This window comes from Psychrobacter cryohalolentis K5 (assembly GCF_000013905.1).
GTDB lineage: Bacteria > Pseudomonadota > Gammaproteobacteria > Pseudomonadales > Moraxellaceae > Psychrobacter > Psychrobacter cryohalolentis.
The window spans coordinates 2,191,512-2,249,182 of sequence record NC_007969.1 but is presented as its reverse complement, the minus strand read 5'-3'; the positions used below and the strand labels follow the sequence as shown (position 1 = coordinate 2,249,182).

The window sequence follows — 57,671 nt, the reverse complement described above, 5'->3', positions numbered from 1 at the left end:
ATCTTTTTTAGCCTCAGTATCACTCCCTTTGCTTTGGATTAAAAGATTGGTGGCTTTGACTTTATTCAGGATTAAGGAGAGGAATCTGCGATAAGGTTCATTGCCGTAATCATCAAGATTGTAATCAAAGACTCGTCTGTCGAGCTCACTATAACTTTCAATCTTGGCATACACATCAGGTTCGATAGTAACAATCGTATCACTATGAATAAGCTGACGACGTAGTTTCTTAAGCAACACTTGATAGTGACGCAATACAGTATCTGCATGCATCAATACGGCCATTTCTGTAGTGTCATGAGTGACAAAGGGATTGCCATCTCTATCGCCACCGATCCAAGAGCCAAAGCTTATGATAGCAGGTAGAGGGTAGTCTGTTAGCTCAGGATAGATATCAATAATAGCGTTTTTAATATTACGATAAACCTTGGGAATGGCGTTGAATAAACTGGCATTGAAATAATGCAGACCATTATTTATTTCGTCATAGACCAAAGGCTTACGCGTCCGCACTTCATCAGACGACCATAGCAGATCAATCGTTTGCGCCGTTTTTTCTCTGGCTTGCTCGTAGGCAAAACTGTTTTGTGCAACGTTATTTAAGGCATCGCTATGCGTAAATAAACCTTGTAATAAGTTCATCGTTGTACGTCGACGCGCTTCAGTAGGATGGGCGGTAAATACAGGGATGAATTTTAGTTGCTCAATGAGCTCTTGCATCTGTGCTGGCTCAATATTGCGCTCACGACACTCTAGTAAAGTACGGCGAAACGATCCTTCCCAGCTCTGCTCTGATTGCATACGTAATGCATGGCGCTCTTCACGTAGATAATTCTCTTCACTTAGATTGGCTAAGAAAAAGTAGATAGAAAAGCTGCGGATGACATTTTTTAAGGATTGATTGTCCAAAGAGGCAATAAAATCGATGAGCTTCTGCTTATGAGCTTCATTAGGCTCACGGCGCTGTTGAATAAAACCTTTGCGCAGCGTTTCAATAGTATGCAGCGTTTGTTCACCAGTCTGGCGAGAAATCGCATCCCCTAGGAAGGAACCTAATAAACTAATGCGTTCACGTAATATGTCATTATCTATTATCATCCTTGACCTTCTCCTTAAATTAATTAAAAAATAGTGAAGCAGCAAATCTGTAATGTTGTATAAAGAAAAATACTGCTTAATATAATGTTTAGTAATGAGCAGTGAATAGGACTAATATTAAATTTTATCAAAGACTTAGTATCTTTGATAAAAGCGAATCAGCACAATAATGAGACGATAAAGGCTGGTAAGCTATCTTCTAAAGTGTAGCATGGGTGACTTCGCATATTAAAGAAGTTAGCGGATATAAGTTAACGGCAATACCGAGGCGGTTAAAAGCGCGTGAGATTGAAAGTTATATGATAGGCAAGAAATATGGGCAAAATTATTGGAATACCTTTTATACGTGAATTGGTAGCGTTTGCTAAAAAAGATATATAATTATGATATCTAAAATATAGGCACTGAAAACATGAATATCGAAAGCGACACCGCCAATCAAATCGCTAATCAAATAGAAATCATCTATGAAGATGAATTTCTGGTGGCGATTAATAAAGAGGCTGGGCTGTTGGTGCATCGCAGTTGGCTGGATAAAGGCGAGACACGCTTTGCCATGCAGCTCACCCGTGATGCGGTAGGTTGCCATGTATTTCCGGTGCATAGGTTAGACAAGCCTACGTCAGGCGTGTTGTTGTTTGCCAAGAGCTCAGCCGTGGCGCGCAGCCTTACGGAGGCTTTTACTGAACACAAAGTGACCAAGCAATATTTAGCTGTGGTGCGCGGCTATATGTCAGAACAAGGCACCGTTGATTATGCGTTGAGCTTTCAGCCCGATGCTATTGCCGATAAGTTCGCTAATTTGGATAAACCGGCTCAAGAGGCGGTAACCCATTGGCAAAGTTTGGCACAAATTGAGTTGCCATTTGCGGTGTCAAAAAAGCATGACACGAGCCGCTATAGTCTAATGCGCTTAACCCCCGAGACCGGACGTAAGCATCAACTGCGTCGGCATATGAGACATTTATTCCATCATATCGTGGGTGATACCAGCCACGGCGATGGAAGGCACAATCGATTTTTTCGTACTCAATATGGTTGCGCGCGCATGCTACTGCATGCTCAGACTTTAGCGCTCAGCCATCCGGTCACTGGTGAGCCATTGTTACTAAAAGCGGGATTAGACGATCAATGGCTGCGAATTATGGAAGAGTTTGCTTGGGTAGAGAGCGCTAAAGTTTAAGCAGCGTAAAGTTTAGGGTTTATCTTCAAAAGTCATATCAAAACAGTCGACATACAGGTCTTAGTGTAGTTAGCGGGTTTTAAAATAATAAAGACCAAAAACACTATAGTTGATCCATTGTTAAAGGAGTACAGCACTACTGGGGTTAATTATTCGCAGCCTCTGTCTGTATAGGCACAGCAAGCAAGAAAAATTAACCCCAGTAGTGATTGATAATATTTGTATTTCTTTTTCTTTTATTTAGGACTGACTATAGCGTTATAGCAGAAGTTTCAAGTTCATAGTGAGGACTTGAACTGACATTTGCTGTCAAATTCGTAGACATTAACTTGGAAGACATCAACCTGGAAGATTACCATTTCAAAAAATACTCATTTGCAGTAATAACTTCACCAGTTTTTTCAACCCCTTAACTCAAATCGCTATTTGGACTGTTTCCAAATAATCGTTTATATTCTCGGCTAAATTGGCTGGGGCTTTCGTAGCCTACTTGCATGGCAATCTGTGATATTTGAGAGTCATTGGTTATGATCAGACGCCTCGCTTCCATTAATCGTAATTTTTTTTGATACTGTAGCGGACTCAACTGTGTAATCTCTTTAAAGTGTTGGTGAAAACCTGAGATACTCATACCACATCGGCTCGCCAAGTCTCCAATCACCACAGGTTCGTCTAAATGCGCTTTTAGCCAATCGGTTGCTTGTGCAATACGGTGAGTATGACTGCCATTGATGACCAGTTGTCGCAACTTATTCCCTTGTTGTGCCGAGAGCAGGCGATAATAAATTTCTTGCTGTATTAAAGAAGATAAAAAACCAGTATCATTTGGACAATCAAGTAAGTTTACCAATCGCTCAAACGCTTGCATTATAGCGTCATCTAATTGCCATTTTATTCCCAAATAACCTTCTTTTACTTGTTGTTGAGGCGGTATTCTAGCGAGTACTTCTTGAATCATCACAAGATTTAATTTCATTGATAAAACGATGACAGGATGGTCTGACGAAGCATGCTTAATATGCATACTTAAAGGAATATCGACAGGGCAAAACATCAGGCTGCTATTGTCAAATTTTTGGCAATCTTTTCCTAAGTAAATCTCGCGCTCGCCTTGTAGGACGATACATATGCTAGGCTCTTGAATATAGCTGACGGTTTTACTTGGTCTGTCAGCGCAATAGAAAAATAAGTTTGGAATAGTAGATTCGATCGTTTTATTTTTGAGTAATATTTTAAGTAACTGCTCAATGGTCTTTAACTGCATAATTTTTCGCTTACTTTTAGGTTTGCTTGATAATATAAATTTTTGGATAATTAGGCAAGAGTTTTGTAGGACTGTTCTAACGAATTGTTGGTTGCGTATCTATAATAATCCTATCACGACGTATCAAGTCTGATTTTAATCATATTCAATAAGTCTACATAAGGAACGCATAATGAAAATATTTTATAAAACTCGTGCTACAGCAACTGGTGGTCGTTCTGGACATACAGGTCTTGACGATGGTTCGCTCGGTTTTGATTTGGTATCCTTTCAAGAAAAAGATAAAGAGGGGGTGAATCCAGAGCAGCTGTTTGCGATGGGTTACGCTGCGTGTTTTGATAGTGCGCTAAATATGACTGCACAACAAATGAAACTACCCGTAACCGCTTCGAAAACATCTGCCCAAGTTGGTATTGGTATGAAAGCTGATAATAGCTATAACTTAGATATAGAGCTGGCTGTCGAAGTATCTGGTATTGATGAATCGCAAGCACAAACTCTAATCGAGACGGCTCATCAAGTTTGCCCATACTCTAATGCCACTCGTGGCAATGTTGATGTGCGCTTGCATGTTACGATTGTTTAAATAGCGTTTGTCATTAAAAGCCAATAACTATAAAAAATAATACAACAATAATAAAATTTAAAATTGCTTGGCTACCTAGAGTAGCCAAGCAATTTTTTATGGTACTAAGCAATATAAATACTGCAATATAAATACTGCAATATAAATACTAAAATTCTTACACAAGCTCCACTTTATTGTCTTCCGCTGACTAAGTTACAATGGCTAGCAGCGATTAATAAATCGACTTTATAAGCACTGGGTACATAAGCTGCCAATTACTTTTAGCTCAGATTAAACTGTTTATGGGTGTCTGTTAGATGCATTGTACTGACACTTAAAAGACAGATAATGACTTTTGATGAAGTAGCGAAGACCAGTAAAGTTAGCAACCAAGGTAAGTAATGATATAATGCCCCGACAATCGATATTTTATAAAGGGTTTACCTTATGGCTCGTACAGCTAGCGCATTACACATTTTAGTAAAAGACAAAGAACAAGCTGAAGATATCCTTGCCAAGCTTAAAAAAGGCAACATGTTTGATGTGTTGGCTAAGAAATACTCAACCTGCCCATCAGCTAAAAAAGGCGGCAGCTTAGGTGAATTTAAGCAAGGCGATATGGTACCGCCGTTTGATAAAATCTGCTTCAGCGGCGAACTCCTCACTCCACACTTAGTGAAAACCAAATTTGGCTGGCATGTGGTTAAAGTGCTTTACAGAACGTAAGGGTTAGATTCTGAGCTTTGATTGATATCAATCTAGGATTTTCCGGTCCATTCCATATTGCCCTAATAAAAAAAGCCTCAGTCGTTAGACTGGGGCTTTCTAAATATTTGGTAGGCATAAGCAGACTTAAATTGCTGATAACACCCTATATCGTTCAAAGTAGGTCGACCAAATATCATAATACGACAATATCTTATATGTATTGATTTTATTAGCCTACACAATCGATTCTATAGGCTGTTTTTTATGTGTCATCGATATTGTACATGGATATGCATTATAAGATTTAAAAGTGCTGACGCTATTTACTTTTTACCACACTCACAGCATTTCTAACACCTATCACATTTATCACAAGTTGACACTGCGCTGCAGCCACACTTCGGGCTAGTTACAACTAGCGCTATCACGTATCGCTGGTATCAGTGAGTTTACTCTATCTTTAGAAGTCACTTTCATGATAAGTCTTCGTCTTTGATAACTCATTCAGTCTGTCACTACTCACTAATTAAGACAACAATACCGCAATCAGTGGCTTTATTATTGGATGCATCATAATAGATAGTGCTCTTGCACATAGGTCACACAGAGCTCATAAAAAGCTTGAGCGGGCGGGGAAATGGATTTGTCAGCCAGTTTAAAGATACCGATTTGTCTGTTTAAAGAAGGGTCAAGTAAGTTTATCCAAACCAACTCGGGCTCATTAGAAGGAAAGGCAAGTTTCGGTAGAGTGGTGATACCAAGATCGTTTCTTAACAATGAGAACAGTGAGGTGATATTTTCTACTGTGTAGCGAGCTTTGCGATTGAGCACTTCTGCGGGTGTGTTCTCGAGTAATCGACAGGTGCCATTATAAATAAAAGGCTCTGCCATGAGTTGTTGCCATTTTAGCCCTTGAGAGTGACGCGATTCATGATTCAGCGCATTACTTTTAAGACAAACCACACCGATAGGATCTGATATAAGTGGGGTAAAATCAATATCTGTTTGATTGATACTCGTACAATTACCTAATGCCAAATCTACTTCGCCCGTGAGCAGCCGGTTTGCAACGCCAACCGCGTTATCATCTATCAAAACAATTTCAATATCAGGGTATTTCTTTGAATAGGCGACCAATACGCTAGGCAGTAACTTAGTCACCAGTGATGGTACGCTAGCAATTCTTATCTTCCCTTTATCGCCTGCTGCGGTCGCTCTTAAGTCCTCCTCAAATGCTTGATAAACACTGATGAACTGCTGAATCTTTGGCAAGCAACTTTCTCCAAACGGTGTCAGTGTTGCTTTATTGCCACTTTCGAATAAACGCTGATCCAGTGTTTTTTCCAGCTCTTTTATAGAGGCGGATAATGCGGCCTGTGTTCTATTGGCGCGGTTGGCTGCCACACGAAAACCCCCTTCTTCTACCACAAACAAAAAATGTCGTAACTGTTGTAGTTTCATAATCGTTAGTGCCTTTGTGCTTGCTGCCGTTGATCAGATACTATTTATTATAGCGATAGATTAAATCTATCATATTTAATATTTAATTAGTTAGATTTGTCACTATTTATTGCGTAGGATAATCAATAACACAGAAATTGCCAAACCATTCATTCAAAGGATATGACGATATGACGACTCCCTCAACCAAACAAGCGGTTCAGACTTCACTTTATGCCTCAAAAGCACCTCTTGAATGGGCAGTCACGAGTAATGGCACGTTATACACCGCGCAGATTCCTATTGATGAAAACGGTGATGTGGTCGCAGGTGGTATCGAAGCCCAAACCCGGCAAACCCTTGATAATTTAAAGCATACTTTAGAATGTGCCAATGTAGGCATGGACTCAGTCTTACAGGTACTCATTTATGTTACTGATCGTGAATATCTAAAAACGGTCAATCAAGTCTATGCGGAATATTTTACAGCACCTTATCCAAATCGCGCGGCTTTAGTGATAGCAGGACTTGCTCGTGAAGAGATGTTGGTTGAGCTAGTCGTTTATGCGAACGTACCATAATTTTTCCACTATATTTATACAGCTCTTTAAATCATTTTATCATTTGAATTTTAATAAACTGAGGACGCCACTATGTCAGCTCAAAACACACAAAAAGTATTACAGCAAGACCCGCAGCAATCCCTTTATATCAATGGTGAGTGGCAAGCGGGTAACGATACTATTGCTAATATTAACCCATCTGATATCAGCGAAACTATCGGCGAGTTCGCCCAAGCCAGTAGCGATCAAGTCAAAGACGCTATTGCTGCTGCCCGCCAAGCGCAGCCAAAGTGGGAGGCAACGCCGTTAGAGAAGAAGCAATCTATTCTGCAGGCAATTGGCGATGAGATGATTGCCCGTTGCGATGAATTAGGTACTTTATTGTCACGTGAAGAAGGCAAGCCATTTGCGGAAGGTCGCGGCGAGATTTATCGTGCCGGTCAGTTCTTCCATTATTATGCCGCTGAGGTGTTGCGTCAAATGGGCGATACTGCGGATTCAGTACGTCCAGGGGTTAAAGTAGAAGTCACTCGTGAAGCAGTCGGTGTCGTCGCTATTATCTCTCCTTGGAACTTCCCAACCGCAACTGCTGTGTGGAAAATAGCCCCAGCTTTAGCATTTGGCAATAGTGTCATTTGGAAGCCTGCCAATTTAACACCAGCCAGTGCGGTCGCCTTAGCTGAAATCATTCATCGTCAAGGGTTGCCTGAAGGCACATTCAACTTGGTATTGGGTGGCGGCTCATCAGTTGGCGATGCACTCATTAATTCAAAAGATATTGATGCAGTTAGCTTCACAGGTTCTGTGCCAACCGGTCGTAAAGTTGCTGCGGCAACCGCGCCAAACTTTGTCCGTTGCCAGCTTGAGATGGGTAGTAAGAATGCCTTGGTTATCGCTGATGATGCCGATTTACAAGTCGCGATTGATGCGGCGGTTGCTGGTGCGTTTGGGGGTTCAGGACAAAAATGTACGGCATCTTCACGCTTGATCGTCATGGATGGCATTCATGATGCTTTCGTCGATGGTGTCATTGCAAAAATGAAAACCCTAAAAGTTGGTCATGCGCTTGATGACGGTATCTTTATGGGTCCTGTGGTTGATGATAAGCAACTTGCATCCAACCTAGACTGGATTGAAAAGGCCAAGCAAGCCGGTGCCAATTTAGCCTTTGGTGGCGAGCGTTTAGATATGCCGCATGATGGCTATTATATGTCGCCTACCTTGTTTACTGAGACTGATAACAGCTGGGATATCAATCAAGAAGAGGTGTTTGCGCCCCTAGCTTGTGTCATGCGCGTCAAAAATTTGGAAGAAGCGATTGCGATGACTAATGATACTCGCTTTGGTCTAACCGGCGGTATCATTACCCAAAGCTTGCGTAATAGTGCGATGTTCAAAGAGCAAGTACAAGCAGGTTGCGTCATGGTCAATCTAGCCACTGCTGGTACGGACTATCATGTACCGTTTGGTGGTCGTAAAGAGTCTAGCTTTGGCCCGCGTGAACAAGGTCAGTACGCTAAAGAGTTTTATACTATTGTTAAAACGGCTTATCAAAAGGCTTATTAAGAGTCAGTTAATGACAGGTGCTAATAGTGATGTGTGGCTGGTAAAGATTCTCCTGCCACAATGCATTCGTAAAAGTATAAAAGGAATTAACCATGTATCAAGACCATATCGTCATTGACGGCTTACAGTATAGCCATTGGGATCGTGACTATTTCAAAATGCTGCAAGCCAGCGGTATCAATGCGGTACATGCCACCTTGGTTTATCACGAGGATTCGCGGCAGACAATGACACGCTTTGCAGAATGGCATGCACGCTTTGAGCAAAACTCAGATCTTATCTTACCAGTGTATTCAGTTACTGATATTGAGATGGCAAAGCAGCAAGGTAAAGTCGGTATCCTTTTTGGCGCGCAAAATTGTTCACCGATTGATGATGAAATTGGGCTTATCAGCGTGATGCGCCGCTTAGGACTACTGATCATGCAGCTGACGTATAACAACCAAAGCCTACTAGCAACCGGTTGTTATGAGAAGAATGATAGTGGCATTACGCGCTTTGGTCAGCAGGCGATAGCAGAGATGAATCGAGTTGGGATGATTATCGATATGTCGCATAGCGCAGAGCGTTCAACGCTTGAAGCGATCGAGTATTCTACGCGCCCGATATGTATCAGTCATGCCAATCCAACGGCTGCACACGATGCGCTGCGTAATAAATCTGATGCCGTTATTAGTGCCTTAACCAAAGCGGGCGGGCTGTTAGGTTTTAGCCTATATCCGTTTCATTTGCCGAATGGTAGTGATTGTACGCTCAATGATTTTTGCAGCATGGTTGCTGATTGTGCCGATAAATATGGCGTTGAGCATTTAGCCATTGGTAGTGACTTGTGCCTGAACCAACCGCAAGCGGTACTTGAATGGATGCGCAATGGACGCTGGTCAAAGGCAATGGATTATGGCGAAGGTAATGCCAACAATTCAGGTTGGCCAGATACTTTGCCATGGTTTGCAGGCAAGGACGGGATGGAGAATATTTATAACGGTCTGCTCAAACATGGTTTTAATGATGCTGATGCTGGAAAAATCATTGGACAAAACTGGTTTAATTTTCTTGAGAGTGGCATTAAGCCTTTAGTATAAATGCTAGGCACAGATGTAGCTTTCTAAAATGCTGGCTAAAACTCAAAGTAATAAGCATTAAAGTAACAAGCATTAAAATATAGATGGGTAAGACGGTTTAGATAAAACGCCAATTTAAATGACGCAACATTATCATATGGAATTACATCATGGCTGATTTAAAAGGATTTAACAGTAAGCAACATGAGCAAGGACGCTCTCATAAAACCGATAAGATAGCGGATAATTTAATGCATGTAGAGACTCCATCAGATACTTTAGGGCTAAAAAACCCAGCATTTTGGTACAGTGGCGGCTTTATCATTGCCTTTGTTCTTATGGCCATCTTTGCCGAAGAGCGTTTGGGAAAGCTCATCAATACCGGATTTTCTTGGTCGGCAACGGTCTTTGGTCCTTTTTGGCAAATTTTATTGTTAGCGACCTTTGTGATTGCACTAGCAGTCGGCGCAGGTCGTACAGGACGCGTCATTTTAGGTAATCTAGCGAAGCCTGAGATGGACGGTTTTAAATGGATGGCGATTTTATTCTGTACGCTGCTCGCTGGCGGCGGCGTCTTTTGGGCAGCCGCTGAACCTATCGCTCATTTCGTTAGCGCACCGCCACTGTATGGCGAATCTGCTGATATCCAACAACGCGCTTTCAATGCGCTATCTCAGTCCTTTATGCATTGGGGATTTCTAGCTTGGTCAATTGTCGGTAGCTTGACGGCTATTGTGGTGATGCATCTACATTATGATAAAGGCTTGCCGCTGAAACCGCGTACGCTTTTATACCCTATGTTTGGTGAGCGCGTGCTTACAGGTCATACGGGTGCAATTATCGACGCTTGCTGTATTGTCGCGGTTGCTGCCGGTACGATCGGTCCTATTGGATTTTTGGGATTACAAACCAGCTATGCGTTGAATACGCTGTTTGGTATTCCTGATACCTTTACTACCCAACTTATCATTATCATCTTTGCTATTGCACTTTATACGCTCTCAGCCATTAGTGGTCTTGCTCGAGGTATGCAGCTGCTCAGTCGCTTTAATGTCATATTGGCCTTTGGTCTGATGGTCTTTATTTTGATGTTTGGTCCTACCAAATTTATTGTTAATGGGTATATTCAAGGTGTTGGCACCATGGTGCAAAACTTTATCCCGATGGCAACCTATCGCGGTGATGAAGCTTGGCTTGGTGGTTGGACGGTTTTCTTTTGGGGCTGGTTTTTGGGTTATGGCCCGATGATGGCAATATTTATCGCTCGTATCTCACGCGGTCGCACGATTCGTGAATTGATTACGACCGTGTGCATTTTGGCGCCATTGGTTACCTGCTTTTGGTTCACGGTCATCGGCGGTTCGGGTCTTGCGTTTGAGATTGCCAATCCTGGTAGTGTGAGTACAGCATTTGAAGGCTTTAATCTTCCTGGAGCACTGCTTGCCATCACTCAGCAGCTGCCATTTCCTTTGATTACTTCCTTATTGTTTATCATTCTAACCATGGTTTTCATTGTTACTACTGGTGATTCGATGACCTATACCATCAGTGTCGTGATCAGTGGTGAGAGAGAGCCAAATGCTATCATTCGCACCTTTTGGGGCGTGATGATGGGGGTGACGGCGATTGTTCTTATCTCGCTTGGTGCAGGCGGCGTGACAGCGTTGCAATCCTTTATTGTCATTACGGCGGTGCCTGTCTCCTTTGTTTTGCTGCCATCATTATGGAATGGACCAAAAATTGCGCAGCAGATGGCAAGGGATCAAGATCTTTATCGCCCTAATAGCGTGGAAACTGCTCATCAACTCATCGAAGAGCAGCTTGTCGAAAAAAGTATTGGTAAAGAAGTTGATTAGATAGCGCTTTGTTATCGCTGATAGTTTATTTGCTCATAAAAACTGCAAATCTACAGTATTAAAAGGTGGTTGGTTCAACACATTATTGAAGGTGATAGTTATATGGAACATACTTTGCCAAACAACGATAGGCTAGATGCAGTCAGCTTCCGTACACCCGATGTGGTGATGCATTCTGAACGACTCGGCGCTATGCACCAAACGCGTATTAGCTTCGTCCGTACGTTATTGCGCAAAATCGACAAAGAGCATTGGACATTAAGCAAGCATCTGTGGGATTTAGATAATGACGGCTATGGACAGGTCATTTATCGTTTACAAACCCCTGAGCACGTTTATCATCTGGTGGTGTTTTGCAATCAGATTGCTGATGAAGAACGTAATGATCGTGTCATTGCGCAAAAATGGGATGTCACCTTTGCCCTCGTTTATGGAGAGATAGGAGACGAGCTACTTGCAAACCTAAAAGCCAATGTGCCATTACAAGAAGCGGGTCGTAACTCCAACATGGTGATGGTGCTGGCACGTGCCAATAAAAGCGTTCGGGTCTTTGATCATATTGTCAGCTCACTTGCTGAAGGTCAGCAGCCTGATTTGGACGTACTTGCGCAAGTGGGTTATATACTGCGTACCACGGCAGTTTATGGCAATGGCAAATTTGGTATTTATGACTTTAAACCGCTAGATCACAGTGAGGATTTTAATCAATCTTTTCGTGCCCAGATGTGTGCGGTGTATCTCATTCGAGAATTTAGCCTTGACTGGGTCGATTACTTGGCTCAGAAAAAGGGCGGTGATAAAGCGGTCAGCTTGCATCCTGAGATTAAGCAGTATCTGGGCATAGGTAATGCGACTGGTCTTGGCATGGCGCCTTATCTCATTAATCATCCTTGTGTCGTTGATCAATGGCTGAGTGCGCGTGAAGGCGCGCTACAAGCGGTGTTGGTCTGTGATATTGAAGATGATCGTAATAATAAAATCCAGCAGCTTTCACATTTAATGAAGCGCGCTATCCAGCATTTCTCTGAAGTGGTCACTATCAATGAGCCGCAAATTCTACTGAATAGTACCGTCGTTGATGAGCTGAATAAGCTACAAAACAACTTTACGAGCGAGATTGAAGGATGTGTTACGTGGGCTGATTTTTTACAGCGTCAGGCGTACCTTAGTTTTGAGAGCCAAGAGGTCATTACCTCTTGTCTGATGGAGCTGTATCCTGAGCTTGTTGATGCGTTTGCAGGGCAAGCCAATGCTGATGAAACCATGTCGCTGCCCGGTGGCAAAGTCGTACAAGATTTGATTGACGTATTAGAAGCGCGTTATCAATGGGCGATAAGTATTGATTTTGAGGCAGAAGATAATGTCTATTGGTTCTGGTATCGCTCAGAAGATAAAGAAGAGCCAAGAATGGGTGTGCGTGGACAAGAGCGTGGCGATGATAAGGAATTCCTGTTAGATATTGGTAGGCAGGCGAACACTTTATATCTGGCATTACAACAAGCGGATCCACAGCAACTGTTATCAGAATTTATCTTAAAGCAACCAAAGTATCGTTCTATTGCTCGGCGCGTCTGGACAATGGGACATAAAAAGATGGGCGATATTCAGATTAATGTGCTGCAAAAAACGGCATTACCAATGCATTTGTTACGCTGTAAATTGTCTATGTTTGGCGCGACTAAGTTCGATCCAAGATCAGATCGCTGGGTGCGTGTCACGCTATTCCAAGGTGCGCCTTTGTTTGCTGAAGTACACAGCGATGAGTGGCTGTTTCCTTTGTTACCAAATTTATCTGTACCGAAAAGAGGGTTAACCCATGATCGTATCGCATAACGAAATAGTGACCATGGTGAATAAAGCTTTTCTGGGTATGCAACGTGAAGTAGGCGAAGCTGACCTTATTGCTTCCATGGTAGCTGAGCTGCAAATGGCAGGTCTAAACGGTATTTTGCATTTTAATAATGCCAGTCCTTTTATTTTGTCTGAACGTGATGTTGCGATTGATATCATCTATCAAGGCGAGGGTGAAGTCAGATTAGATTTGCATGGGAGCAGTCTGGTCTGTCATCTACCGGCAGTGATGGATTATGTGATCGAAAAGATGGGCAGTCGAAATCATTTTAAAGTATATTTACAGAATTGTCATAACCGCTGGCTGGCTTATAGTGAGCTTGCAAAACTGGCGGCAAAAGGCATTGCTTGTTTGGCGAAGTGGGACAATGGTAGCGCACCCAAGCATACGATATTTACTTTAGATAGAAGATTTGTCTATCCTGATCTGTATTTTTTTAATGAAGCGCAGGCTAATTACAATACCAATGACATGGTCATTGAGTTATCAACAACCAACTTTGATATTGAACAGGATATTCAGTACTTTGATCGTAAAGTATCAACAGATGAGCTGTATGCAACCCATCAGCGGGCATGGAAAGAAGGTATTTATGTTGATGATGGGCAGTGGGCAACTCTGAAAAAAAGCGCTGCAGCGATATTGGTTGAAAACAGTGAGGCATCAAGTAAAGGGGCAGGAGGTATATAGCCTATAGAGCATGCATGCATTGCTGCTCAAACGACCATAGATGAAATTACAACCTGCAACGCAATAAAAAACAGCTCCTAACTAGGAGCTATTTTTCATCAGATAATACCATTAAATGTATGCTAATTAACGACGGTTTTGAACATATACGACTTTAGGTGCAGGTTTATGGTGTTGAGCCACAACTCTCCTATGTGCAACCTTCTTATGTGCAACTTTTTTAACCATTACTTTCTGAGGAGCTTTATGTTGCTTTGTATGGGTAACATGATGTTTTGCAACATGCGGCGCGGGTGCAGCACTTGCTTGACCAATCATAGCAAAACAAACGGTAGCAGCTACAATAGCGCTTATCATTGTATTTTTCATTATCATTTCCTTCCAAATTCGTATTCAAACATGAATTATTGATTGAGAAGCAAGACTTACCATCAAACAAAATGTCTTGATGAAGCCTTACTCTGTCGACAAAGGAAATGATAAAGGATTATGACGTTGCGTAGCTTTATGAAACTTGACGAAAGGTTACGACTGTTACTAACTGCTCCAATCTTCTTTAGAGATACGACGTTCTTGTATTTTGACTGGTACTGATAGAGCTAACCAAGTGATTGTAAGGTTCTTGTTGACACTGGCAATACGGTTATTATGGTTGAGCACGATATGCAGGTTGTCATAAGTAGCGATTGGATTATTGATATCGGTCTAGGCGCTGGTGATGAAGGTGGAAAAATTGTAGCGCAAGGATCATCTGAACAAGTAGCGCAGTCGGAAATTAATCGAACTGCGCGCTTTATGGGTTCGTAGTTCAAATCACCAAAATCTCATGGTTCCGAAAAATACAACAGCATTAACAGTTAACATTTAATCTATAGACTAGTTACAAGACCTAATCTAATATTTTATTATCTTTTGCCAGCGAGAAGCCAGCATGTCTAATTTAATGTTAACAATTAATCAGCAGGATTATGAGTTTGATAATCTTGACCCGCGAACGACATTGCTGGATGTATGTCGTCACCATCTACATATCACAGGACCAAAAAAAGGCTGCGATCATGGGCAATGCGGCGCTTGTACTATGATTATTAATGGTCGACGAATCAATTCTTGTTTGACATTAGCGGTCATGCACGATGGTGATGAGATTACCACCATTGAAGGTATCGGACTACCTGAATCGCTATCAGAATTGCAACAGGCCTTTAAAGACCATGATGCCTTTCAATGTGGCTATTGCACGCCGGGACAAATTTGTTCTGCAACGGCATTGATAGAGGAAATCAAACAACAGTGGCCAAGTCATGTGACTACTGATCTGCAAAATCCTAATGGACTGCTAGTACAAGAAATTTCTGAGCGCATGAGTGGTAATATCTGTCGCTGTTCAGCCTATCCTAATATTATCAAAGCCATCTCACAGGTGCTCGAAAATCAACAAGTATCAAACTCTTCTTCAGTGACCGACGATGCGCCTAATAATAGCCCAGCCAGTGTAGCTATTAGTGGTATTTGGTCGCCGCCGCCTAGCGAGGCACAAATTGGCGGTCATTCAATGGTAAAGCAAACTGCTAATGTTCCCAATGCTGCCAGTGCTAAGGGAGAACGTTTATGAAACGCTTTGAATATATTCGTGTCCTCGAACCGCAACAAGCCGTGATGTTTGCCACGCCTGAGGATGCATCTTTTATTGCCGGTGGCACCAATTTACTAGATTTAATGAAGATTGAGATTGAGACTCCTCAAAAATTGGTTGATATTACGCGCTTAGAGCTGCAACAAATAGAGGCTACTGCTGATGGTGGGTTACGCATCGGCACGCTGGTGACGAACAGTGATTTGGCTGCGCACCCAGCGGTTACGGCAGGCTACCCTGTATTAGCTCGGGCGATGCTAGCAGGGGCTTCAGGACAATTGCGTAATAAAGCGACCACAGGCGGCAATCTATTACAACGCACCCGTTGTTACTACTTTTATCAGCCCGATAGTCCTTGTAATAAACGCAATCCTGGTTCTGGTTGTCCCGCTATTAAAGGTGAAAATCGTCCGCTTGCTGTCTTAGGAACGAGTGATGATTGTATTGCTCAGCACCCATCAGATATGGCGGTAGCGATGCGCTTACTCGATGCCACTATTGAGACGCTCAAAGCAGACGGCACCTCGCGCCAGATTCCGATTAAAGACTTCTATTGCTTGCCAAAAGACACGCCAAATATCGAAACTGTCTTAGAGACAGGGGAGCTGATTACTCATATTGTTCTCCCAGCTCCAGTGAAAGGCATGCACACTTATGACAAAGTTCGTGATCGCGCCTCTTACGCCTTTGCTTTAGTGTCATGTGCGGCCGTAATAAACGTCAATAATCAAGGAAAATTAGAAACGGTACGTTTGGCATTTGGTGGTATTGGCACTAAGCCTTGGCGTAATGAAGCGGTTGAAGCATTACTCATAGGTACAGACGGTAACGTCAACATTATTTCGCAAGCGGCAGATTTGCTATTAAAAGATGCCAAGGGTAGTGGTCAGAACGATTTTAAGATACCGCTGACGAGTCGCTTGTTAAAGCAAGTTATTGAGCGCGCACTAACGGGTAAGGGAGCATAATCATGTCACTATTGGACGCAGTACTGCCATCAGAACCCACAAAAAAACTGACCATGGATAACCCAGTTGATACTCTTTTTGATAAAACTGCCAGTCAATTGGTTGGTAAACCTATCAACCGTGTAGACGGTTCCTTGAAAGTCAGTGGACAAGCGACTTATAGCGCAGAATTTTATGTTGAAGGGCAGGTGTATGGCGTCTTAGTGGGTGCGACCATTGCTAAAGGCAAGGTGAAGCACATCGATAGCCATGCAGTAGAGGCGATTCCAGGTATTATTAAAGTGGTTACTGATCCCGAGCATTTTTTGCGTAATGCTCAGCAAGGCGGAGAGAAAAAAGCACCCACTCAAGGCGTCGCTGAAATTTTTTACCATGGTCAGCCCATAGCTGCCGTAATCGCTGAAACCTTTGAAGCGGCTACTGAAGGCGCAAAAGCCCTCAAGGTGACTTATGAAGATGAAACAGCAAATGCTGTGATAGATTTCAGCTCAGCATTGGGAAATGCGCATTCGGTTGATGAAAACAAAGGTTCGGACAAGAATTATAAGCAGGGCTACCCAGAGCAAGCACTTAAAGAGTCTGAGGTTTCGTTTGATCAGATTTATCATACGCCAAGCCAGAGTAGTTCGCCCATGGAGCCACATGCTACATTGGCTTATTGGGAGGATGAAAAGTTAGTATTGTATACGGCCAATCAGATGTTGTCATCTTGCAAACAACAAGTGGCGGATGCCTTAAATTTGGATCCAGATAATGTACAACTGATTGCTCATTACGTTGGTGGCGGTTTTGGCAGTAAACTTGGCATTGCACCCGAATCGATTGCCGCAGCCATTTCTGCAAAAGAGCTTAAGCGTCCGGTATTGATTGTGATGACTCGCCCGCAAGTCATGGAAACCACTATAAGGCGCTCAGATACGCGTCAACGGATTGGCATCGGCTGTAATAAGAACGGTATTATTAATACTTTTATCCATAATACCATCACTAGCAATTTACCCGGCGAGAGCTTCTTTGAGCCTGCAGCGCTGTCTACTCACTATCTATACCGCGGTGAAAATCGTCAGGTCGAATATCAGATGGTTGATGTCAATAAAGTATTATCAGGTTCAATGCGCGCTCCTGGGGAAGCAGTGGGGTTAATTGCTGTTGAATGTGCAATGGACGAGTTGGCCATTCAATTAGATATGGATCCTATAGAGCTACGCCGCCGTAATGAGCCTCATCAGGATCCTAGTAAAGAAATACCTTTTTCAACTCGACAGCTGATCGCCTGTATGGAAAAAGGGGCTGAGCAGTTTGGTTGGGAGAAACGCAATAAAATACCCGCCAAGCGCTTAGAAGGAGACTGGTGGTTGGGTATCGGTATGGCTGCCGCTGCCCGTGGTAATCAGTTAAAGCTTTCTGAAGCAAGAGCAACCCTACAAATCGATGACTCAAAAAATCTTGGGATCAAAGCCATTATTGAAACGGATATGACCGATATTGGTACGGGCTCCTATACCGTATTTACCCAAATTGCTGCTGACCTACTTGGTCTACCGGTTGACCATATTGAGATGAAACTTGGCGATACCAGTATGCCGCCAGCCGTTGGTTCAGGCGGTAGCATGGGTGCGGCAAGCTCAGGTAGCAGTATTTATCTGGCGTGTCAGCAATTGCGTGAAATGCTGGCAGACAAAGTCGGACTATATTCCGACACCATCCAGCTAAATGACGGTCAGATCAGTGAAATAGGAGAGCATGAAGTTACAGCAACAGAGACTATCATTGAATCTGGTAAGGATGTCACCACTGAACTTGTAGAGAAGTTAGCAGAAAAAACGAGCGTGCCTCTCCCTGAATCTGTATTGGAACGCTTGCCGGAGAAGCAGGAGGCTAAACAAAGCAGGTATGATTTTAGTGGCCATAATAGTTATTCACTAGCCGATATTATCGCGCAATATGACGACCAAAAGTTAAGTGCTAAAGGCAAGATTAAACCGGGTAAAAATGAAAAAACCCATCGCCAATCTTCATTCGGTGCCAATTTTGCGGAAGTCGCTGTGCACCGAGTAACTGGTGAGATTCGAGTCAAGCGTATGACAGGTGTGTTCGCCGCAGGGCGTATCCTCAATCACAAAACTGCTACTTCACAGTGCTATGGTGGTATGGTTTTTGGCATAGGTTCGGCGTTAATGGAAGAAGTTATCCATGATAAGCATGACGGGCGCTTGTGTAATCATGACCTCTCTGAATACCATATTCCTGTGAATGCTGATGTACCACAATTGGATGTTATTTTGCTAGAAGAAGACGACCGTTATACCAATCCAATGCATATCAAAGGCATTGGTGAAACGGCGATTTCAGGCGCTGCAGCAGCGATTGCAAATGCTATCTATAATGCGGTCGGTATCCGGGTTCGAGATTTCCCCATTACTCTAGATAAGCTTATTGACCAACTGCCAGATTGATTCTTATCAAATACTGTTTTGCTTAAAAAAACCCGATTAAACAGCGGGTTTTTTTAGCTTATTCTCTAAGCTTATTGATAAGTCTATAAGGAACGTTATGAATCAAACTGCTGATATCCTTGACCTTGCTGAGCAAGCGATACAACAAAACATCGATGCCGTATTAGCTACCGTAGTTCGTACAGAAGGCTCGGCGTATCGGCAACCGGGTGCGATGATGCTTATCTGCGCTGATGGACGTTCGGTTGGGATGATTAGCGGCGGCTGCCTTGAGCCGCATATTATCAAACGCGCGTTTTGGCTGACCCGTTATAGCGCGAGCGTCCAGATATACCAAACAGGGGATGATATTGGATATCATAACAATGGCGATCCTGATTCAACTGTTGTAGAAGAAGGCACTACTGTCAAAGATGAAGATAGGTCTGAAGACGATTTTTTAGAGGGTGAGCTCAATTTTGGCTTGGGTTGTAATGGACGAATACATGTCTTATTTGAGCGTTTATCGACAGCGATATCGTTACTTGATCTCATCCGTCAGGTTCGCCATACTCAACAGCCAGTAACAATTGCCACTCTTATTAGATCGGGTAGTAGCGAATATAAAGGGATTGACCTGCAAGTTGGTACCCGTATTTATTTAAATCAGTATTTAAAAACGGGAAATCTGGCTGATTTATATTTGAACCGCAACACGATAAGCGATTCGAATACGTTTATAGATGATATGTTGTTAAATACCATTCAAAAACTATCAAACCATAAGTTTCATAAAAAAAATGCTGAATACATTAAGTTAACGAGCGATCTAGAGCTACAAGCTACATGTGATCGGAAGCATGAGAGTGAGTGGTTATTGCAGCGGATTTACCCACAAAACCGATTACTGATTTGCGGGGCAGGTAACGATGTTCTACCGCTGGTGACAATGGCAAAGCTACAAGATTGGCATGTCACCGTCATAGACAGTCGTCCACAATATGCGACACGTCTGCGCTTTAGCCAAGCAGACTCAGTACTGTGCGTGGCTTTGGATGATAGTGAAACATTGCTCAATCTCAGTGCTGGCGCCGCCGTTGCTGTGATGTCTCATAGTCTGGCCCAAGACCGCGCCCGACTAGCCGTACTACTAGAGCATTCTGCTCAATATCGTTATCTTGGACAACTGGGACCTCGCTATCGTACTGAGCGTTTGATCAAAGAAATTAGTGAGACAAGTGCTAACCCACATATTTTAGCTGATGGTATTTGTAAACTGCATTATCCTATCGGTTATAAGTTGGGTGGGGATGGACCTGAAGCATTGGCACTCAGTATCATGGCACAAATGAGCGCCGTGATTCATGGGCACGCGCCACAAACCTTACTGCCAAATAGTCAATATACTATTCAAACCTCAAAGCAATCAGGCTTCAATACCTATAAAAATGATTACGCCCATGACTAGCGATGTTGATACTAATAATTCTATTTTACCAACGAAAACGCCATTGCCCAGCAGTACAGAAAATAATAAACAAAACCACACTGTTATTATTTTAGCAAGCGGTCTGAGCGAGCGTCTTGGTCAACCTAAGCAACTGCTTAGCAAGCATGGCGAACCTCTCATCTGTTATATGACTAAAATAGCATTAGCCACAAAGCCTCTTGCCATTATTGTTGTCCTTCCTCAAGATCAACCAGCAATCACTGATGCGATTAATGGGTTGGTCCGTCAAAATCCAATAATCTATACCGTGATTAATTTAATACCTGAAACGGGTATGGCGCATAGCTTGTCTCTTGGTATTGAAGCTCTAACTAACTTGAAGATCTCATTGATTAATCGGGTGTTAATCATGGGGGTCGATCAAGTATTGTTAGATAGTGAGCATTTGAAAGAATTATTAGCGTTCAAAAGTACAGTGGTCGCTAGTAGTTATCAATATCTAGATAAAGCGTATTCTACTGATACAGGTAAGAATAATATCATCGGTCTTCCGATAGTTATTAATGTTGAGCGTCTCAAACAATGGCAACCAGCACTGAGAGGGGATAAAGGTCTGCGCTATTTGATTAGAGCCTTACCGCCCAATCAGTTAAGTACGGTCATAAACCATCAACTTAGCTATGATATCGATACGCCCAAACAGCTTTTTTATGCCAGACAACAGCATTGGCTTGATGCTTAGTCATTTATAAAAAATGGGTAATTATAAGCACAGGAGTATATAGTTTGAGGATTGCGATGAAAGAAAATGATAAGAGTAGCGTAGAATCAAGGGACGAACTGATTAAAAAATATTATCAAGACAGTAATTTGGGATTATTTGAATTACGCTCAAAAATCAAGTCGCATACTTTAGGTAAGTATGAGGATCTATCATTAAATAATCTCAAGCTAATTACAAATTGTCTAATGCTATTGGACGATTTTACTTATCAAAAAAACTTAGAGGACAAAGAAAAAGACAAAGTAGCGTATTACAAGAGCTGCAAGTTACAAATGAGCGCACTACGCGAAAAGCTAAGCGCCATTGAATTACATACAATGTATAGCGGCCTGCTATAAATGGCAACCGTGTTCAATGAGTTACAGAACTCACGTCAAATAGCACACTCTGGTCACTAGATTTTTACTGGAGCTATGGCACACTTCTTATTAGGTTTAGTTGCTTAATAGTGGCCTTCCTATAGATCTATATTAAAAACGACAGTAACTTTTAGCAGCTAAATTATTTCAAACTTAGGTGGTGTTAGAGCGAAAAATGGTCTCATACTAAAAGGGAATAAACGTGACTTCAGGAAGAAATCCCAGTATAAATAGGCGACCTATCTATATTCTGCCAAAAAACTTTGCTGAATATTTATGCCCTCAGCAAAATTATTATTTGTTTCTAGATATAGATGGTACGTTAGCGGATTTCACACTGAATCCAAAAGACAGCGTTATCCCAACATCAACCTTAACTCTTCTACAAAAAATACAAAGCCATGGTGTAAAACTTGCTGTCGTAACAGGACGCAGTTTGGCTGAAGCAAGGCAAATGCTGTCTCCTTTAGTGTTACCGATTGCCGCAACGCATGGACTAGAAATAGCGTTTGATGATATCAGTGATCATAATGAGACACATGTTGTATCTGTTGATATCATGGAACTTGCTGTAATAAGAAAGTCTATTATCCAATCTTGCATTCCCTTTGATGACTTCACCGTAGAAGATAAACCCTATTCTGTCGCCCTCCATTTCCGAAAGAACCCTGTTTTGGCTGATGCGGCTTATACCATCATGATAGAAACCTTAAAAACTTATGCTAACTGGACATTGAAATCTGGTAAATATGTTTGGGAGGTAGTGCCAAAAGGAGTGGATAAAGGTAGCGCAATTCTGACTTTATTAAAAAGAATGCAGAGTAGTAATAATATGTTCCCTATTTTTATCGGTGATGATATTACGGATGAAGTAGGGTTTGTGGCTGTACAAGGTGAAAATCAAATAATAGCCAGTCAACCACAGCCATTAAAAGGGATGGGGATTAAGGTTGGTAGTGAGGCTACGCATGCCAATTACTATGTACGTAATACTCATGAGGTCACCATATTACTGAATAGCTTTTTAAGCTTTTGCCAAGAGCATTCAATGCTAGCAAAAGAAACAGTGAGGCACGTGATATGAGCCGCTTAATCGTCTTGTCTAATCGGGTTAAAATGCCTGATAAAAATCCAATGGCAGGCGGACTGGCGATAGCACTGCAAGACGTGTTAATGGAAAAATCAGTCATTTGGATGGGCTGGAATGGTGAAATTGTTAATAGACTTGATGAAGATTTCTCTCATGAATTTAGTATTACCAAACAAGCTGTCTTATCAGGCATAGATATATCACAGGGCAAGACTTCTATTACCTATATGACCACTGCTTTTACGACTGAGCAATATCAGCAGTTTTACTGTGGGTTTGCCAATAATGTATTGTGGCCATTATTGCACGAGCGACCTGATTTAATTCATGAAACACCAGAGGATTACGCAGGCTATCAAGAGGTAAACCGTCTTTTTGCTAAGCAATTAAAGAAGATTATTAAGCCTGATGATGTGATTTGGGTTCATGATTATCACTTTTTAAGTGTGGCATATCATTGTAGGCAGTTGGGTATTCACAATCGTATCGGATTTTTTTTACACATCCCATTTGTCTCATTGCCATTTTGGCAATCGCTTGATAAAAGCGATGAGCTCATTAGGCACCTTGCTCATTATGACGTACTTGGTACACAAACTCATCAAGGTAGAGCCAACTGCCTTGCGGTTTGCAGATATTATTTAACAGATAAGATTTTAGAAGTTTGTTCTTTAGAGCTCTCACCAATAAATGTTTTACACGACAAACATGCTGCTACTCTATATAAATCATCTGATGTGCAGTTACTGCTCAATTTAGATTTAAAATCCCAGCATTCTTTAATGGTTAAGGCTTATCCAATCGGTGTGAATGTGGAGAGAATCCAACAACAGGTCAGTCCCTTGTCTTCGCAGTGCTCAGTACAATCCGTCAAAGCTCATCAGAGCAAAAAAGGCATAAAGTATAACGCCCAGCAGATTATTGCAGTAGATAGAATTGATTACTCAAAAGGTTTATTAAAACGTTTTTCAGCATATCGCAATTTTTTACAGCAAAATCCGTCCTATCAGAATCAACTGAAATTATTACAAATCGCCTGTCCTAGTCGCTTAGATGTGTCTGCTTATCAACAACTTCATCATGATGTTAAAACTGCTGTTAATGATATTAATCAGCAGTTTTTGCCCAGTAAGTATACAAAAGATGCTTCTACAGATAATTGGCAAGCTATCAACTATGACGAAAGTGTAATAAGCCACGAGACACTAATGACGATGTTTTGGCAGAGTGATATCGGCTGGGTCAATTCGCTCAAAGATGGTATGAATCTGGTTGCCAAAGAGTATATTGCAGCGCAAAATCCTGATAATCCTGGCGTGCTATTGCTCTCACGTTACGCTGGGGCAGCGGCGCAAATGCAAGCCGCAGTCATTATCGATCCACATCAACCAAAAAGTATGACAGACGGTTTAGGGATTGCTTTGACAATGCCATTAGGTGAGCGGCAGTCACGCTATCAATCTCTACTGCAAGGACTGCAAAAAGATAACTTGCAAGCTTGGCAGCAGAGTTTTTTAGATGATCTGTATGATGTTAAAAGGCGACAAACAGATATTTCGAAACCTGTCACAGTCCAAATGTCTGACTCATAAGAACGATTAGGAGACCCTTATGCTACCGTTAGATGCAACAAATCCTTTATTATCAGAGATTAAAGCCAGTATAGACAATATCATACATACTAATAATCAAACCATTAGGACGCTTGGCTTAACTGATGCATTACGTCATGACATTCTAAAAGCCTTAATCACCTATAGCGAGAAAGTCCCGCATCCGGCAAGTGGTGCTACCAATGTAAATGGTGCAATATCAAGCACATTGATCCGTTGGCAAATTTTGGCTTATGTAGCAGGTGTTGATTTAACGATTGCAAAATGGTTTGAGTCGCACTTGGATGCGCTAAGTATTTTACATGAGGTGGGCTATGATAAAGCGGATCAAGGGTTGTGGGCTGTTTGGGCAGCAGAGGGTCACTCCAATCCTATTCATTATCAGCAGGGTAAAATCAGCGGTACAAAAGAGTGGTGTTCTGGCGCCAACATTGTTGATCGCGCGCTAATGACCTATCGTGATAAGAATGGTCAATCGCAGTTACTTATTGTAGATATGCAGCAAACTGGCATTGAGATTGATAATGAGGAATGGCAGGCGGTAGGGATGCAAGCCACTGATACAGCAACTTTACAGTTTTTTAAGGTGACAGCCAGTCAAGTTGGGATAGCCAATGCTTATCTAGAACGTGTGGGGTTTTGGCATGGAGCGGCAGGTGTTGCTGCTTGCTGGTACGGGGCAACCGCTTACCTAGCAGACTATTTAATCAGCGCCTATGAGCAAAAACCAAACGATTATAAAGCGATGTATTTGGGTCAAATTAGTACGGCATTGGCAGTCACTCAGCAGTATTTTCGTTATGTTGCTGATTTAATAGATAGCCAGCCACAGCTGAGTCATGAACTTGCCATACGCCAGCTAAAATTACAAGTTGAGAAAGTCGCTCGCCAAGTAATGGAGGTTGTCGGGCAGGCATTGGGAGCAGCACCATTTTGTCGCAATGCCCATTTTGCAAGATTGTCAGCCGATCTGCCCGTGTTTATCCGCCAAAGTCATGGCGCTTTTGACTTACAGAAAATCGGCGAATTAACTGGTATTTTAGCCAATGACTTAACTGATGGGCAGGACAATATATGGCAACTATAATATCCAATAAGGTTATAAAACTTACAAACAAGGATGTCGCCGTCACGCATGTTGATACGCTTAAAGGCAACCATCCGATTGTAGGTGACCGTGTTATTGAAGGTGATGGCACCAGTCAAGATGCTTGGAAAAACTGGTCAGGACTGCAAGACATGCCTCGATTTGATATTGCAAAAAGCTTTGCCCCGCATCAGCGTGTCTGTATCTTCGCCCCGCATCCTGATGATGAAGTGCTAGGCTGTGGCGGTCTGTTGCAACAACTGGCGGCGAATGGCAATCCTATCGTTCTTATTCACGTGACTAATGGCACACAAAGTCATCCAAACTCGCACGTTTATTCTCAAGAAAAGCTTAATGTCATCCGTCCACAAGAAAGTATTAAAGCGCTAGAAGTGTTGAGTGTGGCCCATCAAGTTATGACTATTGAATTAAATTTAACAGATGGTAATGTCTTTGCCCAACAAGATCAGTTTCACCAGAAACTATCCACCATTATTCAACCTAACGATATTTTAATAACGCCCTTTATGTACGACGGGCATCCTGACCATGAAGCAACTGGACAAGTGGTTGTCTCATTTGCCAAGCAGCATCATTTAGTCTGTTATCAAGTGTTGATTTGGGCATGGCATTGGGCAAAACCTGCGGATAGCCGTATTCCTTGGCACTGTGCCATGAGAGTTGACTTAACCACTGAGCAGCTACAGCGTAAAATAGAGGCCATTGCCTGCTTTGAAAGTCAAATCACTGCTGATGACAGTACGGGCAATCCGCCTATTTTATCCGCGCAAACGATCGCTAGAATCAGCCAACCTTGGGAGGTTTATTTATATGACTCACACCTCTGAACCTAAGCCGTCGATGAATGCCGATAACTTAGTCGACAGTATAGATTATGCTAAAACTGTCTTAGACGATAATTCTGCTACTAAGTGCCAATCATCTGCTTATTCAGAATCGTATTTTGACGCATTATATAATGACAACACAGACCCATGGCAGTATCAAACTCGCTGGTATGAAAAACGAAAACGTGATATTTGTCTAGCGATACTACCCCAATCTCAATATAACAATACCATTGAACTAGGCTGCGGAAACGGCGTGCTTAGTGAGTTATTAGCTAAACGTTGTCGGGCATTAGTGAGTATCGATGGTAATGAACGGGCAGTGCAACTTGCCAAAGAGCGCTTGGCAGAATTGTCTCATGTTAAGGTTATTCAAGGTGTGGTTCCTAATAGATTATTAAATTTAAAGGAGGCAATCATAGAGGCTTCTCCTTTATCAAACGATACGCCTACTATAGAGCCAGCCTTTGATTTAATTGTCATTAGTGAGATTTTATATTATTTATCACCCAATGATATTGACACGGTGATTGCTTGGACTCAGCAAAACCTCGTTATAGGCGGTACATTGCTATGCTGTCATTGGCGCTATGCTATTGATGGCTTTGCTATGACAGGTGAAACTGTACATCAGCGCCTGCACCATGCCTTTAACTTTGCAAATAATGAGAAGCATCACGTTGCGTTCAATCATCAAAGCCAAGTGATAGACGATGATTTCTTATTAGATATTTGGCAACGTTCTCCAAGCTCGGTAGCTATGCAAGAAAACTTGATATAACAGAGTGTAAGTTTTAAAAAACTGAGTAGAAAGGTAAATAGGCTATGAAAATTGGCATTGTGATTCCCGCTCATAATGAGGCAATGACCATCGCTAAATGCTTGGCATCAGTACGGACCGCTATCGAGCAATTGCCCTCAACGATTAAAGCGTATCCGCTAGTGGTGTTGGATAACTGCACTGATAATACGCAGTCCATCGTCAAAGCCGCTGGCATTGATTACTTATGCTGTGACTATCAATGTGTGGGAAGGGTGAGAGATATTGGTATTCGTCATGCGATCACAAATGGTGCCACATGGATTGCCTGTACAGACGCTGACTCCGTGGTAACTGTGGATTGGTTGGCACAGCAGATTGAACATATTAGCCACCAGCCGACAGATATGATTTGCGGCGTAGTGCAAGTTGACAGTTGGGCACGGTTAACACCGCAAACTCGAAAGGATTATATCGCTCATTACCAAGATAGAATGGGACACCATCATATTCATGGAGCAAATTTAAGTTTTAGTAGTGAGGCTTATCTGGCTGTTGGCGGCTTTGCATCTATACCTTGTCATGAGGATGTGGACTTGGTCAGTAGATTTGAAGCTCAAAGCTATGCCATCACTTGGAGCAATCGTGTCCGTGTAATGACCAGTAGCCGACTACAGGCTCGAGCAACCGAAGGTTTTGCAGCATTTCTAACCCATTTAGAACAAAACAATCTACATTAAGATATGCAATATGAGACTGTACTGTAGTGGTCAGATGTTCTAAATTATTTGATCACTACAGTTGATCTACCAATACCAAGTGAGTTTGCTACATCGAGTATTTTACGTTGGTGATCAACCACTAAGCTGATAGCTTTAAGTTTGAATTCTTGGATATATTGGTCGCGTTTGTTGGTCATACTATTTTCCTTCTTTGGGTTTATCTAACCTCTTAGAAGCTGTCCAGTTTTATTATGCCACTACACAAACCATTGATACCCTTAGCCTACAGCCTAAGATTCAAGTCCTCACTAGGGAATTGAACCTTTGGCTGTGCTGAACATATTTTTCTGGGTATAGTTATATTACAAACTCGAAAGCAGAACACTGGTTTCGCTATTCAGAATGCCGTCAATTTCTCTTACTTGACGCAGCACTTCATCAAATTCTCTCAAGCTTGTAGTGTGTATCTCTGCGACCAAGTCCCACGCCCCATTGGTTGTATGTAGCTTAATCAGTTGCGGGATACCCCGCAGTTTCCTAATCACTTGTGACGTAGACTTTCCTGTCACTTCAATCATCATCATCGCTTTGACGGTTTCTTTATCTAGTGCTTCATGCACTCGAATCGTGAATCCTAAAATAGCGCCGTTATGAATCAGTCTATCCAATCTGTTTTGGACAGTGGCACGAGAAACTTTGAGTTTTTTAGCAAGGTTTGAGATGGTTGCTCGACCATCTTGTCGCAGCTCAGATATCAGTTCGCTATCTAAAGAGTCATAAGTGTAATACGCCATAAAAATGCTTCCTTCATTGAATTTTGACATTATGCTAAGTAGTACTTAACAATATGTCAAAAATACGTCCATATTTAATAACTTATTGACATTTTAACTGACAATTATAATTGGTAGCATATTAATTGTTGGTTCAACAAACAATATTCATGAAAAGGAACAGCATTAATGTCTAAATTTATCGTATCACCCAAGGAAGGCGTGCCATTCGTTAGTGTACAAGCGATGGCTAAAATGATTCATGATTATGGCGTTGAGCAATGTATTACAGATCTAGTGGATGCTTTAGAGCAAGATTATCTTCGTTGGGATCAATTTGAAAAATCTTCTCGCTTTGCTTCGCATTCAAAAAACGGTGTCATCGAGTTGATGCCAGTCAGCGATGGAGAGATGTTTGCCTGCAAATATGTCAATGGTCATCCAATCAATACCAAACGAAACTTGCAGACCGTGGCGGCGATGGGTATCTTGTCTGACGTCGAAACTGGCTATCCTATTTTGCTGACAGAGATGTGTATCCTGACGGCATTACGTACGGCTGCCACATCAGCTATGTTGGCCAAACATTGTGCGCCAAAAGACGTTACAAAACTGGCGTTAATAGGAAACGGCGCTCAGTCTGAATTTCAAGCATTGGGTATGAAAGCCATCATGGGTATCTCAGAAGTTCGTTTGTATGATGTTGATCCAGCAGCATCGCAGAAAACGGCTGACAACCTTTCAGACTCAGGTTTGAAAGTCATTGTTTGTCGCACGTTAGAAGAAGCTGTTTTAGGTGCAGAGATCATTACTACCTGTACCGCTGATAAAACCAATGCTACTATTTTACGAGACGATATAATCACAAAAGGTGTTTATATCAATGCGATAGGCGGTGATTGTCCTGGTAAGACAGAGCTGGATAGCAATATATTAATGCGAGCAGATCATGTGATTGTGGAGTTTGAGCCTCAGACACGCATTGAGGGAGAGATCCAAAATCTATCAAGCGACTTTCCTGTTACTGAATTTCATCGCATCCTCAAAGGTGAAGTGCAAGCTCGAACGTCAGCGGATGATCTAATCGTATTTGATGGTGTTGGTTTTGCATCAGAAGACTTTACGGCGTTGGTATTTTTACGCGACTTGATCAGAGAGCAGGGAGGGTATGAGATTTTAGATCTGATCCCTCAGCAAGCTGACCCTAAAAACTTATATTCGGTAGTGAAAGGCCATAGCAAAGATCATAGCCTAGTGACGAATGAAGCTGAATCTGTGGCTATGTCGTAAGTGATTAATACAATAGTTATTGATGCAACAGTAATTAATACAAAAAAATGATAAGCACTTCTCATTTTGTGTAGCGTTTAAAACTAACATCGTTTTTTAAAAGTTTATCTATGTTTATCAAGGCTCTTGAGCAGTTATGGATATGTTTATTTTTTTAAATATATCTACTAATTTTCAAGAGCTTTAATATATAAAAACGAATTTAATTTAACTGCTGTAAAAATTATTTTATTTAATAGAGACAAAATCATGACTGATATGATGAAAAATATAAGAATAGTAGAAGTTTATTCAGATATCGCAGGATATAAAAAAGGCGCCTCTCTAGGCATTGATGCATTAAAAGCATCATCGAAAGAGCTTAATGCAGATTATTTTGAAAAATTGCAATTCGACAGTATTGAGGATGATAGTAATAACGAAGGAGAATCACAATTTGCGCATGCAAAATATGCTGATGTGATTGAACCGATTATCTCTAAATTAGCACATAAAATAAAAGATATAAGAAATGAGAATAAATTCCCAATTGTCTTAGCTGGAGATCATTCTAGCTGCGCAGGAACAATGCATGGCCTAAAAATGGCGCATCCTGATGCTGAAATTGGTGTGGTCTATATAGACGCACATGCTGACTTTCATTCACCATACACCAGTGGATCAGGGAACATGCATGGCATGCCTTTGGCGATGGCTTGTGCGATCGATAATTTGGAATGTCAGCGTAACGAACTCTCTGAAAAAGAAACAGAGTATTGGGAAAAATTAAAATTTATGGCATCAAGCGAACCATCAATCAAGCCAGAAAATGTGGTCTTTTGTGCCGTTAGAGATTATCAAGAAGAAGAAATGGATTTAATTAGAAGGCATAAAATTCCTTTATATAGCGTTGCTGAGATAACTCAGAAAGGAATCAGTTCCACAGTAGAGGAAATCTTCAAAAAATTGGAATATTGTGATCATATCTATGTCTCATTTGATGTTGATAGTGTTGATCCTTTATATGTGCCAGGAACCGGTACGCCTGCAATGAATGGTCTGTCGTATGAACAGGCAATGCAACTTAACATAGAGTTAATCAAGAATAAGAAAGTATGCTGTTGGGAGATGGCAGAAATCAATCCTTTATATAATAATTCAAAAGATGACTCTACCAGAATATTTAAGATTTTAGAAAAAGTGACACAGTCTCTTTTAAATAACTATTAGTATAAATTATTTAAAATGAGTTAAAGAATCTAGCATAAAAAAATATATTTATGCTAGTTAAAAAATGGACTGCGAGTAAAAATAATATGGACATTATTAAAGTCAATGCTTCAAGTCAAGCTGTCAGCAGTATCAGTATCAGACAATTTTTAAAATTCTTTATACCCTCTATAATAGGTTTGTTGCTTTTCGTATTTCCAATTCCCTATGTAGATGGTAAGTTTGTATCATATGCAGAAGGATTTACCATTCCTATCTCTGTGTTAAAGGATTATATACAAGGTTATATGGGCAGCCTTTTGCCACTGTTTGTCGTAATCTCAATTATGATTACATTGTGTTGTACTTTATATACTAAAATCATGAAGCCTTCATTGATTTTAAATAATGCATTTTTAAACAACTTACTGAACGTCACTACACCTTGGCTTATTATTAGAATGCTTGGTGCGTTTTTTGCTGTCGTTACCTATTTTAAGTATGGTTATGAATTTATATATTCAGATAATATCGGGGGTTTAATATTATATGAATTAATGCCAATACTTTTTATTGTGTTTTTTTTGGCTGGATTACTGCTACCGTTATTGCTTGATTTTGGCTTATTGGAATTTTTTGGTGTTTTATTAAGTAAAGTAATGAGACCTCTATTTGGTTTGCCCGGTAGGTCCTCTGTAGATTGTCTAACATCATGGTTGGGTGATGGCACTATTGGCGTATTATTAACTGATAAACAATTGGAAGGTGGGTTTTATACTAAAAAAGAAGCAGCTGTTATTGCTACCAGTTTTTCAGCAGTTTCGATTACATTCTGTTTGGTCGTCATCTCTCAGGTTAAGCTAGAAAGCTACTTCCTCAATATGATTGGGGTGGTTGCTTTATGCGGGATTGTTTGTGCTTTAATAGTACCAAGGTTATTGCCTTTATCTAGAATTGACAATACGTATGTAGTAGAAAATAGTGATAGAGATCATGAAACCATTCCTGAAGGAAAAACGTTATTTACCCATAGTTTACATAAAGCCGTTCACAAAGCAGAAAAGAGTCCAAGCTTTTTTACTTTCTTAAATGATGGATTAAAAAATATTTTGGATATGTGGATCGGAATATTGCCTGTTGTTATGGCAATCGGGACGATGGGTTTAATCGTTGCAGAAGAAACACCTGTATTTGATTATTTAGGTATGCCGTTTATTCCATTCTTAGAATTAATGAATATACCTTTTGCAGCAGAAATGTCAAAAACCATTATGGTGGGTTTTGCAGATATGTTTTTGCCTGCTATTATCGGTTCTTCAATAGAATCAGAGTTAACTCGATTTGTCATCGCTTGTTTGTCAGTTTCTCAATTGATCTATATGTCGGAAGTAGGTGGGTTGATTTTAGGAACCAAAATTCCAGTAAGCTTTTTTCAGTTATTAATAATTTTTCTATTAAGAACCATTATTTCATTACCAATTATTGCATTATGTGCGCATATGATTTTTTAAATGGAATTTTCTGAAAACTGGATGCGCTATATCTGGAAAAAGAATATCTGAAAAAAAGGATAAGCAGCAAAAGATCACTTATCAAGGTGGTCTTTTGCTATCAATATCAAGCTACTCACAAGATCGTCATTGTGCAAGGTCAATCATACATCGTGCAACAGGTATCTGACCAACTACAACTACATAAGTTTGGTCGCTATTATCCGCGCCAAGACACCGCTTTGATCCATAGAGCAGTCTGTAATGTATATCACGCTATATGACAAAAGTCACTTTGACCGCTTTAGCCTCGTTATCACACAAATCATGGGTCACCATATGCGCAAGGACGCGGTCTCTAAGAACATCAATATTACCTCACAGACAAGTATCAAGAAAAAACAGTTTACGGAGGTTGGAGATATGAATGAGTGTAAAACAGCTTTAGAAATTATGAGACGAAATAAGAATACTATAGAGGCTAGTCTGGCTTTCCATAATAATGTTGAAAAAATGAAAAAAGAGTTTGTCGGAAAGCTTAAATTAGATTTATACCTAAATGCTAAAAGCTATCCTCAAAAACTTATTCTAAGAAATATGAAAGTAGATAATAAGTATGAAAAATTCAGCTTCGGAAGTATAGAAAATATTGGAATTATTTGTTTTGAATTTCAAGATTATTATAATAAACCAAGCTTAGGCGTAAGATTTTTAGGAAAATTCAGACATTCTGAATTTGCAAGTGAACATAAAAGTAGAATAAAAAGTTTACTAAACGAGAATATTAAAAATAAGCAGTTTGAAAGTTCTAGCTGGTGGCCAGCTAAGGACAAGTTTGAGCCTTTCGATTGGAGAAGCTCTAGTAAGCCGTGGCAAATGATGAAAGATGACACTATGGCTATAAAGATTCTAGATGAGGTTCTAGAAATCTATAAAGTATTAATTGAAAATGGTTATGAAATTACATAAAGGAATACCATGACATGGCTCGTGAACCGCACTTCTTTCCATGAGAAATGTTATGGCAAATGACTCTAGATAGAAGAAGTCGGTTTACACTGGTTTCATTGAGGTATACTTGTCTGAAATAAGACAAACGTACCTTTTCGAGATTATTACATGAAATCTGATCCAGCCTTTTTATTGATAGGGGCATTGGCAAAACAAGCCAATACGACTAAAGATACTATTCGCCATTACGATGAATTGGGATTGCTGAGATCTCGTAAGCGTCAGGCAGGGTCACGATTATATACAGAGTTTCATCCAGAATGTATTGAGCGTATCGAAATAATTAAAAACATAAAAGCTGTCGGTTTTAGTCTTAATGAAATTAAGAATGGTCTTAATGATTATTACGATGGCAATTTCAGTATCGATAAACGAATGCTTGCCGTTTCTGAAAAGCTTGCTCAAGCGAAAAGCGAACAAGCGGCTCTTACCAATGTCATTAATCAGCTTACTACTCGTTATAGGGTATTAGAAGAAATGAAATCAAATAATAATACGCTTCTTTCTAAAGATGAATGGCAAAAACGAATAGCGGAGCTGCTGCCAAATGATACGCCGTATTAATTCAAGTTTGCCTAACTTCACAAACTTGAAGGCTGACTGTTTTTTTCGTGAATACCTGCAGATGTATATCAAACCTATAGAAACTAACTAAGTGAAGCAGTTGCTTAGCTAAAAGAGACAGCGACTGCGCTACATAAGTAATGTCCCACTTTCAAGATATAGCGCTTCCGTTATAGAATGCATGAAATATCAGACTTTTAGTGGGCTATAAATATTGTCGAATAGTTATAGTGAGTTCAGTATTAAAGCGATACAGTAGGACTGGGATGAATTTTACGCAGCCTCTGTCAGCGTAGTCACAGCACGCCAGAAAAATTTATACCAGTACTGCGTTGGAACATAACGTATCTGTTTTATTTGGAATTGACTATACATTGATTATAAATAAGGAAATTAAGATGCAAGTAAAATTAGGTTTGTTAGTAGCTACCGTGTTGGCGTCAGGATCATGCTTTGCAGCTGATGCTTATAAAGTTTCTACCTCTGTATTTAAAGATGGTGAGTTAATTGCTTCACCTGTGATGCTTGTAAATGCTGAAGAGATGGCATCGATCGCTGTTGACACTGAGTTTCAGTATAACCTGACAGTAAAGCCCTATAATGAGCATACTGCTAAAGTCGTTACGGCTCTTAAAGTTGGTGATGATGTTGCGGAACATGAAACGACCGTCGCCTATGATAAGGAAGCTACAGTTGATAATGGTAAAGACAAACTTACTTTATTGGTTCGTAAAATTACCAGTTGAAGATTATGGCATTCACAGCTATGAAGTCTATATATAAAAAGAGTAAGACCTCTGATCAGTATCCATTCAATTCACCAATTAATTGAATGGATACTCTTGGTTTATAGCGATTAGATTCAGACAATAGGAAAAATATTTACCCGACTATAATTTCTGCTGAACCGAGTCGATATCTGCGTAGGCTTAGGTGATGCTATCCTTATTACGCTGCATAATCTGATACGGTTCAAACTTATCTTGATACTCTATACTGGGGCTACCGACAGGCATACCCAGTACAGCAAGACTCATTGCTTGTACGGGTGGATTTTCTGAAAACTGTGCCATATATTAGTCACTACACTTTGTACTGAAAGATTTTTTAGTGCTTTTTGGTATCGCCGACAATCTTATCCATCAAAGCAAACAACAAGCCAGATAATACAAACGTCATATGGATAATCACTTTCCACATCAATACATCAGCATCAGCATCGCTCATCTCTTTGGGTATATCCATAAATGATTTGAGAAGATCAATGGCAGAAATGGCAACGATGGCACCGATTACTTTAAGTTTCAGACCAGAGAAATCGATTTTTCCCATCCATTCAGGACGATCTTCATGATCACCTGTATCAATTTTTGAGACAAAGATCTCATAGCCACTAAATATGATGATGAGTAATAAGCTTGCGACCAATGACATGTCAATAAGAGCCAACGTACCGACGATGACATCGGCTTCAGAAGCAGTAAACACATGGGTAATCATGTGCCATAGTTCTTGGAAAAACTTGATAAATAGTAAAATAATACCGATCACTAGCCCCAAATAAAATGGGGCTAGTAGCCAACGACTATTAAATATGGTTTTCTCTAATGTTTGTTCAGCTTTCTTTATCATGTATATCTCTTGTTTTTGGGAATATGCGTTATAAAATAAGATGCTTATCTTAGGCAATAGAAAGTGATCCGTGACAGAAGACAGGTCATACCAATCGCTTGATATAACCTGTCATGACTACGATTTTTTACCAAAGCGCTTTTTCTTAATTTGAACGTAGCGTTTAAACGTAAGACAAAATCAACACTAAGTAATCGCCTTCGCTTGTTGCTTGCGATGTTTAAGTGAAGCAAGCAATGCCCAACCAATAAAGGCAATACCAATCAAACCCGTAATAATCTCTGGTACATGGAATTTCACTGATAGCAGCATAATAATTGCCAAAGCACCAATGGCATAATGCGCACCATGTTCTAGATAAATGAACTCATCAAGTGTGCCTTTGTCTACCAAGAAAATAGTCATCGAACGCACAAACATCGCACCAATCGCAAGACCTAACATAATTACAATAACGTCATTGGTGATTGCAAAGGCGCCAATCACACCATCGAAACTGAATGAAGCATCAAGAACTTCTAAGTATAAGAAACCGATAATACCGCCCTTCATAATCGCGCTGGTCGCTGCGGCACCTGAACCCTTTTCTTCATTTTCTAAGTCTTCTTCAAGGTCACCCTCGAGCATACCAGAGATAACTTGGACACCAAGATAGACCAAGATACCCCAAACACCCGCAATCAGTACGGCAGAAGCTTGCTCCGCACTGGCCCAAGATACAGCGAACATCAGGACAATAAGCGCAACGAAGACGCTCATGGCATCGACTTTGCCAAGCTTTGCTAAGCGGCTCTCAAGCCAGTTAAACCAATGCACTTCTTTATCATCAAAGATAAAGTTTAAGAAGACGAGTAACAAGAAGATACCACCAAAGGCTGAGATTTCAGCATGATGCGCCATCAGTCTTGCTGAGTATTCTTTAGGATCGTTCAATGCCAAATCTATCACTTGCATCATGCCAAGGTCTGCGGTAACCGCAACGATGACAATTGGGAATACCAAGCGCATACCGAATACAGCAATTAAAATACCAACGGTTAAAAATATCTTTTTCCAAAACTCGTCCCAGCCTTTAAGGACTGAGGCGTTGACCACCGCATTATCAAAGGATAATGAAATCTCCATGACGGCCAAAATAGCAGTAATAGAAAGGGTGGTTATCAAACCGCCCATACCGCCATGTGAATATCCCCACCATGCAGCTACCATCAATGCGATAGCTGTGAAGATGAAGTCTAAATAAAAATGTCTCATGACACATCCTGTCTGGTTGCGTAAAGCTAAGGTTGTCTATTATAGACGCAGCATAAAAAAAGTGGCTATCGCTAGCCACTTTTCCATGTGTGATTTTTAATAAAATATAAAGTATTCTTAAAGAATCTTCTATATAAAATTGTGAACGTGTTTGTTATAGATAACATTCTCTGGTTTGGCGTCAAAAAATATCTTGTACGTTATCTAAAATTATTACGCCAATAAAAGATGACTTCATTAGAAAAGCACTAAAATTTGATTGTCTTAAGTCAAGGGCTTGAAATACTTCTATAGTCAGTCCTAAATAAAATAAGTACAAATATTATAACGCGCTACTGGGATAAATTTTTCTTGCTTACTGTGCCTGCGTAGACAGAGGCGGCGCAAAACTTATCCCAGTAGCATTTTGTTTGATTTATAGTGGATTGACTATAGTAATATCAGATTCTCTGTATTTTAGTGAATCTAATATTACTATCTATACCGCATACCAGAATGTTTGAATCATAATTAGGGAGCCACTATTATTTCCATCAATCTAGTTTATATTCACATATTTTTAAGCACGGGCTAAATTCGCTGCTAGCGTAATTTGTTTCGCCATCAATTGATTCATATCGACACCGACTATTTGACCCTCTAATACACGCCATTTACCGGCAACCATTACCTTATCGGCTTTGGTTGCACCACAAAGTAATAGTGATGCAACAGGAGAGCCTGCGCCCGCGAAGCGTATTTCATCAAGTTTAAATAGCGCGATATCAGCTTGTTTTCCTATCGCTATCTCCCCAATATCATCACGACCTAAACACCCTGCTGAGCCTTTAGTTGCCCACTCAAACGCCTTTTGGTGGGTTATTTCTTTAGCACCATAACGCAGACGTTGTAACAATAACGCTTGGCGGACTTCACCAATCATGTTCGAGCCGTCATTTGATGCAGAGCCATCAACACCAAGACCGACAGGGCAACCCGCCTTTTGCAGGGCAATAGTAGGGCATTGTCCTGATGCTAATATCATATTTGACGAAGGGCAGTGGGCAATACCCACATGCGCTTTACCTAATCGTGCTATTTCTTCATCATTAAAGTGAATACCGTGCGCGAGCCACGTACGATTATTTAACCAAACAACGCGCTCAAGGTAATCAACAGGACGCACGCCAAACATTTTTATACAAAAGTCTGTTTCATCATGGGTTTCGGCCAAATGGGTATGTAATCTAACATCAAGATCTTGGGCTAAATCAGCTGTTGCTCGCATCAGTTCTTCACTAACAGAAAATGGGGAGCAGGGGGCTAGTGCTATGCGGGTCATCGCGCCATCTTCATATTGGTGATAGGCTTTAATCAATCGCTGGCTATCATCTAGGATTTCGTGATCGGTTTGAATGGTGGTTCGAGGAGGCAGGCCGCCCTGATCTTCACCTAAGCTCATTGAGCCACGGGTAAGGTGCACGCGGATACCCAGTTTGGTTGCCTGCTCTACTTGAATATCAATAGCATGCTCTAAGCCATCAGGAAATAAATAATGATGATCACTGGCGGTAGTACAACCAGAGAGTAGTAATTCGCAAAGCGCGATTTGGGTAGATGTTGCTATCATTTCAGGGGTTAGTCTGGCCCAAACGGGATAAAGACTTTGCAGCCAAGGGAAGAGATTTTTGTTTAACGCGGCAGGAAAAGCACGGGTCAATGTCTGATAAAAGTGATGGTGGCTATTGATTAAGCCGGGTACAAGAACGTGTTCATGGGCATCAACTACCTCATCAACCGCTTGTAAGGGTTGTTCACCAGCCCTTATTAATTCGACAATAAGATCATTTTGAATAACGATACCGCCAGCATAAGCGGGGTCTAAACAGTCGAGGGGGTTTTTGATCCAAGTTCTTTGAGATTTAACCTGCATAGTGACTCCTATTAGTCATCAGGTTTAGGAAAGATTAAGAAAAATCTTAATCGCTTAAACCCGGATGTAGGAGCTACTAACACACAAACCGGAAAGGTATGAATAGTAGTTGATTTAAAATCACGGCTATTTAATGATCGCCTCCAAATCATTGTTCATAAATATCTTGGCAAAAAACAACCGTGTTGTCAATTATTAAGTAACTTGTGTTCTGCTTGAACTATATTACTTATGATCTATACCCTGTTAATCAAGAAGAAAAAAACGGCTATGGTGTTTTGCTAGTGACCTAATTGGACAAATGACTATAGAGAGTCTTGATTAAAAACAACAGACAGCTCATTTGCAGCTTCCTGTAAAAGAGGTACATGGCTTAATAACGTTTCTAAAGACTTTTTGACAGTGGGACCATGAGTAAATACGGTGGCAAATGCTTGCTGCTCACCATTTGGAATGAGTACCGCACAGGCGACCATGCCTGGAATAAACTCTTCGTTATCTATCCCTATCTGAGTATCACGCGTTTTAGCGATTGTCTGCAGTAGCTGATTTTTATCGATCTGTGTATTGGTGGTCAAGGCATGTATCGACATTTTATCAATAATACGTTCGCACTTATCTGTAGGTAGTTGTGCTAGAAGCAATTTACCACTGGCACTTGCCCAAACTGGAATATGAGAACCCGCAGGTAAGTATATTTGCAGGGGCCAATCAGACAATACGCGATCGACGTAAACCACATCTAAATCTTGCATAATCGCAATACCTACCGTTTCGCCTATTTTTGCCGAAAGCCGTTGCAAGATTGCCAGCCTTTCAGTTTTGAAATGATTGTTTTGCCATAAATCTATGGCTAGCTGATAAGTTCGTTTTCCGCATGTTACTTTTCCAGGCAGATCTAATTGGACGAATCCGAGATTCTGTAATTGTTCTAGCAATCGATACATACTTGGTATCGGTATGTCTAACGCTTCTGCTAAGTCGCTGACGCTCATAGGTCTTTGAGACTTGGCTAACATTTCAACTATCTGCAACACACGCTCAACGCTTGAGCCTTTTTTTTTCGCATTATTCATGGTTTGATTCATATCCTTAGCGACACAACGCCGCATAGCTACGTCCATTATAACGAGAAGGCTTGAGCGTTTACATCTTGTTATGATAAATCAATTATGTTATTTTACATAACGATAATTTATCTATCGATATATGAAAATTAATGTGGCATAAAAAATATATTGGTGAAATGCTAACTTCTAATTTAAGTGATTAAAGGCGAACAATCCTCTCGTTACAAATATTGAGGTTTTGTAGTCCTAAGAATATATAAGGAATGAATATGAAAGCCTTTGTAGTAGAGAAAGTAGCGGACAGAGCGTTTTCTTGCGCAATACAAGAAGTTCCTGTACCAGAATGTGATAAAGATGAAGTGGTCATAAAGACAACTTATTCATCATTAAATTATAAGGATGCTTTAAGCTCTGTCGGCAATCCGGGTGTGACTAGAAAGTTCCCGCATATCACCGGTATCGATGTAGCCGGAGTGGTACACCAAACGACATCTGATGCCTTTGCAGTCGGAGAAAAAGTATTGGTGACTGGCTATGACTTAGGGATGAATACTGATGGCGGTCATGCAGAGTTTGTCAAAGTGCCAGCGTCATGGGTTGCTCTTATTCCTGACACAATAACTGATAAAGAAATCATGACTTTCGGTACTGCAGGATTAACGGCAGCTTTGAGTGTTAATGAATTATTAGATAACGGTGTCAAGCCAGAAGATGGTGAGGTTTTAGTCACTGGTGCTACTGGTGGCGTGGGTTCTTTAGCGGTTTCTATCCTAAATAAAATTGGCTTTACTGTCGTTGCCGTATCAGGAAAAGAGGAACAAATTGATTATCTCAAACAAATTGGCGCGTCAGAAGTCATCCTTAGAGATACTTTCAATGAGGATGCTAAAAAACCCATTATGGCTGAAAGATATGCAGGGGTTGTCGATACGGTTGGCGGTGATATTCTAGCCAATGCCCTAAAATATATAAAATACGATGGGGTTGCTACTTGTTGTGGGTTAACAGCGTCACATGAACTCAATACCAATGTATTCCCATTTATTTTAAGGGGCGTCAGACTCATAGGTATCGACTCGGTTGAATGTAAACTTGAGAAGAAACAAGCGGCATGGGACAAACTGGCTGGTGAGTTTAAAATAGCTACTTTAGATAGTATCACTAACGAGATTGGCCTAGAAGATATCAAAGACACCTACGCATCGATGTTAGAGGGAAAATCAGTGGGCAGGTATGTGGTAAAAATATAAAGGACATCTATTTTCTTGTCGATATGATATGTAGTAAGAAACTCTTAATTTTAAAAAATTAAGAGTTTCTTAGTTTCTATAGATAAAGTTTTATCGAATAGTAATGACTCGTATAAAAGGTCATATTTATTGTAAAGGTGATCAATTGATAAAATCATAGAGTTTTTAGGAATGTAAGATGGTAACTGTAATACAAGATTTAAAACAAGACTGGTCACTTTCAGCGTCTGTTGCTGGCTTTTTAGCGGTACTCATTGCTTATGCCGGGCCACTGGTTATTTTCTTTCAAGCGGCACAAGCAGCACAAGTGTCAGAGGCCATGATGGCGTCTTGGATTTGGGGTATATCGATAGGCACTGCGATACCTGGTATTTATCTTTCTATCAAATATAAAGCGCCGATAGTGACTGCTTGGTCTGCTCCAGGAACCGTGCTGCTCGTGACATTATTTCCACAGATGAGTATTAATGAGGCCGTTGCGGCTTACATTATCTCAGCCATTGTCATTTTTATGGTCGGTGCGACTGGCTATTTTGATAAGGTTTTACAGTGGATTCCTAACAGTATCGCCGCCGGTATGATGGCAGGTATCCTATTTCAATTTGGCTTAGGGTTATTTGTCGCCACTGACACCATGCCATTTATCATTTTTAGTATGTTGGGATGTTATTTATTGGCCAAACGCTTGTCACCGCGCTATACAATGATTTGGGTATTATTATGTGGCGTCACCTTAAGTTTGCTACTTGGCAAGATGAACCCTGTCGATATCAATTTCACGATGACCATGCCCGTCCTCATCTGGCCAGAATGGTCCTGGCATTCAACGTTTAACCTTGCAGTCCCTCTTATTCTCGTGAGCTTAAGCGGACAGTTTTTACCTGGCATGGCTATCTTGAATTTAAGTGGTTATGACACGCCGGCGAAACCTATTGTCATGGCCACTAGCATTGCCTCACTAGCGGTTGCTTGCGTAGGAGGTATCACTATTACGTTAGCAGCAATTACCGCCGCCTTATGTACGGGAAAAGATGCGCACGAGCTCAAAGAAAAGCGTTATATCGCCGGTGTCGCTAATGGTATTTTTTACTTATTGGGGGGATTGTTTGCTAGTAGCATTGTGCTGGTATTTAGCTTATTACCTCAAGAGCTGATCGCCGCTCTAGCTGGTCTGGCGCTAATAGGTGCTATCTCAGCCAATATTACTGTTGCCATGAAAGATGATAGTCAAAGAGAATCGGCACTGATTACTTTTTTAGCCACGGCATCTGGCATGCAGTTTTTGGGATTAAGTTCAGTGTTTTGGGGCATCTGTATCGGTATGATTGCTCACTATATATTGACTAAAAAAAGCAGCAAGCCGGTTGTGGTATAACTGGTTGGTAAAAAGGTGATTGATTGAAAGGTATTCTTAGTGATTATGGTTGGGAATTATGAGTCCAACCCTTTGCTACAATTCATTTAGCCGCTTGGTTATCATATTCTGATAGTTTTCGATCAATATAGTAAGACAGTTCAATAACAAACACAGCACTAATCTTAAAAACTCCTCCAAATAAAACAATGCTAGTAAACGCTTAGAAATCGTGTCATAAGTAAGATCACACAACAAAGGAATGTTGTCATGAGCCAGCTTGTATTTGACAAAGTACTATTGCATTACTACAAGCCATTAGGGACGTTATTATTGCTGGTAGGTTGTACGGTTAGTAGCTTTGCCGCCACCTATAAAATTGAGCCTGACACCTCTAACGTACGTTTCGCTATTGACCACCTCAAAACCTCTGCCACCACTGGCGGCTTCTATAATGTGACGGGAATACTCCAGTATGATCCGAGCGCAAAAACTGGCGACATCTCTCTCATTATCCCCATAAAATCCTTAAACACAGGCAATAAAAGCTTCACTCTCAAACTGATGGGCTCTGATTTTTTTAATATGGAACAGTTTCCATTGGCTCATTTTGAATCTACCAAATGGCATTTCACCTCTGACGAAGAAAACCCAAAGGTCACACAAGTGGATGGCAAGCTAACCTTAAACGGTCAGACCCATCCTATTAGCTTATTGGCGACCAAATTTAGTTGCTATCTGACCGCTCTAGCTAAGAAGAATATCTGCGGAGGCAATTTTACCGCCACTATTGACCGTACTCAGTGGAATATCAAAAAATATGTCTTGTTCGGTATGACTAAAAATCTGACTTTAAATATAAAAGTTGAAGCAGCTAAACAATAATCTTTTTAGCGTCGATAAATAATAAACGTGTAATAAATTCATGGCTAAAATAATTAAAAATGAGTTTTTGCCAGCCTAGTGAGGATAGTATGAAACCAAGTTATATGCTGTTATCAGCACTTGCACTTAGTATGGCTTCCAGCGCTGTCATGGCTGATAGTGCAGGCTTATCTAATACGACGAGCCTATTCAATATCAGTCCCGCTATCAGCTTACCCAATGTCAGTCCTGCCAATAGTGATTTGGTTAATCGCGGTGCCTACATTGCCCGTACTGCTGATTGCATGGCGTGTCATCGCGAGGACTATAGCGGCGGCGTCGCGATTGAAACCCCTATTGGTAATATTTACTCGACCAATATCACGCCCTCCACACGTTATGGTATCGGCAACTATACTGAGACTGATTTCAAAAATGCCTTGAAAAAAGGTCGTGCGCCTACGCAGCAGCTTTATCCTGCGATGCCATATCCGTCTTATCATGGTATGGCTGATATGGATATCAGTGCACTATTTGCTTACTTTCAAACCGTACCTCCAGTAGAGGAGCCACCTGAAAATACCACTAAGCTACCATTCCCGTTAAATATCCGAACATTAATGTTGGCTTGGAATGTGATTAACGTGCCTTCTACAGAAAATCGTGCAGGGCTCACCCAAACCCAGCAACGCGGTGAATACCTCGTTAATAATTTAGAGCATTGCGGCACTTGTCATACCCCACGCAACCTTACGCAAGGTCTTGATAAGAAAAAATATTTATCTGGTGCGCCGCTTGGTAAATGGTATGCACCTAACATTACCCCAGATAATGACAGTGGTATCGGGCGTTGGAGCGAGAATGATATCGTCACTTATCTACGTACTGGCATGCTCGATAAACGCGCTTATGCCGGTGGACCTATGGCTGAAGCGGTCGACCATAGTACCCGCTATCTAAGCGATAGCGACTTAATTGCAATGGCGGCTTATCTAAAAGTCGTCCCTATCATTAAGACAGACGATTACGTGATACCCGTGGACACGTCACGGCTACCCAGTCCGGTTAGTCGCTCTATTACCTATGATTTAATTGAGCAAAAAGACTATCTGGCGCAGGAAAAATCCACTACTAATGCTGGTTCTAATACTAATAACTCACCAAAAGCGCTATATCTTGCTGCTTGTGCTAGCTGTCACGGAGTAGATGGTTACGCGCAGCCTGATGCTCGTTACGCCTCTATCGTAGGACTGAGTAGTATTCGTCGCATTAAGCCAGATGCGCTCATCAATGTCATTGCTTATGGCGCGAAAGGCGCACTAAACACCGCACCCAAAATGCCAGGCTTCTCTAAAGAGTTAAGTCATGCGCAGATTGCCAGTATTACCAATTACGTGCGGGTAACTTTCGGTGGTCTACAAAGTAGTGATGTCAGTGCTGCTGACGTCAAACGCATCTTAAAGTAAGTGCTATTAATCCCATTATCGATACAGCTATAAAAATACCTAATGCAACCTGATGATATGGATGACGGTTCAATAATAAGGATAATAAAATGAATGATGTGCTTCAATCGCCCACACGCCGGCAACTGCTATCAATGATCGGTAAGACCGCAGGGGCGACAGCAATGTATCAGGCGATGACTACGTTAGGATTTGCTTCTGAATCTAGCTTTAAACAAGAGATGAATTTGAAGGGTGCGCCTGCTGGCGCTAGCATTGTGATCCTTGGCGCAGGATTGGGCGGACTCACCGCTGCTTATGAGCTACGTAAAGCCGGCTATAAAGTCACTGTTCTTGAGTTTCAAAATCGCGGTGGTGGTCGCAGTTGGACACTAAACGCAGGTGATAAATATACCGAGCTTGGTGGCGGCGAGGTGACTTGTGACTTTAAAAAAGGCAATTACTTTAATGGTGGACCATGGCGATTGCCCGTTCATCATTATGCGGTATTCCATTATTGTAAAAAATTCGGTGTGGCACTGCAGCCTTTTATCCAAACCAATGACCGCGCCTATTTGCACCGTACCACTCATTTTAATGGTGCACCGCAGCGATTGGGTGAAGTACAAAGTGACATACGTGGCTATGTCTCAGAGCTATTATCCAAAGCAGTCAATACTGGTAGCCTTGATAAGACAGTTAATAAAGAGGATAAAGAGAAGTTATTAGAAGGATTAAAAGGTTGGGGCGTCCTTGATAACAATTATCGCTATGTCAAGAGCCATGAAACCAGCAAGCATCGTGGGTACAGTGTTTATCCAGGTGGCGGGCTCATGCCTGATGCCAAACCCTCAACACCGATACCGATGGACAAGCTCTTAAATTCAGGGATGTGGTCAGATATTTATAGCAACTATACGACATATGACCATCAACCAGCGATGTTTCAGCCTGTCGGTGGTATGGGAAAAATCGGTGATGCATTCACTCGCGAATGTCGAGACATGATTACGTTTAATGCTAAGGTCACTAAGATTCATCAAGATGAGACTGGCGTCACTGTCGATTATGTCGATAGTAATAGCATTAGTAACAATCTAGATGGCGAAACTAAAACCGTGCGTGCTGACTGGTGTATCTGCAACATTCCACTATCAGTATTGACCCAAATTGACATTAACGTCTCAGCGCCGATGAAGCAAGCGATGGCAGCGGTACATTATGACACCTCTTATAAAGTAGGTTTGGAATTCAAACGCCGATTTTGGGAAGAAGACGAATGGATTTACGGCGGTATCACCTATACCGATATGCCCATCTCACAGATATCCTATCCTTCACACGATATGTTTACCACAGGTTCAGGGGTGCTACTCGGCGCGTATGGATTTGGAGAAGCCTCTTATCGATTTAATACGCTGAATCCAAAAGAGCGTATTGATGTGGCACTACAGTATGGTAAGTATATTCATCCGCAATACACCAAAGAGTTCCGCTCTGGAACATCCGTCGCTTGGCACCGTATTCCATGGTCGCTCGGTTGCTATGGCATTTGGAGCGAGTCAAGCCGTGATCAGTACTACGATACGCTATGCGCGATTGACCACCGTATCATACTAGCAGGTGAGCACTGCTCGCATATCCCAGCATGGCAAGAAGGGGCAATTTTATCTGGCATGGATGCCGCTCAGCGACTACATCAAAAGGCAAAAAAACTTGGTTAGTAGAAGTGATTATTACAGTAAATTAATCATAATAAATTCAGAGGTAATCATGGACATGATCAAACCAAACCTGCTTGCTGTGGTAATGATATTAGGTATCGGAAGCACAGTCGCGCTATCAGGCTGTAGCCAATCCACTAAAGCCAACGCTGTCACTTTCGCCAGCCAGCAACAAACCACGCAAATGGTCTTTGATAATCAAGCCAGTCGCAATAATGGTGCATGGGGTGCAGTGTATATGACTAGAGAAGCGCTTAGATCGCCAACAGCCAATATCGTCGATGTCAGCTCACTACCGAAAATGGTAGAAGATGCTAGCTTGCAAAAGTGGTTAGCAAAGTTCGAAGGTAGCTCTGAAGGTAAAAAGGGGTTTATTACTACCAATGGTAAAAAGCTGTATGATGATTCCTGCGCTGGCTGTCATATGCAAGATGGTAAGGGCGCAAAGGGGGCAGGTTACTATCCTCCGCTTGCTGATAACAGTAAGATGCAATCAAAGTACTATATCATTAGTGTTGTGATGAATGGCTTACGCGGTATGCCATCCTTTCAAAGTATGATGAATGATGAACAAATAGCAGCGGTCACTCAATATGTGCATAGTGACCTTAATAAATTTACCGATACAGTCACTGCTGCCAACGTTGCTCAGCTCCGTCATGAATTTCCACCGGGTTCTGATCCGAGTGAATAATTTTATTTTATGATATCAAATCTTTAGCCACTAACTTGGGAGAGTTTAATCAGTCAGCTCAATGATAATGAACCGTGCTGTCGATGTCATGGTCATTATTTCTAGACGAAGCTAAAAGAATTATATTTGAGACTGAAGATATGATGTTTAGTATTACGGAAGGTTATATAAAGAGAGAAGATTATGAAAGGGCGTGTAATAACCTAAAAACCAATCTTAACACTATGGTTATTTGATACAGCAATTCATTGATGATACCGCATCACTCGCTTGCCGTATTGACCAGCTCAAGAGCAAATATCGAAGACCCACGAGTCCAACAGCTTTGGTCTGCTAATGTCACATAAAAACCATACAGAGTAATGCTTTATGAATACACTATATTAGAACATAATATATAAAAAATAGGTGCAATAACCAGTGTGTTGGGCATCACCCCTTACCTTAGACAAGGAATAATCATGATATTTCGTCAATTGTACGAACCCCTTTCGAGCACTTATACCTATCTGTTAGGGGATGAGGATACAGGTCAAGCTATCCTGATTGATCCGGTCATAGCGACTATGGATCGTGACTTGGCTGAAATCCATAGATTGGGACTGGATTTGGTCTACACAGTTGACACGCATATCCACGCAGATCACATTACTGCAGCACTAGAGATGAAGCGTGCCGTCGGTAGCAAGATCGCAGCGCCTGCCTTTGACCGTCTACCATGTGTGGATGTCGGGCTGGAAGAAGGAACACCTTTGCAGGTTGCTGGTATTACCCTGCACCCATTGCATACGCCGGGACACACCGATGGTCATTTTGCGTATCTCTTTAATGAGCGGGTATTCACTGGCGATGCTTTACTTATCGATGGATGTGGCCGGACCGACTTCCAGAATGGCGATGCCGATGCGCTGTATAAATCTGTGCGGCAGAAACTTTTTTCTTTACCAGACGACACGCTGGTCTATCCTGCGCACGACTACAAGGAGCGCTTTGTTTCTTCAATCGCGCAGGAAAAAAAGCGCAATCCACGGCTTGGCGGGGACATAACACTCGAAGAATTCAAGGTCATCATGAGCAACCTAAATCTATCATATCCGAAATTCATTGATTATGCTGTCCCTGGCAACCAGCAGTGTGGCGTCTGCCCAGAGGATTTACCAGAAAATTTAGCCACTTACTGTCGCCAGATGATGCAGAGCCCTCAAGGATAACGTTACTGATTTTAAAAGAGTCGACGTTTAACGATGGTTAATTTATCGGCTCTGATCTTGAAGAGATGTAATTAATGAGCATTTGATATTCCCATGCTTAGCGCGCACACTACTATTAATGCCAATACTATAATCTACGGAGAAATACTATTATGAACGGCATAATGAATGGAGAAATGATGCAGGGAACGATGATGCAAGGGATGGGCTGGGGCTGGATGATTCTCTGCCTACTATTTGCGCTACTTCTTTTTGCTATACTTGTGTTGATATTAATAGCAATTCTGAAATATCTGCGTAAACCAGATTAAAGCTTGTAATAAAGAGATGCGTGTAGTCGTCGGGAAATGGCGTTTGAGTAGCAATCTCGTAGAGTCTGAATCTATATTTTAGATAAAACTATCCAATAGAGAGTTATTGCTCTTTAAGATTAGGTGCAAATATATTATTGGATGACTGAGACCTTCGCTATACGCCTTTATTCAGTAGCCTAACAGTAGCCCAATTTTAAGTGCTATTGGTACATATTACCTTTCCTCTAGCATCCGTCTCTAACATCAAAATTAAGATTTTATCAAATAGTAATCATGATAACGGGCATCTCTTAACCATTGAATTAGAGCGCAATCTTTACTCAATATAAGTGAAGGAGTTATCTGATGAATCCTAATAATAGCGATAAAAAGAATGGCCATAGTGGTTTAGAGTCAAACAATACTAACCAAGCCCATACTACCTTCAAAGAGTATAACCAAGTGCCAGCTGATTATAATGGCGCCGTTTATACCTGTCCGATGCATCCCGAAGTGAGAGATGTTGAAAAAAGCGACTGCCCAATATGTGGTATGTTCCTCAAACCTGAAGACGAGGTTACAGATGAAGACAGTCATTCACATTGTCATGGCAAAGATACTGACCGTACTAAGGTAAAATCTGTCAAAGGCGGCAAATACGACAAAGTGCCAGCTGATTATAGCGGTACAGTCTATATTTGTCCGATGCATTCAGAAGTCAGAGATGTGAAGAATAGCGGCTGTCCGATATGCGGCATGACGCTTGAACCAGAGATGGCTACTATTGGTGAGGAGGACACCTCAGAGCTCGACGATATGACACGCCGTTTCTGGATTTGTACGGTGCTTACCATACCGCTATTTCTGTATGCTATGAGTGACATGGTAGGTCTAAGCTTAGACAACCTTGGACAAGGTGATATCTCTGGACAGATCGCTCAGTGGATTCAGCTAGCGCTTGCAACACCAGTGGTGTTATGGGGAGGCGCACCATTCTTCGTCCGTGGCTGGCAATCAATAAAAAGCCGAAACCTGAACATGTTCACTTTGATTGCAGTTGGTGTAGGTGCAGCCTTTGGTTTCAGTCTGGTAGCAACCTTCCTTCCGGATGTTTTTCCAGACAGCTTCAGGGACGCCACTGGCCAAGTAGGGGTGTACTACGAAGCGGCAGCGGTCATTGTGACCTTAGTGCTATTGGGTCAAGTGTTAGAGCTCAAAGCCAGAAGTCAGACCTCAGGAGCAATCCGTGCGTTACTAGAGCTGGCACCACCAACGGCAAGACGTGTGGATGAGAACGATGTCGAGACCGAAGTATCACTTGACGAAGTGATCAGCGGCGACAGATTGCGAGTCAAGCCAGGAGAAAAGCTTCCTGTAGACGGCACGGTACTTGATGGTAGTAGTAGCATTGATGAATCGATGGTGACTGGTGAACCCATCCCAGTGTTAAAGGCACAAGGGGATACGGTCACCGGCGGCACAGTCAACGGTACTGGGACACTACTGATCAAAGCAGTTAACGTTGGTGATGATACCGTATTGTCCAAGATCGTCAAGATGGTTGCTGAAGCCCAGCGCAGTCGCGCGCCAATACAGAAACTGGTTGATAAGGTAGCTGGATGGTTCGTGCCCATCGTACTTATTTGCTCTGTCATTACCTTTATTGTCTGGGCGATATTTGGGCCTACGCCTGCAATGGCTTTTGCGCTGGTCAATGCTATCGCTGTATTAATCATTGCCTGCCCTTGTGCGTTAGGGCTCGCCACACCGATGTCGATTATGGTGGGTACTGGTAAAGGAGCACAAAATGGCGTGCTTATCAAGAATGCTGAAGCGTTAGAAAGTATGGAAAAAGTCGACACCATCGTTGTCGATAAAACCGGAACGCTGACAGCAGGCAAACCAGAGCTTACCGCTATCGAAGCGCTTGGCGGCTTAGACGAGGATGAGATGCTTATACTTGTCGCAGCGGTAGAGACTGCCAGCGAACATCCTCTGGCAGAAGCTATTGTCAATGCAGCAAAGGCAAAATCTCTCGATATGGTTAAGGCAAGCGATTTTAGTTCAACTACCGGTGAAGGCGCGCAGGCGCTGGTCAATGGCAAGCAAGTCGCCGTAGGCAACTCAAAATTCATGCAACGCCTCAATAGTTTTGATAGTACGCTTTTAGAACGCGCCGACAAACGCAGGAAGGACGGTGAAACTGTTATGTTTGTCGCAGTAGATGGGCAAGCTGCTGGTCTCATATCGGTCGCTGATCCGATCAAGCCGAGTACCAGTGAGGCAATATCGCTATTACACAAAGCTGGACTGCGGGTAGTCATGCTGACAGGTGATAATGAGATAACGGCTAGAGCGGTTGCTAGTAAGTTAAAGATTGATGAGGTACATGCTGACGTCTCTCCAGAAGACAAAAACCGTATCATCAAAGAGTTGCAAAGTAGTGGCAAGGTTGTGGCTATGGCGGGTGACGGTATTAACGATGCTCCCGCTCTTGCCCAAGCAGATGTCGGCATCGCTATGGGCACAGGAACAGATGTGGCCATGGAGAGTGCTGGCATTACGCTAGTGAAGGGTGACCTGATGGGGATTGTAAGAGCCCATAAACTGAGCCATTCTACGATGCGCAATATCAGACAAAACCTGTTCTTTGCATTTATATACAACGCCCTTGGTGTACCAATTGCGGCAGGTGTGCTGTATCCGTTCTTCGGGATTTTACTCAGTCCAATGATAGCGGCGGCGGCTATGAGTCTCTCGTCAGTATCTGTTATTGGTAACGCGCTGCGGTTGCGCCGTTTGAAGCTGTAATTTTGGTACGGTGAAGAGGGTTTTAAAGCACACATACACATACTGGTCTTATCAAGGCCTAAGATATAAGGATACCGTTATGGGCAGTTTTTCTATTACACATTGGCTGATTTTATTAGTTGTAGTAGTGGTCGTATTTGGCACTGCTAAGCTTAAAAATGCTGGCAAGGATTTAGGCGGTGCGGTAAAGGGTTTTAAAGAAGCGGTCAAAGATGAAGAAGCCGAGCATGCTCGCAAGAATCGTATGCTTAGCCATGAAAATAGTACGCCCGCTGCAAGTAATGATTTAAATACGCAGGTAGGTACTCAGGTTGATGACATGCAAATCAGCCCTATTACCGCTGATGATCAACACAAAGTATGAAGCGCGCCTCTTGTTCCAATGAGAAATATTATGGAAGCTGGCTTTACATAGAAGAAGCCAGCTTTCAATGATCCCTTTGAGGTATACCCTAAAAGATCCATTCTATGATACTAAATCGCTAAGATTGTCGGAGATTCAGCATTCTGAGATAATGCAAAACGGCATACCCGAACTGAAAGCAAAGCGCTATTTGCATGCTCACTAAATTATCAGTACATCTATCAGAATAAATGAGAAACCCTATAATGAAACAACCCTTTCAAACCTTTTTAAATCAAGTGGGATTTACCGCTTTAGTGACAGCATCATTACTATCTGGAACCGTACAAGCAGCGGATAACAATGACCATCTAAAGAGCGCTGTTGATCAACAAGCCAAATTACTAATGAATGAGCATAATATTTCAGGAATGGCTTTTGGCGTCATCATCGATGGCAAATCACATTTTTATCATTATGGTTTGGCTGATAAGAAAGCCAAAATACCTGTCTCAGAAAACACTATTTTTGAGCTAGGCTCAATCAGTAAGACGTTTGCGGCTACCTTAGCCAGTTATTCAGAATTAAATGGCACACTTACATTAGAAGATACTGCTGATAAATATATTCCCTACCTAAAAAACAGCGCCATTGGTAACACCAAGCTTATAAACCTAGCCACCTATTCAGCTGGTGGTCTACCGCTACAAGTCCCTGATGACGTCAAAAACAATAAAGAGTTGCTACGTTATTATAAATCTTGGCAGCCAGTCTTTCCTGTCAACTCAAAGCGTCTGTATTCCAACGCCAGTATCGGTCTGTTTGGTTATATATCGGCATTGAGCATGGACACTGATTACACACAATTGATGGAAGAAAAAATACTGCCATCACTCAATATGCCCAATACTTTTATCAATGTGCCTAGTGACAAGATGGCAGATTATGCGTTTGGTTACAACGCTGCTGGCGATGCTATCCGAGTCAATCCTGGCATGTTAGACGCTGAAACCTATGGCATTAAATCCACCATCACAGATATGACGCATTTTATGGCAGCGAATATGGGTCTTGTGCCGCTAGATAAAAATATTCAGCAAGCGTTAGACAATAATAGAAAGGGTTACTATCAGGCGAGCACTTTTACCCAAGGGTTAGGATGGGAGATGTACCCTTATCCTACTCAGCTAGATACCTTGCTTGAAGGCAACTCGATGGACGTGGTACTAAAGCCTCAAGCCATCAAAACAGACAATCATCCAACGGCTGTTTTAAATAACGTCTGGGTAAATAAGACAGGTGCTACTAATGGGTTTGGTGGCTATATCGCTTATATTCCTGCCGAAAAATCAGGCATTGTCATTCTGGCAAATAAAAACTATCCAAATGCAGATAGGGTCAAAGCAGCGTATACGATTTTAGAGAGTGCGATAACTCATTGATTGAGCATGAGTCACAAAGCAACCTTATAAAAATGGCCTTTCACTAATAACCCAGCTAGATGCTGGGTTATTATGTTCAACTTTTAAGAGCAGCCTTCCACCAAATAAATCGCTTCTGGTATACCAATATCGATGCTTCCTACCTCACCTTTTAATAGGCTTTTATTGTCTGCTGTCCACTCAGTCGCCTTAATCGTAGAATCACTCAGCTTTTGACCGCCCTTGATATGATATTCAATTTGTAGGGGTAACTTATCCTCTTTATTATTAAGCTCAATATTTTCGTCTCTTAATGATTCTCCAAGTGGGCTTTCTTTTATCATTTTGAAATTGATGTTAGCAATCAGGCTATAGTAATCACCATCAACCGCATATTTATCGACCTCGTAAGTGAGCTCGTCATTATGTGCTTTCATAACGTCTGTAGCGGAATTGCCAATATTGATGTCTTTATAAAACGGGATGATTGGATCCCGAATACTGATCAGAGCAACTTTACCATCTATGATTTGATATAAAACAGAAGCGCGTTCACCGTACTCTTTATCGACATAACTCAGTGCTGGATTACTGACGTAATAGCATTGTTCGTTATCGCTCTTGGCTTTGGTTATTCCTAGGCTACTTAGCAACTCAGGGGTAATAGCCTGACCGAAGCTTAAATTTTGATACCCTGACGGGCTGACGATTTGCTCATCAGCTATATCTGCTGCGTTGTTAGTTTGTATTTTATCCATAGCGCCAGAATCTGTAGGTGCTGGATTGACAGGCATCTCATCATTCTTGGTCATGTCTTTGTCTATATTATTCGTTTGTGTAGTGTCATCGTTATTTGTAGATGAAGGCTGTAAGTCACAGCCTGTCATCAGTTGTACAGCAGCGATTAATAAAGTAGAAGCCATTGCCGTTTTGAATATAGGCAATGATGATTTTGAATGAAAAGTTAACATGGCTTAATTCCCGAATTCGAGTCATTGATATTAATATATACCTTAATGAACCTTGTATAAACTGTCTTTTTTATGCTAGATTTTATTGATGCTAAAGTTTGATTGATACGTACACAGCGCACCGATCACAAATAGAATATGTATGGCATGTATATCATGAAATACACCGTAGCTATTTCAGAGAATAAAAACATTGACACCATTAGAGTAGAGGTCAAAAATGCTATTTCGAAAGATAGGTAAAATTGATAGAAGGCACAACTTAGGCCCAATTTGGGCACATAGATTTTTTGATGTAGTTTGGCTATAGCTATGATTGGGCAAGTTTTGATCAAGCCTAGCTTTATATTTCCGCTACAGCCCATATTTTACGGACAAAAAAAAGGCCCCAGTCGTTAGACTGGGGCTTTATAAATATTTGGTAGGCATAAGCAAACTCGAACTGCTGAACACACACCACCAACAAACTTCTACCATGTCAAAGTAGGTCGACCAAGTATTATAATATAGTCGGTCCTAAATAAAAGAAATACAAATGTTATAAGGTACTACTGGAGTCAATTTTTCTTGCTTGCTGTGCCTACGCAGACAGAGGCTGCGAATAATTAACCCCAGTAGTTCTGTACCCTTTTAAAAGTGGATTAGCTATATAACGTTATCTTATATGTATTGATTTTATTAGCTTATAGCTATTCTATAATTAAAAAAACCAAGGTCAACGAGTATAAGATAAAGTTTAACACGTATTTGGGCACTATAATTTTATAGTCTTTTTACGTCGACTGTAGTGTCGATTAAGCCAAAAATAATGCCTTTATCATAAAAGAACGCTTATTCCACATTATTATTTAAGCTACTTTCTTATAACAAACGTTTTTTATGCGTTGTATCCCCCTTATTTTCTCTGCGTATCATTAAAAAAATATAGCGTATATTAGCTATATTCACGAACATTCAGACTGGAATGAGTGGCAATGGTCAGATAAAAAACTGCTGCCATTGGTCAGTCGTGTGCGGATATTACAAGGCCGTTTGCTTGGAAAGTTGCTAACGCTAGGGTTTGAACTTAATGTTAAGGCACAGTTAGATGCCGTGACTTTAGAAATCGTTAAAACGTCAGAGATTGAGGGTGAGTCATTAAATAATGAGCAAGTAAGGTCTTCTGTCGCACGCCACTTAGGAATAGATAATAAGGGTATGCTAACTGCTACTCGTGAGATAGATGCAGTTGTGGAAATGATGCTAAATGCGACCTATCATTATCAACAACCATTATTGTTGGACGATTTATTAGGATGGCATAGGGCGTTATTCCCAGATGGATATAGTGGACTTTATCGTATCAAAGCGGGCAGTATGCGTGATGACAGTCAAGGACCTATGCAGGTAGTTTCTGGTGGTTATGGTCACGAGCAGACTCATTTCGTTGCGTCTAGTGCCGATAGGCTATCAGATGAGCTAGACAATTTATCCTGGTTTAACACCTTACCAAATGAGCAAGAGAACATAGATCTGGTGATTAAAGCAGGTATCGCTCATTTATGGTTTGTGACGATCCATCCCTTTGATGATGGCAATGGGCGATTGACCCGTGCCATTACTGAGAGAGCACTGGCACAAAGCGATGATAGCGCCCAACGATTTTATAGTATGTCAGCGCAGATTCTTAAACAGCGCAATGACTACTATAAAATATTGGAACGAACACAAAAAGACGATACTGATATCACTGATTGGCTGTGCTGGTTTCTACAAACACTAGAACAAGCACTCATTGCTGCTCAAAATAATTTACTCACAGACTTTTATGGCAAACTGGCCACTAAAAAATGGTCAGTGATGACCAAGTGTTCTATAGATACAGCACTGCGTGATATTAATGATCTGATAGAGAAGGGGATGCTGAAAAAATCCGAGGCTTCGGGGCGTAGTATGAGTTACGAGGTGGCTTTGTAATAAAGAACATGTGGTTCTATGATGCGTAACGCAATAGACGAGCTAGTTCAGCATTGTGATAGCAGTCTATTTTAAGTGGTCTATTAATAGGTATGAAGGGTGAAATAGCTGGTTCCGCTGGGGTATGCCCTATATTAACTATTAATTTTTTGGACAGGTACAATAATAAGAGAGTGAGTGTATGATGCATATATTTCACATGCATTCTAAAGACGAAAATATCTTATGTTTTATCTGAGATTGATGTATCACTACAAACCATCTTAAATCGGAAAAAACGATGATTCAAACCGTTATCCATTATTTTCTACACTTTGGTATGCCATTGGTCATCGCCTATATATTTTTTCGTGACGACTATAAACGAGTATATTTGATTCTTTTAGCCACTATGCTAGTAGATTTAGATCATTTGCTGGCCACTCCTATTTTTTCGCCCAATCGCTGTAGTATTAACTTTCATCCGCTGCATACTTACTACGCAATGGCAGCATATGCGGCTATGCTATTTCTACCAAAACCCTATAAAATAATTGGTTTGGGATTATTACTACATATGCTAACTGATTTAAATGACTGCGTGATGACCTATCTTAATTGTCCGCAATGTTTGGTTGAGGCGCCTGCCCGTGAGTTGGTAGCGTGGTTAGGCAGAGCCACTAAGTTTTGATACGGCTGTGACTACATCTTTTTGTGCCTCTCTCATAGACCACCTTTTCAATAACTCCTAGAACTAGCATGTATGCACTGCTATCCAATCCTAAATAAGTCCTCGCGTTAGACCGCTTGTGGTCTAATGCGAGGATTGAGTTTGTCTAGCTTGTTACTCTAAGCTTAGTGAGACAGCTCTGGCTCTAATCAGGTAATAACGGCACGAACCACTCCCTACTTTTTTACATCGTTTTAATAGTGCTGTAATCGCCACGGGTACGCAAGACAACTTGAACATCTGATTGTCCTCGGTTGCGCCAGAACCAACCATGATTACCTGTAAATGCGGCTTCTAGAACGCCTTCATCAGCGGCAATTCCGCGACCTTTTTCATAGCTAATCGCTTGGCCTGATGCGTCACCATGGGTGTCGAAGTTAACATCACCGCCTGTCACGACCCAAGAGTATTCAGTCTTGCCACCTGCAGCCATTTTCATCTTAATCTCTAACCCTTCCCCTGGTGTCAAAGTAAAGGGAATTTCATCACGCCACTGTCCGTTAGCGACAGCAGTATCAGAAAGTGTGGCATCTACTGCTTGTTCGGTCACATTATCAATATCTGGTGTTTCAGACGCCAGTGTATCAGTTGCTAATAAACCAGCAGCATCGGCGGCGGCTTCTTCTGCTAATTGCTGCTTAACCTGTCCCATTTCTGTCAAACGAAGCAGTTTACCAACCCCAGTTGGGTCAATACCATATTCAGCTGGGAGAACCACCGTAAATAAAAGAACGATTGCTGCAATTACAGCCAGAACAGTAGATTTCATAAGCTGCTTTGAAGAGGGAAGTTCAGCTTGCAAGGGGGTATCGCTGTTATACATATTAGAAATCCTTAGAT

Annotated in this window: 55 protein-coding genes (2 of these 55 cut by a window edge); 41 read left to right on the top strand and 14 right to left on the bottom strand. The window is 41.4% G+C overall.

Annotated features, from left to right (window positions below):
• Window positions 1-1,098 carry the 5' end (the start) of a phosphoenolpyruvate carboxylase gene (gene ppc, locus PCRYO_RS09310; protein WP_011514142.1) on the bottom strand. Its footprint begins 1,683 nt before the window's first position, so 1,098 of the gene's 2,781 nt are visible here — the first part of the coding sequence; its start codon is at window positions 1,096-1,098; its stop codon lies off the left edge, out of view.
• A gap of 412 nt (window positions 1,099-1,510) precedes the next feature.
• Here ppc and truC point away from each other — a divergent pair, with 412 nt between their 5' ends.
• On the top strand, window positions 1,511-2,281 hold the full coding sequence (truC, locus tag PCRYO_RS09305; protein WP_011514141.1) for a tRNA pseudouridine(65) synthase TruC: 771 nt from the start codon (window positions 1,511-1,513) through the stop codon (window positions 2,279-2,281).
• Between the two features lie 409 nt (window positions 2,282-2,690).
• Here the strand turns inward: truC and PCRYO_RS09300 are convergent, their stop codons facing one another.
• Window positions 2,691-3,545: an AraC family transcriptional regulator gene (locus tag PCRYO_RS09300; protein ID WP_011514140.1), complete on the bottom strand. Its 855-nt coding sequence runs from the start codon at window positions 3,543-3,545 to the stop codon at window positions 2,691-2,693.
• A 172-nt stretch (window positions 3,546-3,717) separates the two neighbouring features.
• Here PCRYO_RS09300 and PCRYO_RS09295 point away from each other — a divergent pair, with 172 nt between their 5' ends.
• Window positions 3,718-4,131: an organic hydroperoxide resistance protein gene (locus tag PCRYO_RS09295; protein WP_011514139.1), complete on the top strand. Its 414-nt coding sequence runs from the start codon at window positions 3,718-3,720 to the stop codon at window positions 4,129-4,131.
• Window positions 4,132-4,560: 429 nt separating this feature from the next.
• Window positions 4,561-4,839 (top strand): peptidylprolyl isomerase, encoded by a 279-nt coding sequence (locus tag PCRYO_RS09290; protein ID WP_011514138.1) that lies wholly within the window; start codon window positions 4,561-4,563, stop codon window positions 4,837-4,839.
• A 552-nt stretch (window positions 4,840-5,391) separates the two neighbouring features.
• Here the strand turns inward: PCRYO_RS09290 and PCRYO_RS09285 are convergent.
• Window positions 5,392-6,282 carry a LysR family transcriptional regulator gene (locus PCRYO_RS09285; protein ID WP_011514137.1) on the bottom strand — a complete coding sequence of 297 codons (891 nt, stop codon included), beginning with the start codon at window positions 6,280-6,282 and terminating at the stop codon, window positions 5,392-5,394.
• 170 nt (window positions 6,283-6,452) lie between these two features.
• On the opposite strand from PCRYO_RS09285, the gene PCRYO_RS09280 reads away from it, so the two are divergent.
• The 6 genes from PCRYO_RS09280 (at window position 6,453) to PCRYO_RS09255 (ending at window position 13,849) form a co-directional block, all read left to right on the top strand.
• Window positions 6,453-6,842, top strand: coding sequence for a RidA family protein (locus PCRYO_RS09280; RefSeq protein ID WP_011514136.1), 390 nt, complete (start codon window positions 6,453-6,455; stop codon window positions 6,840-6,842).
• A 72-nt stretch (window positions 6,843-6,914) separates the two neighbouring features.
• Window positions 6,915-8,390: an aldehyde dehydrogenase family protein gene (locus tag PCRYO_RS09275; RefSeq protein WP_011514135.1), complete on the top strand. Its 1,476-nt coding sequence runs from the start codon at window positions 6,915-6,917 to the stop codon at window positions 8,388-8,390.
• A gap of 92 nt (window positions 8,391-8,482) precedes the next feature.
• The gene (locus PCRYO_RS09270) at window positions 8,483-9,472 is read left to right on the top strand and encodes a membrane dipeptidase (RefSeq protein WP_011514134.1); all 990 of its coding nucleotides are present in this window, start codon (window positions 8,483-8,485) and stop codon (window positions 9,470-9,472) included.
• A gap of 149 nt (window positions 9,473-9,621) precedes the next feature.
• A complete protein-coding gene (locus tag PCRYO_RS09265) occupies window positions 9,622-11,307 on the top strand; it encodes a BCCT family transporter (protein WP_011514133.1) in 1,686 nt (561 codons plus the stop codon).
• A 102-nt stretch (window positions 11,308-11,409) separates the two neighbouring features.
• Complete coding sequence (locus PCRYO_RS09260) at window positions 11,410-13,140, top strand: hypothetical protein (RefSeq protein WP_011514132.1); 1,731 nt, start codon at window positions 11,410-11,412, stop codon at window positions 13,138-13,140.
• Window positions 13,124-13,849 (top strand): DUF3726 domain-containing protein, encoded by a 726-nt coding sequence (locus PCRYO_RS09255; protein WP_011514131.1) that lies wholly within the window; start codon window positions 13,124-13,126, stop codon window positions 13,847-13,849. Before PCRYO_RS09260 ends, PCRYO_RS09255 begins: the two co-directional genes overlap by 17 nt.
• A gap of 126 nt (window positions 13,850-13,975) precedes the next feature.
• On the opposite strand, the gene PCRYO_RS09250 is transcribed toward PCRYO_RS09255, so the two are convergent.
• Window positions 13,976-14,218, bottom strand: a complete 243-nt coding sequence (locus tag PCRYO_RS09250; RefSeq protein ID WP_041753186.1) for a hypothetical protein — start codon at window positions 14,216-14,218, stop codon at window positions 13,976-13,978.
• 294 nt (window positions 14,219-14,512) lie between these two features.
• On the opposite strand from PCRYO_RS09250, the gene PCRYO_RS13110 reads away from it, so the two are divergent.
• From PCRYO_RS13110 to PCRYO_RS09190, 13 genes are all read left to right on the top strand, one after another.
• On the top strand, window positions 14,513-14,656 hold the full coding sequence (locus tag PCRYO_RS13110; protein ID WP_198010334.1) for a hypothetical protein: 144 nt from the start codon (window positions 14,513-14,515) through the stop codon (window positions 14,654-14,656).
• A gap of 124 nt (window positions 14,657-14,780) precedes the next feature.
• Window positions 14,781-15,464: a 2Fe-2S iron-sulfur cluster-binding protein gene (locus PCRYO_RS09245; RefSeq protein ID WP_011514129.1), complete on the top strand. Its 684-nt coding sequence runs from the start codon at window positions 14,781-14,783 to the stop codon at window positions 15,462-15,464.
• A complete protein-coding gene (locus PCRYO_RS09240) occupies window positions 15,461-16,453 on the top strand; it encodes an FAD binding domain-containing protein (protein ID WP_011514128.1) in 993 nt (330 codons plus the stop codon). Before PCRYO_RS09245 ends, PCRYO_RS09240 begins: the two co-directional genes overlap by 4 nt.
• Window positions 16,454-16,455: 2 nt before the next feature.
• Window positions 16,456-18,909, top strand: coding sequence for a xanthine dehydrogenase family protein molybdopterin-binding subunit (locus PCRYO_RS09235; RefSeq protein WP_011514127.1), 2,454 nt, complete (start codon window positions 16,456-16,458; stop codon window positions 18,907-18,909).
• Window positions 18,910-19,006: 97 nt separating this feature from the next.
• Window positions 19,007-20,356, top strand: coding sequence for an XdhC family protein (locus tag PCRYO_RS09230; protein WP_011514126.1), 1,350 nt, complete (start codon window positions 19,007-19,009; stop codon window positions 20,354-20,356).
• Window positions 20,349-21,080 carry a nucleotidyltransferase family protein gene (locus tag PCRYO_RS09225; RefSeq protein ID WP_011514125.1) on the top strand — a complete coding sequence of 244 codons (732 nt, stop codon included), beginning with the start codon at window positions 20,349-20,351 and terminating at the stop codon, window positions 21,078-21,080. Before PCRYO_RS09230 ends, PCRYO_RS09225 begins: the two co-directional genes overlap by 8 nt.
• Window positions 21,081-21,136: 56 nt before the next feature.
• Complete coding sequence (locus PCRYO_RS09220) at window positions 21,137-21,460, top strand: hypothetical protein (RefSeq protein WP_041753183.1); 324 nt, start codon at window positions 21,137-21,139, stop codon at window positions 21,458-21,460.
• Window positions 21,461-21,779: 319 nt separating this feature from the next.
• A complete protein-coding gene (gene otsB, locus PCRYO_RS09215) occupies window positions 21,780-22,565 on the top strand; it encodes a trehalose-phosphatase (RefSeq protein WP_264623022.1) in 786 nt (261 codons plus the stop codon).
• Window positions 22,562-24,163, top strand: coding sequence for a trehalose-6-phosphate synthase (locus PCRYO_RS09210; protein ID WP_011514122.1), 1,602 nt, complete (start codon window positions 22,562-22,564; stop codon window positions 24,161-24,163). The genes otsB and PCRYO_RS09210 overlap by 4 nt, the downstream gene beginning before the upstream one ends.
• Window positions 24,164-24,182: 19 nt before the next feature.
• Window positions 24,183-25,271, top strand: a complete 1,089-nt coding sequence (locus tag PCRYO_RS09205; RefSeq protein ID WP_011514121.1) for an acyl-CoA/acyl-ACP dehydrogenase — start codon at window positions 24,183-24,185, stop codon at window positions 25,269-25,271.
• Window positions 25,259-26,119 carry a PIG-L deacetylase family protein gene (locus tag PCRYO_RS09200; RefSeq protein ID WP_011514120.1) on the top strand — a complete coding sequence of 287 codons (861 nt, stop codon included), beginning with the start codon at window positions 25,259-25,261 and terminating at the stop codon, window positions 26,117-26,119. The genes PCRYO_RS09205 and PCRYO_RS09200 overlap by 13 nt, the downstream gene beginning before the upstream one ends.
• Entirely contained in the window at window positions 26,103-26,900 is a 798-nt protein-coding gene (locus PCRYO_RS09195; RefSeq protein WP_011514119.1) for a class I SAM-dependent DNA methyltransferase, read from the top strand. The genes PCRYO_RS09200 and PCRYO_RS09195 overlap by 17 nt, the downstream gene beginning before the upstream one ends.
• 44 nt (window positions 26,901-26,944) lie before the next feature.
• Window positions 26,945-27,619, top strand: a complete 675-nt coding sequence (locus PCRYO_RS09190; protein ID WP_011514118.1) for a glycosyltransferase — start codon at window positions 26,945-26,947, stop codon at window positions 27,617-27,619.
• Window positions 27,620-27,663: 44 nt separating this feature from the next.
• Here PCRYO_RS09190 and PCRYO_RS13425 read toward each other — a convergent pair whose 3' ends face one another.
• Together PCRYO_RS13425 and PCRYO_RS09180 are read right to left on the bottom strand one after the other, a co-directional pair.
• On the bottom strand, window positions 27,664-27,798 hold the full coding sequence (locus PCRYO_RS13425) for a transposase (protein WP_011514117.1): 135 nt from the start codon (window positions 27,796-27,798) through the stop codon (window positions 27,664-27,666).
• 165 nt (window positions 27,799-27,963) lie between these two features.
• Complete coding sequence (locus tag PCRYO_RS09180; protein WP_011514116.1) at window positions 27,964-28,395, bottom strand: Lrp/AsnC family transcriptional regulator; 432 nt, start codon at window positions 28,393-28,395, stop codon at window positions 27,964-27,966.
• Between the two features lie 168 nt (window positions 28,396-28,563).
• Here PCRYO_RS09180 and PCRYO_RS09175 point away from each other — a divergent pair, with 168 nt between their 5' ends.
• The 6 genes from PCRYO_RS09175 (at window position 28,564) to PCRYO_RS09150 (ending at window position 34,663) form a co-directional block, all read left to right on the top strand.
• A complete protein-coding gene (locus PCRYO_RS09175) occupies window positions 28,564-29,664 on the top strand; it encodes an ornithine cyclodeaminase (protein WP_011514115.1) in 1,101 nt (366 codons plus the stop codon).
• A gap of 249 nt (window positions 29,665-29,913) precedes the next feature.
• Complete coding sequence (locus PCRYO_RS09170; protein ID WP_011514114.1) at window positions 29,914-30,873, top strand: arginase; 960 nt, start codon at window positions 29,914-29,916, stop codon at window positions 30,871-30,873.
• Window positions 30,874-30,923: 50 nt separating this feature from the next.
• Window positions 30,924-32,363 carry a YjiH family protein gene (locus tag PCRYO_RS09165; RefSeq protein ID WP_011514113.1) on the top strand — a complete coding sequence of 480 codons (1,440 nt, stop codon included), beginning with the start codon at window positions 30,924-30,926 and terminating at the stop codon, window positions 32,361-32,363.
• Between the two features lie 318 nt (window positions 32,364-32,681).
• Window positions 32,682-33,311, top strand: coding sequence for a hypothetical protein (locus PCRYO_RS09160; RefSeq protein WP_226939356.1), 630 nt, complete (start codon window positions 32,682-32,684; stop codon window positions 33,309-33,311).
• 150 nt (window positions 33,312-33,461) lie between these two features.
• Window positions 33,462-33,917 (top strand): MerR family transcriptional regulator, encoded by a 456-nt coding sequence (locus PCRYO_RS09155; protein ID WP_011514111.1) that lies wholly within the window; start codon window positions 33,462-33,464, stop codon window positions 33,915-33,917.
• A 398-nt stretch (window positions 33,918-34,315) separates the two neighbouring features.
• On the top strand, window positions 34,316-34,663 hold the full coding sequence (locus PCRYO_RS09150; protein WP_105575672.1) for a hypothetical protein: 348 nt from the start codon (window positions 34,316-34,318) through the stop codon (window positions 34,661-34,663).
• A 183-nt stretch (window positions 34,664-34,846) separates the two neighbouring features.
• Here the strand turns inward: PCRYO_RS09150 and PCRYO_RS13245 are convergent, their stop codons facing one another.
• From PCRYO_RS13245 to PCRYO_RS09130, 5 genes are all read right to left on the bottom strand, one after another.
• Window positions 34,847-34,990 (bottom strand): hypothetical protein, encoded by a 144-nt coding sequence (locus tag PCRYO_RS13245; protein WP_011514109.1) that lies wholly within the window; start codon window positions 34,988-34,990, stop codon window positions 34,847-34,849.
• A 34-nt stretch (window positions 34,991-35,024) separates the two neighbouring features.
• On the bottom strand, window positions 35,025-35,549 hold the full coding sequence (locus tag PCRYO_RS09145; RefSeq protein WP_011514108.1) for a TIGR00645 family protein: 525 nt from the start codon (window positions 35,547-35,549) through the stop codon (window positions 35,025-35,027).
• Window positions 35,550-35,735: 186 nt separating this feature from the next.
• Entirely contained in the window at window positions 35,736-36,803 is a 1,068-nt protein-coding gene (locus PCRYO_RS09140) for a DUF475 domain-containing protein (RefSeq protein ID WP_011513117.1), read from the bottom strand.
• Between the two features lie 559 nt (window positions 36,804-37,362).
• Entirely contained in the window at window positions 37,363-38,715 is a 1,353-nt protein-coding gene (locus tag PCRYO_RS09135; RefSeq protein ID WP_011514107.1) for an 8-oxoguanine deaminase, read from the bottom strand.
• A gap of 305 nt (window positions 38,716-39,020) precedes the next feature.
• Window positions 39,021-39,791 (bottom strand): IclR family transcriptional regulator, encoded by a 771-nt coding sequence (locus tag PCRYO_RS09130; protein WP_041753568.1) that lies wholly within the window; start codon window positions 39,789-39,791, stop codon window positions 39,021-39,023.
• Window positions 39,792-40,054: 263 nt separating this feature from the next.
• On the opposite strand from PCRYO_RS09130, the gene PCRYO_RS09125 reads away from it, so the two are divergent.
• From PCRYO_RS09125 to ampC, 11 genes are all read left to right on the top strand, one after another.
• Window positions 40,055-41,035 carry a YhdH/YhfP family quinone oxidoreductase gene (locus tag PCRYO_RS09125; RefSeq protein ID WP_011514105.1) on the top strand — a complete coding sequence of 327 codons (981 nt, stop codon included), beginning with the start codon at window positions 40,055-40,057 and terminating at the stop codon, window positions 41,033-41,035.
• A gap of 178 nt (window positions 41,036-41,213) precedes the next feature.
• Window positions 41,214-42,410 carry a benzoate/H(+) symporter BenE gene (benE, locus tag PCRYO_RS09120; protein WP_011514104.1) on the top strand — a complete coding sequence of 399 codons (1,197 nt, stop codon included), beginning with the start codon at window positions 41,214-41,216 and terminating at the stop codon, window positions 42,408-42,410.
• 249 nt (window positions 42,411-42,659) lie between these two features.
• Window positions 42,660-43,274, top strand: coding sequence for a YceI family protein (locus PCRYO_RS09115; protein WP_011514103.1), 615 nt, complete (start codon window positions 42,660-42,662; stop codon window positions 43,272-43,274).
• Between the two features lie 89 nt (window positions 43,275-43,363).
• The gene (locus tag PCRYO_RS09110) at window positions 43,364-44,719 is read left to right on the top strand and encodes a cytochrome c (RefSeq protein ID WP_011514102.1); all 1,356 of its coding nucleotides are present in this window, start codon (window positions 43,364-43,366) and stop codon (window positions 44,717-44,719) included.
• A gap of 89 nt (window positions 44,720-44,808) precedes the next feature.
• Complete coding sequence (locus PCRYO_RS09105) at window positions 44,809-46,422, top strand: flavin monoamine oxidase family protein (protein ID WP_011514101.1); 1,614 nt, start codon at window positions 44,809-44,811, stop codon at window positions 46,420-46,422.
• 49 nt (window positions 46,423-46,471) lie between these two features.
• On the top strand, window positions 46,472-47,116 hold the full coding sequence (locus tag PCRYO_RS09100) for a c-type cytochrome (protein WP_011514100.1): 645 nt from the start codon (window positions 46,472-46,474) through the stop codon (window positions 47,114-47,116).
• A 461-nt stretch (window positions 47,117-47,577) separates the two neighbouring features.
• Complete coding sequence (locus PCRYO_RS09095) at window positions 47,578-48,327, top strand: MBL fold metallo-hydrolase (protein ID WP_011514099.1); 750 nt, start codon at window positions 47,578-47,580, stop codon at window positions 48,325-48,327.
• A gap of 152 nt (window positions 48,328-48,479) precedes the next feature.
• Window positions 48,480-48,638 carry a hypothetical protein gene (locus tag PCRYO_RS13195; RefSeq protein ID WP_156772648.1) on the top strand — a complete coding sequence of 53 codons (159 nt, stop codon included), beginning with the start codon at window positions 48,480-48,482 and terminating at the stop codon, window positions 48,636-48,638.
• 348 nt (window positions 48,639-48,986) lie between these two features.
• Window positions 48,987-51,431, top strand: coding sequence for a copper-transporting P-type ATPase (locus tag PCRYO_RS09090; RefSeq protein WP_011514098.1), 2,445 nt, complete (start codon window positions 48,987-48,989; stop codon window positions 51,429-51,431).
• A 79-nt stretch (window positions 51,432-51,510) separates the two neighbouring features.
• Window positions 51,511-51,795 carry a Sec-independent protein translocase subunit TatA gene (tatA, locus tag PCRYO_RS09085; protein ID WP_011514097.1) on the top strand — a complete coding sequence of 95 codons (285 nt, stop codon included), beginning with the start codon at window positions 51,511-51,513 and terminating at the stop codon, window positions 51,793-51,795.
• A gap of 245 nt (window positions 51,796-52,040) precedes the next feature.
• Window positions 52,041-53,216: a class C beta-lactamase gene (ampC, locus tag PCRYO_RS09080; protein ID WP_041753180.1), complete on the top strand. Its 1,176-nt coding sequence runs from the start codon at window positions 52,041-52,043 to the stop codon at window positions 53,214-53,216.
• Between the two features lie 83 nt (window positions 53,217-53,299).
• Here ampC and PCRYO_RS09075 read toward each other — a convergent pair whose 3' ends face one another.
• Window positions 53,300-54,166 (bottom strand): hypothetical protein, encoded by an 867-nt coding sequence (locus PCRYO_RS09075; protein WP_011514095.1) that lies wholly within the window; start codon window positions 54,164-54,166, stop codon window positions 53,300-53,302.
• A gap of 924 nt (window positions 54,167-55,090) precedes the next feature.
• Here PCRYO_RS09075 and PCRYO_RS09070 point away from each other — a divergent pair.
• Together PCRYO_RS09070 and PCRYO_RS09065 are read left to right on the top strand one after the other, a co-directional pair.
• Window positions 55,091-56,122 (top strand): Fic family protein, encoded by a 1,032-nt coding sequence (locus PCRYO_RS09070; RefSeq protein ID WP_049751815.1) that lies wholly within the window; start codon window positions 55,091-55,093, stop codon window positions 56,120-56,122.
• 280 nt (window positions 56,123-56,402) lie between these two features.
• Window positions 56,403-56,792, top strand: a complete 390-nt coding sequence (locus PCRYO_RS09065) for a DUF6122 family protein (protein ID WP_011514093.1) — start codon at window positions 56,403-56,405, stop codon at window positions 56,790-56,792.
• Window positions 56,793-57,015: 223 nt separating this feature from the next.
• Here the strand turns inward: PCRYO_RS09065 and PCRYO_RS09060 are convergent, their stop codons facing one another.
• Window positions 57,016-57,654, bottom strand: coding sequence for a hypothetical protein (locus tag PCRYO_RS09060; protein ID WP_011514092.1), 639 nt, complete (start codon window positions 57,652-57,654; stop codon window positions 57,016-57,018).
• A gap of 16 nt (window positions 57,655-57,670) precedes the next feature.
• Window position 57,671, bottom strand: a 1-nt sliver of a protein-coding gene (locus PCRYO_RS09055; RefSeq protein WP_011514091.1) for a HupE/UreJ family protein. The gene runs 740 nt beyond the window's last position; only 1 of the gene's 741 nt is visible here; its start codon lies off the right edge, out of view; the stop codon is cut by the window's right edge — 1 of its three bases falls inside, at window position 57,671.

Excerpts from the sequence above, each read along its gene's own strand:
- PCRYO_RS09090 (WP_011514098.1), top strand. The coding sequence starts at position 48,987 with ATGAATCCTAATAATAGCGATAAAAAGAATGGCCATAGTGGTTTAGAG.
- PCRYO_RS09290 (WP_011514138.1), top strand. The coding sequence starts at position 4,561 with ATGGCTCGTACAGCTAGCGCATTACACATTTTAGTAAAAGACAAAGAA.
- PCRYO_RS09180 (WP_011514116.1), bottom strand. The coding sequence starts at position 28,395 with ATGGCGTATTACACTTATGACTCTTTAGATAGCGAACTGATATCTGAG.
- benE (WP_011514104.1), top strand. The coding sequence starts at position 41,214 with ATGGTAACTGTAATACAAGATTTAAAACAAGACTGGTCACTTTCAGCG.
- PCRYO_RS09130 (WP_041753568.1), bottom strand. The coding sequence starts at position 39,791 with ATGAATAATGCGAAAAAAAAAGGCTCAAGCGTTGAGCGTGTGTTGCAG.
- PCRYO_RS09205 (WP_011514121.1), top strand. The coding sequence starts at position 24,183 with ATGCTACCGTTAGATGCAACAAATCCTTTATTATCAGAGATTAAAGCC.
- PCRYO_RS09265 (WP_011514133.1), top strand. The coding sequence starts at position 9,622 with ATGGCTGATTTAAAAGGATTTAACAGTAAGCAACATGAGCAAGGACGC.
- ampC (WP_041753180.1), top strand. The coding sequence starts at position 52,041 with ATGAAACAACCCTTTCAAACCTTTTTAAATCAAGTGGGATTTACCGCT.
- PCRYO_RS09275 (WP_011514135.1), top strand. The coding sequence starts at position 6,915 with ATGTCAGCTCAAAACACACAAAAAGTATTACAGCAAGACCCGCAGCAA.
- PCRYO_RS09235 (WP_011514127.1), top strand. The coding sequence starts at position 16,456 with ATGTCACTATTGGACGCAGTACTGCCATCAGAACCCACAAAAAAACTG.
- PCRYO_RS09280 (WP_011514136.1), top strand. The coding sequence starts at position 6,453 with ATGACGACTCCCTCAACCAAACAAGCGGTTCAGACTTCACTTTATGCC.
- PCRYO_RS09295 (WP_011514139.1), top strand. The coding sequence starts at position 3,718 with ATGAAAATATTTTATAAAACTCGTGCTACAGCAACTGGTGGTCGTTCT.
- PCRYO_RS09210 (WP_011514122.1), top strand. The coding sequence starts at position 22,562 with ATGAGCCGCTTAATCGTCTTGTCTAATCGGGTTAAAATGCCTGATAAA.
- PCRYO_RS09225 (WP_011514125.1), top strand. The coding sequence starts at position 20,349 with ATGACTAGCGATGTTGATACTAATAATTCTATTTTACCAACGAAAACG.
- PCRYO_RS09230 (WP_011514126.1), top strand. The coding sequence starts at position 19,007 with ATGAATCAAACTGCTGATATCCTTGACCTTGCTGAGCAAGCGATACAA.
- PCRYO_RS09155 (WP_011514111.1), top strand. The coding sequence starts at position 33,462 with ATGAAATCTGATCCAGCCTTTTTATTGATAGGGGCATTGGCAAAACAA.
- PCRYO_RS09075 (WP_011514095.1), bottom strand. The coding sequence starts at position 54,166 with ATGTTAACTTTTCATTCAAAATCATCATTGCCTATATTCAAAACGGCA.
- PCRYO_RS09150 (WP_105575672.1), top strand. The coding sequence starts at position 34,316 with ATGCAAGTAAAATTAGGTTTGTTAGTAGCTACCGTGTTGGCGTCAGGA.
- truC (WP_011514141.1), top strand. The coding sequence starts at position 1,511 with ATGAATATCGAAAGCGACACCGCCAATCAAATCGCTAATCAAATAGAA.
- PCRYO_RS09190 (WP_011514118.1), top strand. The coding sequence starts at position 26,945 with ATGAAAATTGGCATTGTGATTCCCGCTCATAATGAGGCAATGACCATC.
- PCRYO_RS09145 (WP_011514108.1), bottom strand. The coding sequence starts at position 35,549 with ATGATAAAGAAAGCTGAACAAACATTAGAGAAAACCATATTTAATAGT.
- PCRYO_RS09285 (WP_011514137.1), bottom strand. The coding sequence starts at position 6,282 with ATGAAACTACAACAGTTACGACATTTTTTGTTTGTGGTAGAAGAAGGG.
- PCRYO_RS09195 (WP_011514119.1), top strand. The coding sequence starts at position 26,103 with ATGACTCACACCTCTGAACCTAAGCCGTCGATGAATGCCGATAACTTA.
- PCRYO_RS09170 (WP_011514114.1), top strand. The coding sequence starts at position 29,914 with ATGACTGATATGATGAAAAATATAAGAATAGTAGAAGTTTATTCAGAT.
- PCRYO_RS09200 (WP_011514120.1), top strand. The coding sequence starts at position 25,259 with ATGGCAACTATAATATCCAATAAGGTTATAAAACTTACAAACAAGGAT.
- PCRYO_RS09160 (WP_226939356.1), top strand. The coding sequence starts at position 32,682 with ATGCGCAAGGACGCGGTCTCTAAGAACATCAATATTACCTCACAGACA.
- PCRYO_RS09060 (WP_011514092.1), bottom strand. The coding sequence starts at position 57,654 with ATGTATAACAGCGATACCCCCTTGCAAGCTGAACTTCCCTCTTCAAAG.
- PCRYO_RS09100 (WP_011514100.1), top strand. The coding sequence starts at position 46,472 with ATGGACATGATCAAACCAAACCTGCTTGCTGTGGTAATGATATTAGGT.
- PCRYO_RS09115 (WP_011514103.1), top strand. The coding sequence starts at position 42,660 with ATGAGCCAGCTTGTATTTGACAAAGTACTATTGCATTACTACAAGCCA.
- PCRYO_RS09135 (WP_011514107.1), bottom strand. The coding sequence starts at position 38,715 with ATGCAGGTTAAATCTCAAAGAACTTGGATCAAAAACCCCCTCGACTGT.
- PCRYO_RS09245 (WP_011514129.1), top strand. The coding sequence starts at position 14,781 with ATGTCTAATTTAATGTTAACAATTAATCAGCAGGATTATGAGTTTGAT.
- PCRYO_RS09255 (WP_011514131.1), top strand. The coding sequence starts at position 13,124 with ATGATCGTATCGCATAACGAAATAGTGACCATGGTGAATAAAGCTTTT.
- PCRYO_RS09125 (WP_011514105.1), top strand. The coding sequence starts at position 40,055 with ATGAAAGCCTTTGTAGTAGAGAAAGTAGCGGACAGAGCGTTTTCTTGC.
- PCRYO_RS13110 (WP_198010334.1), top strand. The coding sequence starts at position 14,513 with ATGCAGGTTGTCATAAGTAGCGATTGGATTATTGATATCGGTCTAGGC.
- PCRYO_RS09175 (WP_011514115.1), top strand. The coding sequence starts at position 28,564 with ATGTCTAAATTTATCGTATCACCCAAGGAAGGCGTGCCATTCGTTAGT.
- PCRYO_RS09300 (WP_011514140.1), bottom strand. The coding sequence starts at position 3,545 with ATGCAGTTAAAGACCATTGAGCAGTTACTTAAAATATTACTCAAAAAT.
- tatA (WP_011514097.1), top strand. The coding sequence starts at position 51,511 with ATGGGCAGTTTTTCTATTACACATTGGCTGATTTTATTAGTTGTAGTA.
- PCRYO_RS09065 (WP_011514093.1), top strand. The coding sequence starts at position 56,403 with ATGATTCAAACCGTTATCCATTATTTTCTACACTTTGGTATGCCATTG.
- PCRYO_RS09220 (WP_041753183.1), top strand. The coding sequence starts at position 21,137 with ATGAAAGAAAATGATAAGAGTAGCGTAGAATCAAGGGACGAACTGATT.
- PCRYO_RS09105 (WP_011514101.1), top strand. The coding sequence starts at position 44,809 with ATGAATGATGTGCTTCAATCGCCCACACGCCGGCAACTGCTATCAATG.
- PCRYO_RS09260 (WP_011514132.1), top strand. The coding sequence starts at position 11,410 with ATGGAACATACTTTGCCAAACAACGATAGGCTAGATGCAGTCAGCTTC.
- PCRYO_RS09270 (WP_011514134.1), top strand. The coding sequence starts at position 8,483 with ATGTATCAAGACCATATCGTCATTGACGGCTTACAGTATAGCCATTGG.
- PCRYO_RS09140 (WP_011513117.1), bottom strand. The coding sequence starts at position 36,803 with ATGAGACATTTTTATTTAGACTTCATCTTCACAGCTATCGCATTGATG.
- PCRYO_RS09250 (WP_041753186.1), bottom strand. The coding sequence starts at position 14,218 with ATGAAAAATACAATGATAAGCGCTATTGTAGCTGCTACCGTTTGTTTT.
- PCRYO_RS09240 (WP_011514128.1), top strand. The coding sequence starts at position 15,461 with ATGAAACGCTTTGAATATATTCGTGTCCTCGAACCGCAACAAGCCGTG.
- PCRYO_RS13195 (WP_156772648.1), top strand. The coding sequence starts at position 48,480 with ATGAACGGCATAATGAATGGAGAAATGATGCAGGGAACGATGATGCAA.
- PCRYO_RS09110 (WP_011514102.1), top strand. The coding sequence starts at position 43,364 with ATGAAACCAAGTTATATGCTGTTATCAGCACTTGCACTTAGTATGGCT.
- PCRYO_RS13425 (WP_011514117.1), bottom strand. The coding sequence starts at position 27,798 with ATGACCAACAAACGCGACCAATATATCCAAGAATTCAAACTTAAAGCT.
- PCRYO_RS09165 (WP_011514113.1), top strand. The coding sequence starts at position 30,924 with ATGCTAGTTAAAAAATGGACTGCGAGTAAAAATAATATGGACATTATT.
- PCRYO_RS09095 (WP_011514099.1), top strand. The coding sequence starts at position 47,578 with ATGATATTTCGTCAATTGTACGAACCCCTTTCGAGCACTTATACCTAT.
- PCRYO_RS13245 (WP_011514109.1), bottom strand. The coding sequence starts at position 34,990 with ATGGCACAGTTTTCAGAAAATCCACCCGTACAAGCAATGAGTCTTGCT.